Origin of the sequence: Catellatospora methionotrophica (assembly GCF_011297335.1) — a bacterium.
Lineage (GTDB): Bacteria > Actinomycetota > Actinomycetes > Mycobacteriales > Micromonosporaceae > Catellatospora > Catellatospora methionotrophica.
The window spans coordinates 150,958-206,947 of the sequence record NZ_JAAOTJ010000015.1 but is presented as its reverse complement, the minus strand read 5'-3'; the positions used below and the strand labels follow the sequence as shown (position 1 = coordinate 206,947).

At 71.3% G+C, this 55,990-nt stretch carries 46 protein-coding genes and 1 pseudogene; 39 read left to right on the top strand and 8 right to left on the bottom strand.

What is annotated here, in order from left to right:
* Positions 1 to 239: 239 nt before the first annotated feature.
* A complete protein-coding gene (locus HAV40_RS28005; RefSeq protein WP_166386406.1) occupies positions 240 to 947 on the bottom strand; it encodes a hypothetical protein in 708 nt (235 codons plus the stop codon).
* Between the two features lie 153 nt (positions 948 to 1,100).
* On the opposite strand from HAV40_RS28005, the gene HAV40_RS28000 reads away from it, so the two are divergent.
* From HAV40_RS28000 to HAV40_RS27990, 3 genes are all read left to right on the top strand, one after another.
* Complete coding sequence (locus HAV40_RS28000; protein ID WP_166386451.1) at positions 1,101 to 3,692, top strand: valine--tRNA ligase; 2,592 nt, start codon at positions 1,101 to 1,103, stop codon at positions 3,690 to 3,692.
* 86 nt (positions 3,693 to 3,778) lie between these two features.
* Positions 3,779 to 5,050 (top strand): bifunctional folylpolyglutamate synthase/dihydrofolate synthase, encoded by a 1,272-nt coding sequence (locus HAV40_RS27995; RefSeq protein WP_166386449.1) that lies wholly within the window; start codon positions 3,779 to 3,781, stop codon positions 5,048 to 5,050.
* 69 nt (positions 5,051 to 5,119) lie between these two features.
* Positions 5,120 to 5,575, top strand: a complete 456-nt coding sequence (locus HAV40_RS27990) for a DUF4233 domain-containing protein (RefSeq protein WP_166386404.1) — start codon at positions 5,120 to 5,122, stop codon at positions 5,573 to 5,575.
* On the opposite strand, the gene HAV40_RS27985 is transcribed toward HAV40_RS27990, so the two are convergent.
* The gene (locus tag HAV40_RS27985; protein WP_166386402.1) at positions 5,572 to 6,930 is read right to left on the bottom strand and encodes a VOC family protein; all 1,359 of its coding nucleotides are present in this window, start codon (positions 6,928 to 6,930) and stop codon (positions 5,572 to 5,574) included. The two genes, HAV40_RS27990 and HAV40_RS27985, sit on opposite strands and share 4 nt — an antisense overlap.
* A 180-nt stretch (positions 6,931 to 7,110) precedes the next feature.
* Between HAV40_RS27985 and ndk the strand changes: the two genes are divergently transcribed.
* From ndk to HAV40_RS27960, 5 genes are all read left to right on the top strand, one after another.
* Positions 7,111 to 7,521: a nucleoside-diphosphate kinase gene (gene ndk / locus HAV40_RS27980; protein ID WP_166386400.1), complete on the top strand. Its 411-nt coding sequence runs from the start codon at positions 7,111 to 7,113 to the stop codon at positions 7,519 to 7,521.
* 21 nt (positions 7,522 to 7,542) lie between these two features.
* Positions 7,543 to 8,865, top strand: coding sequence for an SWIM zinc finger family protein (locus HAV40_RS27975; RefSeq protein ID WP_166386398.1), 1,323 nt, complete (start codon positions 7,543 to 7,545; stop codon positions 8,863 to 8,865).
* Positions 8,862 to 11,336 (top strand): DUF7824 domain-containing protein, encoded by a 2,475-nt coding sequence (locus HAV40_RS27970; protein WP_166386396.1) that lies wholly within the window; start codon positions 8,862 to 8,864, stop codon positions 11,334 to 11,336. Before HAV40_RS27975 ends, HAV40_RS27970 begins: the two co-directional genes overlap by 4 nt.
* 242 nt (positions 11,337 to 11,578) lie before the next feature.
* The gene (locus HAV40_RS27965) at positions 11,579 to 12,133 is read left to right on the top strand and encodes a DUF5994 family protein (RefSeq protein ID WP_166386394.1); all 555 of its coding nucleotides are present in this window, start codon (positions 11,579 to 11,581) and stop codon (positions 12,131 to 12,133) included.
* A 13-nt stretch (positions 12,134 to 12,146) separates the two neighbouring features.
* Positions 12,147 to 12,641, top strand: coding sequence for an inorganic diphosphatase (locus HAV40_RS27960; RefSeq protein ID WP_166386392.1), 495 nt, complete (start codon positions 12,147 to 12,149; stop codon positions 12,639 to 12,641).
* An 82-nt stretch (positions 12,642 to 12,723) separates the two neighbouring features.
* Here HAV40_RS27960 and HAV40_RS27955 read toward each other — a convergent pair whose 3' ends face one another.
* Complete coding sequence (locus tag HAV40_RS27955) at positions 12,724 to 13,371, bottom strand: PASTA domain-containing protein (protein ID WP_166386390.1); 648 nt, start codon at positions 13,369 to 13,371, stop codon at positions 12,724 to 12,726.
* 275 nt (positions 13,372 to 13,646) lie between these two features.
* Between HAV40_RS27955 and HAV40_RS27950 the strand changes: the two genes are divergently transcribed.
* The 15 genes from HAV40_RS27950 (at position 13,647) to HAV40_RS27880 (ending at position 31,582) form a co-directional block, all read left to right on the top strand.
* Complete coding sequence (locus HAV40_RS27950) at positions 13,647 to 14,777, top strand: Fic family protein (protein WP_166386388.1); 1,131 nt, start codon at positions 13,647 to 13,649, stop codon at positions 14,775 to 14,777.
* A gap of 135 nt (positions 14,778 to 14,912) precedes the next feature.
* Entirely contained in the window at positions 14,913 to 15,860 is a 948-nt protein-coding gene (locus HAV40_RS27945) for a terpene synthase family protein (protein ID WP_166386386.1), read from the top strand.
* Positions 15,861 to 16,143: 283 nt separating this feature from the next.
* A complete protein-coding gene (gene ileS, locus HAV40_RS27940) occupies positions 16,144 to 19,260 on the top strand; it encodes an isoleucine--tRNA ligase (protein ID WP_166386384.1) in 3,117 nt (1,038 codons plus the stop codon).
* A gap of 245 nt (positions 19,261 to 19,505) precedes the next feature.
* Positions 19,506 to 20,198: a lysophospholipid acyltransferase family protein gene (locus HAV40_RS27935; RefSeq protein WP_166386382.1), complete on the top strand. Its 693-nt coding sequence runs from the start codon at positions 19,506 to 19,508 to the stop codon at positions 20,196 to 20,198.
* Between the two features lie 81 nt (positions 20,199 to 20,279).
* Positions 20,280 to 22,232, top strand: a complete 1,953-nt coding sequence (locus HAV40_RS27930) for a TIGR03960 family B12-binding radical SAM protein (protein ID WP_166386380.1) — start codon at positions 20,280 to 20,282, stop codon at positions 22,230 to 22,232.
* 46 nt (positions 22,233 to 22,278) lie between these two features.
* Positions 22,279 to 23,034 carry a TIGR03936 family radical SAM-associated protein gene (locus tag HAV40_RS27925; protein ID WP_166386448.1) on the top strand — a complete coding sequence of 252 codons (756 nt, stop codon included), beginning with the start codon at positions 22,279 to 22,281 and terminating at the stop codon, positions 23,032 to 23,034.
* 153 nt (positions 23,035 to 23,187) lie between these two features.
* Entirely contained in the window at positions 23,188 to 25,941 is a 2,754-nt protein-coding gene (locus tag HAV40_RS27920; protein ID WP_166386378.1) for an Rne/Rng family ribonuclease, read from the top strand.
* 126 nt (positions 25,942 to 26,067) lie between these two features.
* On the top strand, positions 26,068 to 26,616 hold the full coding sequence (locus HAV40_RS27915) for a glutathione S-transferase family protein (RefSeq protein WP_166386376.1): 549 nt from the start codon (positions 26,068 to 26,070) through the stop codon (positions 26,614 to 26,616).
* Positions 26,617 to 26,650: 34 nt separating this feature from the next.
* A complete protein-coding gene (locus tag HAV40_RS27910) occupies positions 26,651 to 27,142 on the top strand; it encodes a hypothetical protein (protein WP_166386374.1) in 492 nt (163 codons plus the stop codon).
* 116 nt (positions 27,143 to 27,258) lie between these two features.
* Positions 27,259 to 27,774: a hypothetical protein gene (locus tag HAV40_RS27905; RefSeq protein WP_166386372.1), complete on the top strand. Its 516-nt coding sequence runs from the start codon at positions 27,259 to 27,261 to the stop codon at positions 27,772 to 27,774.
* Positions 27,775 to 27,935: 161 nt separating this feature from the next.
* Positions 27,936 to 28,415 carry a hypothetical protein gene (locus HAV40_RS27900; RefSeq protein ID WP_166386370.1) on the top strand — a complete coding sequence of 160 codons (480 nt, stop codon included), beginning with the start codon at positions 27,936 to 27,938 and terminating at the stop codon, positions 28,413 to 28,415.
* A 249-nt stretch (positions 28,416 to 28,664) separates the two neighbouring features.
* Positions 28,665 to 28,979 carry a 50S ribosomal protein L21 gene (rplU, locus tag HAV40_RS27895; protein ID WP_120316523.1) on the top strand — a complete coding sequence of 105 codons (315 nt, stop codon included), beginning with the start codon at positions 28,665 to 28,667 and terminating at the stop codon, positions 28,977 to 28,979.
* A gap of 8 nt (positions 28,980 to 28,987) precedes the next feature.
* Positions 28,988 to 29,245: a 50S ribosomal protein L27 gene (gene rpmA, locus HAV40_RS27890; RefSeq protein WP_120316522.1), complete on the top strand. Its 258-nt coding sequence runs from the start codon at positions 28,988 to 28,990 to the stop codon at positions 29,243 to 29,245.
* A 293-nt stretch (positions 29,246 to 29,538) separates the two neighbouring features.
* Positions 29,539 to 31,014, top strand: coding sequence for a GTPase ObgE (gene obgE / locus HAV40_RS27885; protein ID WP_166386368.1), 1,476 nt, complete (start codon positions 29,539 to 29,541; stop codon positions 31,012 to 31,014).
* Positions 31,015 to 31,141: 127 nt separating this feature from the next.
* A complete protein-coding gene (locus tag HAV40_RS27880; RefSeq protein ID WP_166386366.1) occupies positions 31,142 to 31,582 on the top strand; it encodes a GNAT family N-acetyltransferase in 441 nt (146 codons plus the stop codon).
* On the opposite strand, the gene trpS is transcribed toward HAV40_RS27880, so the two are convergent.
* On the bottom strand, positions 31,572 to 32,561 hold the full coding sequence (gene trpS / locus HAV40_RS27875) for a tryptophan--tRNA ligase (RefSeq protein WP_166386364.1): 990 nt from the start codon (positions 32,559 to 32,561) through the stop codon (positions 31,572 to 31,574). The genes HAV40_RS27880 and trpS overlap by 11 nt on opposite strands.
* A gap of 265 nt (positions 32,562 to 32,826) precedes the next feature.
* On the opposite strand from trpS, the gene pepN reads away from it, so the two are divergent.
* From pepN to HAV40_RS27840, 7 genes are all read left to right on the top strand, one after another.
* Complete coding sequence (pepN, locus tag HAV40_RS27870) at positions 32,827 to 35,316, top strand: aminopeptidase N (protein WP_166386362.1); 2,490 nt, start codon at positions 32,827 to 32,829, stop codon at positions 35,314 to 35,316.
* 170 nt (positions 35,317 to 35,486) lie between these two features.
* Entirely contained in the window at positions 35,487 to 36,071 is a 585-nt protein-coding gene (gene nadD / locus HAV40_RS27865) for a nicotinate-nucleotide adenylyltransferase (RefSeq protein ID WP_275413501.1), read from the top strand.
* Positions 36,072 to 36,192: 121 nt separating this feature from the next.
* Complete coding sequence (gene rsfS, locus HAV40_RS27860; RefSeq protein WP_166386360.1) at positions 36,193 to 36,582, top strand: ribosome silencing factor; 390 nt, start codon at positions 36,193 to 36,195, stop codon at positions 36,580 to 36,582.
* Between the two features lie 23 nt (positions 36,583 to 36,605).
* The gene (locus HAV40_RS27855) at positions 36,606 to 37,205 is read left to right on the top strand and encodes a histidine phosphatase family protein (protein WP_166386444.1); all 600 of its coding nucleotides are present in this window, start codon (positions 36,606 to 36,608) and stop codon (positions 37,203 to 37,205) included.
* A gap of 48 nt (positions 37,206 to 37,253) precedes the next feature.
* Positions 37,254 to 37,685, top strand: coding sequence for a DUF5818 domain-containing protein (locus tag HAV40_RS27850; RefSeq protein ID WP_166386358.1), 432 nt, complete (start codon positions 37,254 to 37,256; stop codon positions 37,683 to 37,685).
* Between the two features lie 17 nt (positions 37,686 to 37,702).
* Positions 37,703 to 38,581 carry a DegV family protein gene (locus HAV40_RS27845; RefSeq protein ID WP_166386356.1) on the top strand — a complete coding sequence of 293 codons (879 nt, stop codon included), beginning with the start codon at positions 37,703 to 37,705 and terminating at the stop codon, positions 38,579 to 38,581.
* A 190-nt stretch (positions 38,582 to 38,771) separates the two neighbouring features.
* Positions 38,772 to 39,710, top strand: a complete 939-nt coding sequence (locus HAV40_RS27840) for a hypothetical protein (protein ID WP_166386354.1) — start codon at positions 38,772 to 38,774, stop codon at positions 39,708 to 39,710.
* Positions 39,711 to 39,769: 59 nt separating this feature from the next.
* On the opposite strand, the gene HAV40_RS27835 is transcribed toward HAV40_RS27840, so the two are convergent.
* On the bottom strand, positions 39,770 to 41,728 hold the full coding sequence (locus tag HAV40_RS27835) for a S8 family peptidase (RefSeq protein ID WP_203671696.1): 1,959 nt from the start codon (positions 41,726 to 41,728) through the stop codon (positions 39,770 to 39,772).
* A gap of 786 nt (positions 41,729 to 42,514) precedes the next feature.
* Here HAV40_RS27835 and HAV40_RS27830 point away from each other — a divergent pair.
* The 4 genes and pseudogenes from HAV40_RS27830 to HAV40_RS38680 all read left to right on the top strand — a co-directional run.
* A complete protein-coding gene (locus tag HAV40_RS27830; RefSeq protein WP_166386440.1) occupies positions 42,515 to 43,279 on the top strand; it encodes a ComEA family DNA-binding protein in 765 nt (254 codons plus the stop codon).
* Positions 43,279 to 45,666, top strand: a complete 2,388-nt coding sequence (locus HAV40_RS27825) for a ComEC/Rec2 family competence protein (RefSeq protein ID WP_166386352.1) — start codon at positions 43,279 to 43,281, stop codon at positions 45,664 to 45,666. The genes HAV40_RS27830 and HAV40_RS27825 overlap by 1 nt, the downstream gene beginning before the upstream one ends.
* A gap of 43 nt (positions 45,667 to 45,709) precedes the next feature.
* Entirely contained in the window at positions 45,710 to 46,693 is a 984-nt protein-coding gene (gene holA / locus HAV40_RS27820) for a DNA polymerase III subunit delta (protein WP_166386438.1), read from the top strand.
* Positions 46,690 to 46,956: pseudogene (locus tag HAV40_RS38680) on the top strand (hypothetical protein); the annotation flags it as partial. The gene holA and the pseudogene HAV40_RS38680, both read left to right, overlap by 4 nt.
* 677 nt (positions 46,957 to 47,633) lie before the next feature.
* Here the strand turns inward: HAV40_RS38680 and rpsT are convergent.
* Positions 47,634 to 47,900: a 30S ribosomal protein S20 gene (rpsT, locus tag HAV40_RS27810; protein WP_155374910.1), complete on the bottom strand. Its 267-nt coding sequence runs from the start codon at positions 47,898 to 47,900 to the stop codon at positions 47,634 to 47,636.
* A gap of 380 nt (positions 47,901 to 48,280) precedes the next feature.
* On the opposite strand from rpsT, the gene HAV40_RS27805 reads away from it, so the two are divergent.
* The 5 genes from HAV40_RS27805 to HAV40_RS27785 all read left to right on the top strand — a co-directional run bounded on the left by HAV40_RS27805 (position 48,281) and on the right by HAV40_RS27785 (position 53,849).
* Entirely contained in the window at positions 48,281 to 48,847 is a 567-nt protein-coding gene (locus HAV40_RS27805; protein WP_166386350.1) for a DUF4240 domain-containing protein, read from the top strand.
* 248 nt (positions 48,848 to 49,095) lie between these two features.
* Positions 49,096 to 50,967 (top strand): translation elongation factor 4, encoded by a 1,872-nt coding sequence (gene lepA / locus HAV40_RS27800; protein ID WP_166386348.1) that lies wholly within the window; start codon positions 49,096 to 49,098, stop codon positions 50,965 to 50,967.
* On the top strand, positions 50,964 to 51,464 hold the full coding sequence (locus HAV40_RS27795; RefSeq protein ID WP_166386346.1) for an NUDIX hydrolase: 501 nt from the start codon (positions 50,964 to 50,966) through the stop codon (positions 51,462 to 51,464). Before lepA ends, HAV40_RS27795 begins: the two co-directional genes overlap by 4 nt.
* Before the next feature lie 203 nt (positions 51,465 to 51,667).
* Entirely contained in the window at positions 51,668 to 52,786 is a 1,119-nt protein-coding gene (locus HAV40_RS27790; RefSeq protein ID WP_166386345.1) for a hypothetical protein, read from the top strand.
* Between the two features lie 142 nt (positions 52,787 to 52,928).
* Positions 52,929 to 53,849, top strand: a complete 921-nt coding sequence (locus HAV40_RS27785; protein WP_166386343.1) for a hypothetical protein — start codon at positions 52,929 to 52,931, stop codon at positions 53,847 to 53,849.
* A 67-nt stretch (positions 53,850 to 53,916) separates the two neighbouring features.
* Here the strand turns inward: HAV40_RS27785 and HAV40_RS27780 are convergent, their stop codons facing one another.
* Entirely contained in the window at positions 53,917 to 54,843 is a 927-nt protein-coding gene (locus HAV40_RS27780; RefSeq protein WP_166386341.1) for a phytanoyl-CoA dioxygenase family protein, read from the bottom strand.
* A 173-nt stretch (positions 54,844 to 55,016) separates the two neighbouring features.
* A complete protein-coding gene (locus HAV40_RS27775; RefSeq protein WP_166386339.1) occupies positions 55,017 to 55,895 on the bottom strand; it encodes a hypothetical protein in 879 nt (292 codons plus the stop codon).
* Positions 55,896 to 55,990 lie beyond the last annotated feature (95 nt).

Genomic DNA, 55,990 nt, shown 5'->3' with positions numbered 1-55,990 from the left:
TGTGGGAGAGTAGGACACCGCCGGACAATATTCGCAGTTCAGGGCCCGACCAGCGATGGTCGGGCCCTGACGCGTATCACCACTTCCCCTATTCGGGCCCCCTATGCGGGGCCCTTTTTCGTGCCCGGCGAAAGCGCGATGATCGCCGTTTCGGGTCGAAAGGTGGGGTCCGGCCCCAGGTTTTGACCCGAAACAGCGATCACTGTAAGAGGGGGCGTAAGGAAAAGGCTGTGTGGCCCTCAGGAGCGGGTGAGGGTGGTGGTGCGGATGGTCGTCATCAGGGGTGCGGATTCGGCGGGCGAGCGGCCGGGGAAGAGGGCCAGGGCGAGGCTGCCGTGGTCGGCCCAGCCGCAGACCGCCATGATGCCGTCGGGGCTGTCCGCGGAGCCGCACTTGAGTACGCCGCCGAGGTCGCCGGGCTCGTACTCCTTGAGGCCGGTCACGCCACCGGTCTCGTCCTCCATCAGCTTGAGGACGGTGTCGAGTTCGCGTTCGGGGCTGAACATCGTGGTGGTGCCGCCGAAGACCATGACGCTCTTGGCGGCGCCCTCGGCCGGGTCGGTGTAGATGCCCGAGGCGGACGCGTCGAGTTCGATGTCGGCGGCCAGCGCCGTCAGCAGGTAGCCGGCGGTGTCCTTGGCCGCGGGACTGTCGTCGCGGACCATCGCGCCGATCTTCTCGGGCATGGTGAGCTTCGCGTCGTTCTGCTGGGTGATCCGGATCAGCGTGGGGCCGAGGGTTACCGCGGCGGCCACCGCCCCGGCGCCGAGCACGGCCATCGTGGTCAGCGTCCAGCGCCGGCGCTTGCTGTGCCGCGCGGCGTCGTCCTCGGCTTCCACGGGGGCAGGTCCGGGCATCATCCGCACGGCGGGACGGGCGTACTGCGGTATCTCGCCGGTGTTCGACGTACCCGCTTCCGGCCGTGCCTTCTCGTCCTGCTCCGACATGTGCCCACCTTCCGCCCGACTCGCGGAGCCTAGCAAGCAACAGCCTGCCAGCGGTGGACCCAAGCGCCAGCGGCTGAAAGACGCAGCATGTGCTCTGCGTAGACTTGGCGGGTGACCGAACTCAGCCAGCAGCCGCGCGAGCCGCGCGCCCCGTTGTCCTCCGAGCTTGCCGCCGCGTACACCCCGGGCGAGGTAGAGCAGCGGCGGTATGAGTCGTGGGTAGCCGCCGGTCACTTCGACGCCGACGCCAAGAGTGACAAGCCGCCGTTCGCGATCGTCATCCCGCCGCCGAACGTGACGGGTTCGCTGCACGTGGGCCACGCGCTGGATCACACCATTCAGGACTCGCTGATCCGCCGCAAGCGGATGCAGGGCTTCGAGGCGCTGTGGCTGCCGGGCATGGACCACGCGGGTATCGCCACCCAGAACGTGGTCGAGCGCAAGCTCGCCGCGGAAGGTCTGTCCCGTCACGACCTGGGCCGCGAGGAGTTCGTCGACCGGGTGTGGCAGTGGAAGGCCGAGTCCGGCGGCGCGATTCTGGGGCAGATGCGCCGTCTCGGTGACTCCGTCGACTGGTCGCGTGAGCGATTCACCATGGACGAGGGCCTGTCGCGGGCCGTGCAGACCATCTTCAAGAAGCTGTACGACGACGATCTGATCTACCGCGCCGAGCGCATCATCAACTGGTGCCCGCGCTGCCTGACCGCGCTGAGCGACATCGAGGTGGAGCACAGCGACGACGAGGGCGAGCTGGTCTCCATCCGGTACAGCGACGAGATCGTGGTCGCCACCACCCGCGCCGAGACGATGCTCGGTGACACCGCGGTGGCCGTGCACCCCGACGACGAGCGCTACAAGCACCTCATCGGCACCGAGGTGGAGTTGCCGCTGACCGGCCGCCGGATCCCGATCGTTGGCGACGCGCACGTCGACCCGGCGTTCGGCACCGGCTGTGTGAAGGTGACCCCGGCGCACGACCCGAACGACTTCGAGATCGGCCAGCGCCACAACCTGCCCTCGATCACGATGATGGACGAGCGGGCGATCATCACGGTGCACGGGCCGTTCCAGGGCCTGGACCGGTACGAGGCCCGCCCGGCCGTGGTCGCCGCGCTGCGTGAGCAGGGGCGGATCGTGGCCGAGAAGCGGCCGTACGTGCACGCGGTGGGCCACTGTTCGCGCTGCAAGACGACGGTGGAGCCGCGGCTGTCGCTGCAGTGGTTCGTCAACACCGGCCCGCTGGCGAAGGCGGCCGGGGACGCGGTGCGCGACGGGCGTACGAAGATCGAGCCGGCCGAGCTGTCGAAGCGTTACTTCGCCTGGGTCGACAACATGCACGACTGGTGCATCTCGCGCCAGCTGTGGTGGGGTCACCGCATCCCCGTCTGGTACGGCCCGGACGGCGAGGTCGTCTGTGTCGGCCCTGACGACGAGGTGCCGACCGGTGACGGCTGGCGGCAGGACGAGGACGTGCTCGACACGTGGTTCTCGTCGGCGCTGTGGCCGTTCTCGACGCTGGGCTGGCCCGAGCAGACCGCCGATCTGGCGAAGTTCTATCCGACCAGTGTGCTGGTCACCGGATACGACATCCTGTTCTTCTGGGTCGCCCGGATGATGATGTTCGGCCTGTACGCGATGGACGGCAGGCAGCCGTTCGAGACCGTGGCCCTGCACGGCATGGTGCGGGACCAGTACGGCAAGAAGATGTCGAAGTCGTTCGGCAACGTCGTCGACCCGCTGGACTGGATCGAGCGCTTCGGCGCGGACGCGACCCGGTTCACCCTGGCCCGGGGCGCTAACCCGGGCTCGGACGTGCCGGTCAGCGAGGAGTGGTGCCAGGGCTCGCGCAACTTCTGCAACAAGCTCTGGAACGCGACCCGGTTCGCGCTGATCAACGGCGCGCACACCGAGGGCGAGCTGCCCACCGAGCTGTCGACGATCGACCGCTGGATCCTGTCCCGGCTGCAGCACACCGTCACCGAGGTCGACGAGTACTTCGAGAACTACGAGTTCGCGAAGGTCTGCGACAGCCTGTTCCACTTCGCCTGGGACGACGTCTGCGACTGGTACGTCGAGCTGGCCAAGCCGGTGCTGACCGGTGACGACGCGGCCGCCGCCGAGCGCACCCGCCGAGTGCTGGGGCACGTGCTGGACCAGCTGCTGCGGCTGCTGCACCCGGTCATCCCGTTCGTCACCGACGAGCTGTGGTGTGCCCTGAACAAGGTAGAGGGCGACAATTCGATCATGGTCGCGGCGTGGCCGGGCGCGAACCCGGCGCTGATCGACGACGCGGCCGAGGCCGAGTTGGAGACGCTGCAGCGGGTCGTCACCGAGGTGCGCCGCTTCCGCGCTGACCAGGGTCTGAAGCCGGGTCAGCGGGTGGCCGCGTCGCTGGACGGGCTGGCCGCGGCCGGTATCGCCGCGCACGAGCCGCTGATGCGCTTCCTGGCCCGGCTGGACGTGCCCGGTGACGGCTTCACGGCCACCGGCACGGTCGCGGTCGCGGGTGGCGTGACGGTCTCCCTGGACACCCGGGGCAGCATCGACGTGGCCGCCGAGCGGGCTCGCCTGACCAAGGACCGGGCCGCCGCCGAGAAGGAGATCTCGCAGGCCACGGCGAAGCTGGGCAATGAGGGATTCCTGGCCAAGGCTCCGGAGCAGGTGGTGGCGAAGTTGCGCGAGCGGCTCGCCACGGCCGAAGCCGACGTGACTCGCATCGACGCCGCGCTCGCGCAGCTAGGGTGACATTCGTGAGCTCTTCCGCTCAAGACGGGCAGGACATTACGTACGCCGAGGTGGAGGCCGCGCTGGACCGGCGCGGCTTCACCCGGATGGTCTTCGACCTCGGTCGCATCGAGGAGCTGCTGGACGTGCTCGGCAGCCCGCAGCGGGCGTATCCGTCGATCCATCTGACCGGCACCAACGGCAAGACCTCGACCGCGCGCATGATCGACAGCCTGCTGCGCGCGCACGGGCTGCACACCGGGCGGTACACGAGCCCGCACCTGGAGACGGTGCGGGAGCGGATCAGCCTGGACGGGCAGCCGGTCGACGAGGAGCGCTTCACCGCGGTGTACGCCGAGGTCGGCCCGCTCGCGGAGCTGGTCGACGCGCGCAACGACGAGCCGCTGACCTACTTCGACATGACCACCGCGCTGGCGTTCGCGACGTTCGCCGACGCGCCGGTGGACGTGGCCGTGGTCGAGGTCGGGCTCGGCGGGGCCGAGGACGCCACGAACGTGATCCAGGCGGGCGTCGCGGTGATCACCCCGATCGGGCTGGACCACACCGAGTGGCTGGGCGACACGATCGCCGACATCGCGCTGGCCAAGTCGGGCATCGTGCATGAGGGCGCCACGCTGATCTGCGCGCTGCAGCCGGAGGAGGCGATGGGCCCGATCCTGGAGCGCTGCGCCGAGGTCGGCGCGACCGTGGCCCGCGAGGGCAGCGAGTTCGGTGTCATCGAGCGCAACCTGGCGCTGGGCGGTCAGGTGCTGACGCTGCAGGGCCTGGGCGGGGTGTACGACGAGATCTTCCTGCCGCTGCACGGCGCGCACCAGGCGCAGAACGCCGCCCTGGCGCTCGCCGCGGTGGAGGCCTTCCTGGGCGCGGGCAAGGACCGGCAGTTGGAGGTCGAGGTGGTCCGGGAGGGCTTCTCGTCCAGTTCCTCGCCGGGCCGCCTGGAGCGGGTCCGCAACGCGCCCACGGTGCTGGTCGACGCCGCGCACAACCCGCACGGCATGGCCGCGACCGTCGCCGCGCTGACCGAGGAGTTCTCGTTCCGCCGCCTGGTGGCCGTGGTCGGCATGCTCGGCGACAAGGATGCCGACGGGGTGCTGGAGCTGCTGGAGCCGGTCGTCGACGAGCTGGTCTGCACCCGCAACTCCTCGCCGCGCTCGCTGCCCGCCGAGGAGCTGGCGGAGATCGCGTACGAGATCTTCGGCGAGGACCGGGTGCACATCCATCCCGAGATGCCCGACGCGATCGAGGCCGCGGTGACGCTGGCCGAGGCGGACATCGACGCGGGCATCAGCGGCGTGGGCGTGCTGATCACCGGATCGGTGGTCACCGTCGCCGACGCCCGGAAGCTGTTCCAGCGGTGACCGGCGCAGCGCCGGTGCGGCCCGGCGAGCGGCGGGGACAGGCATGAGCGAGCGCCACGGGGAGCGGGCATGACCGAGCACAGCCACCCGAGCGAGGCCGCGGCCGGCTCGACGCCGGAAGGCCCCGCCGGGCACAAACCGGGCGAGGCGCGCGAGCGTGACCTGCAACTGAACCTGGGCGGCAAGCCCAGCGGCCTGCGCAACCCGAACCGTGCGGTGCGCGGTCTGGCCGCGGGCACGCTGGTGCTGGAAGCGCTGGTGCTGCTGCTGGCGCTGATGCCGATCTGGGTGCTGCGCCCACCGGGCGGCAGCATGGCCGCGGTGACCGTGGCGCTGATCGCCGTGGTGGTGGCGGTCGCGCTGTCGGCGACCCTGCGTTTCCCGTGGGGCTGGTGGGCGGTGTCGGCGTTCCAGGTCGTACTGCTGCTGCTGGGCTTCCTGCACTGGGCGTTCGCCGTGGTGGGCGTCGTGTTCGGGCTCACCTGGGCGTACGTGCTCCACGTGCGCCGGACCGTGTCCCGCTAGGCGCGCGCCTTCCACTCGATGACGGCGATGCCGTGGCCGTCGGGGTCCTTGAACGAGGCGGCCCACAGTTCGAGGCGCTCGCCGTGGTTGACCACGCGGGGTGCGTAGGTGAACTTGACGCCGCGCACCTTCAGCTCGCGGTAGACCGCGTCGACGTCGCCGACCTCCAGGTTGAGGTGCACGTGGCGGCGGTTGACCGGGGCCAGTTCGGGGGTCGTGCGCAGCACCAGGCGGGTGTCGCCGGAGGCCAGCACCAGGTTGCTGGGCCCTCCGTCGAGCTCGTAGAAGCCGAGCAGGTCGTGGTAGAAGGCGCGGGAGCGGTCCAGGTCGGTGACGAGCAGGGTGATGCCGACGCCCTGGATCGACCCGGCCGAGGCGGGCCGGGCGTGCGGTGACGCGACGAGCAGGTCGTCGATACCGGTCGTGGCCGCGCGCGGCAGCGCCACGGGCCCGGTGAGGGTGTCCGAGATCGCGGGAGCGGGCGGCTCCGGCACGTCCGCGAAGTCGATCACATCGATCGAGGTGAAGTCCGGCGACTCCGCGTCCATGGGGGTGCGGGGGCCGGGCACGTCGGCGGTGTACAGCTCGCCTTCCAGCACCGCGACCGGCGCGGGGTCCTGGCCCGGGTCCTCGCGGGGCGCGGCCGGGCGGGGGTGCGGGCTCGGCTGCCGGCGGGGCAGCGGCTTGTCCGGCGGCACCGCGTCCAGGTCGATCGGGTCGTCGTCGCGGAACCCCGCGTAGGTGTCGTCGGCGCCGTGCGGGCCGTCCGGGCGGGGCTGATCGTCGTAGCCGGTCCCGTCGTAGTCGCCGCCGTCGCCGTAGTGCGGGTCGTCGAAGTGCGGGTCGTCGTAGTCGTCGCCCGGATCGTGGTAGAACTCGTCGTCGCCGGCCCGTTCGAAACTCTGCTCGTACCGCTCGCCGTGGGTGCCGATCTTCTCCCACTGGATCTTGATGCGCCGCGCGTCGGCGACCGCGACCAGGGCGGGCAGCGTGTCGCCCGCGTCGGGCCACTTCAGCACCGGCACCCGCGGGTCGTTCATGACCACGGTCTGGCCGGGATGGCCGGGCGCGTCGACCAGCACCTGCATCTCGCAGCGCCCGAACTCCGCGTTCAGCGGCGGCTCGGACGCCTTCACCACGTGCACCGTGCCGACCACGTACGCCTTGTCGGCGCCGAGCATCGACGCCGTGGTCAGCAGAGCCACCCCGACGACGACCATCGCCGCGCCCACCGCGCCCAGCGGCCAGCTGCCGAGGCCCGCCGACATCGAGATGACGAACAGTCCCAGCGCGCCCAGGCAGATGGCGGTGGTGACCCGGCCGGGCCGGACCGGTTTGCGCCCTAACCGTGCCAACGCGTGCCTCCCCGAGCGCTGTGTGCACGACCACAGCGCGCCGCCTCCCCGCAACGCTGTGTCTTCAATCCATGACCTTAGGCGGGTCCGTCGATCGAGGAAAGTGCAGTTCGGTAGGCTGATGAGCCCACCTCGTGTTGCCGCAGGTGGGGACATGTGTCGCCTTCAAGGAGGAAGTTCGTGGCGGAACGTTCGCTCGTGCTGATCAAGCCGGACGCGGTGCGTCGTGGCCTGGTCGGGGAGATCATCGCGCGGTTCGAGCGCAAGGGGCTCGCCGTCGACGCGCTCGTGCTGCGCACGATGGACGCGGATCTGGCCGACGCGCACTACGCCGAGCACGTGGAGAAGGCGTTCTACCCGCCGCTCAAGGCATTCATGACCAGCGGTCCGCTGGTGGCCGCGATCATCGCGGGCGACGAGGCCATCGCGGTGATCCGCCTGCTGGTCGGCGCGACCGACGGCCGGGCCGCGGCCGCGGGCACCATCCGCGGCGACCTCTCCCTGTCCAACCGGGAGAACCTGGTGCACGCGTCCGACTCGGCCGAGTCCGCCGAGCGCGAGATCAAGCTCTGGTTCCCCGAACTGTCGTAGCCCGTCCCTACGGTGGCCGCCATGTCGGTTGCCACCTATGCGTACTCCGGACCCTCCGCGCTGACCGCGGAGGGTCTCGCGTTGCAGACGTCCGGCGGGTGCGGCACGCACCCCCGGTTCTTCGACGGGTTCATGACCACCCCGCAGACCGTCGCGATCGGCCTGCTGGCCGTCGCCGAGGTCGCCCGCGCCCGCTACCACCAGCGCGTCGACTGGGCCAGCCTCGACCCGGTGGTCACCGGCAGCGAGGACATGCTGCGCTTCGAGTCGTTCAGTGGCTGCTGCGGCGTGTACGCCCGGATGGACGTGCTGCCCTCCGGCCTGGACGGTGAGCGCCCCGAGCACGGCACCACCAACGTCGACGTCAACGTGCCGCTGCAGCTGGCGCTCGCCCGCGTCGGCGGTCTGGACCCGCTGCACCTGGCCGTGGGCCCGCAGGATCTGACCGTGTCCACGATGGACGGCAGCGTCGTCGAGCGCAAGGTGCCGCTGCCCGGCCGCTGGCTGCGCGGCTTCGCCCAGGTGCACGCGGTCACCGCGGGCATGGAGCCGCGGGTGCGGATCACCGCCGCCGCGGCCGCCGAGTTCCTGCGCCGCCTGCCCAAGGGCCGCGACACGCTGTGGGTGGTGCCCGCCGGGCAGGGCCTGCGGCTGACCGCCCGGCCCGTGGCCGGGGCGATCTGCCTGGCGGGCACGGACCGGCTCGGCGCGCTGCGCGGGCTGCTGCGGCACGCGGGCAACCTCACCGTGTACGGCCCGGCCGTGCGCCCCGGCAGCGGCCCCGTCGCCTCGGTGTGGGAACTGGAGACCCCGACCCTGCGGCTGTCGCTGACGCTGTCGCCGGAGCCGTACCGTGGCTTCTCCGGCGAGGGCGCGGTGCTGTCCGCGCTGGCCTCCGACGACGCCGCCGACGCGGCGGACCGGATCAGCGACCTGCTCGCGCTCGCGCCGACCCTCGACGCCGACGCGCTGGCCACCGCCACCGGCCTGACCGGGGCACAGGTCCGGGCCGGGCTGGCGCTGCTGGGCACGGCCGGGCGGGTCGGCTACGACGTCGCCGAGGCGACCTACTTCCACCGGGTGATGCCGTTCGGCACCGCGGCCGCCGACAAGCTCAACCCCCGCCTGGCCGGGGCGCGGGCGCTGCTGGACGCCGGTGCGGTCACCGTGTCCGGCGACGTCGCGTCGGTACGCGGGACCGAGGGGGTCTACCAGGTGCGCGTGGTCGACGGCGCACCGGCGGGATGCACCTGCCAGTGGTGGGGTAAACACCGGGGCGACCGGGGACCCTGCCGCCACCAGCTCGCGGTGCGTATCGCGGTGACCTCGGTCGTGCCCGCGTGAGGGCGGCGGGCGACGTGGAGGAGCTGCGGCGGGCCGTGGACACGGGCGACGTCGCCGCCGTCGTCGGCTGGCTGCGCCGGGCCGACGAGAAGCAGCGCCGGGCGGCGTTCGCCGACGTGGCCGCCATCGCCCGGCAGCAGCCCGACGACTGGTCCGCGTGGCGGCGGCAGGCGCAGGCCCGGGTCGTCGCACTGGTGGGCTGCGCGTCCACCGCGAAGAAGGCCGGCGTCGCGCTGAACCGAGGCCAGATGCGGTGGACGCTGCGCGAGACGCAGCCCGGTCCCGTGCTGGAGGTGCTGCGCCTGCGGGAGGTGCCCTGGGTGGGCGAGCTCGCGCGGCTGATGGCCGACCGGCTGCCCCTCGACGACGGCTGGGGCTGGTCCGGCCAGTGGCGGCTCGTGGACGCCCTGGTCCGGGAGAGCGGCTGCGCCGTGCCGACCGGTGAGGCGTTCGTGGGCGGGTGGATCGACGCCATGCGGGACGCGCCCGACGCCGACGACGCGTTGCGGGCCAGCCCGTACACGGCCGTGCTGATCCCGATGATGTTCACCCACGACGGACTCGGCCCGCGGCTGGACTATCGGTACGAGGACGACGCCCGCGGCTTCGTGCCCGCGCTGCTGCGCCTGGGTGCGGGCGACGCCACCGTGCGCGGGCAGCTCGTCGAGGGCTGCCGGTCCCGGCTGCTGCGCGGGGGCAGGCCGAGCGCGCTGCGCGCGTACACCCGGATGCACGAAGCGCTGGCGGTGCCGGGGCCGGAGGCGGCGGCCGCGGTCGGCGACTACACGCGCCTGGTGGAGTCCGGTAACTCCACGGTCGCGGCCACGGCGCTGAGGGCGTTGCGCGGCGCGGACGAGGCCGGGCTGCTGGCCTGGGACACGCTGCGCGACGTCGCGGAGATCGCCCTCGCCCGGCCGGAGAAAACGCTGGTCAAAGCGCAGACGACCTGGCTGCGGCAGGTGGCGCGGCGGCGGCCGGAGCGCGCGGCGGAAATCGCCGCGCTGCTGGCGGATCCCGTGCCGGTCGCCGCCGATCCGGTGCCCGCCGCGCTGCCGGTTCCTGTTCCCGCACCGCTGGGACCGCCACTGGGCGGCGTGGCGGAGCTGGCCGAGGAGCTGTCTGCACTGCTGGCGGGGGACCGGTCGGTGCCGACCGTGGAACGGGTGCTGGCAGCGATCGTGCACTGGCGGGCGCACGACGCGCAGGCGCTGGCGCTTGCGGTGCGCCCGCTGCTGGGCGCGGAGCAGCGCTGGTGGGGTGAGCTGGCGCAGCAGCTGCACGGGATGCTGGGCGTGGCTGCCGTCGTGGATGGACGGTCGGACCGGCGTCGGCGGCTCGACAACCTCTTCCGCGCCGATTCCGGGGTCCAGCCCAAGACGCTGCGGAAGCTGCGCGGCAACGGCTCCGGTCTGCACATGGTGCTCGCGGCCCGGCTCAACGAGATGGCGGTGCAGCTCAGCCGCCAGCCGGTGCCGCTGCTCATGGCGACGCCGACCCACGCCAACGGCCGCCTGGAGGCCGCGGAACTGCTGCGGCGGCTGGAGCAGGCCGAGCGAGACGGGTGGCAGCCATGGGCGCTGGACTTCGAGCAGGCCCTGCTGCGGCTGCCCCGCGAGGCCGATCCGCAGGTGGTGAGTGCGGCGCTGCGGCTGCGTTCACCGGCCGGTGCGACCTTCGCCCGGTGGCTCAGCGGGTCGGTGCCCGATCCGGTGTCGCTGCGGCGGCAGCAGGTCGCCACCGCCCAGCCGTCGTACTACTCCTGGCACCGCCAGCCGGCACTGCGCCGGGTGGTGGCGCTCAAGCCACCGGAGCACGCCGGTCCGCTCGCCCTGGAACTGATGACGATCGCCCGCGGCGACCAGCCGACGCTGGCGGCCGGGCACATCGAGGAGCCGCAGCTGTGGACGGCCGCATTGCCGTCGCACCGGGAGGTGGTGGCCGCTTCGGCGCTGCCGATCCTCGCCGCGAACGCCGACCTGGACCTCGATGGCGGTGGACTGCTGCTGGCCCACCTGGCGGAGTGCGGTGGGCCGGTGGGCCCGGCGGTGCACCTGGCCCTGGCGTACGGGCTGGCGGCGCGCTCCGCGGCCGACCGGATCGCTGCCGTCGACGGGCTGCTGGGCCTGGCCGCGACCGGTGATCTCGACGCGGCCGCGGTCGGACGGGAGCTGGGCGAACTGGCGGCCGCAGGCGTGCTCAAGGTGAACCGCTGCGTGTCCGCGCTCGACGAGGCCGCGCAGGCGGGTGCGGTCGCCGTGGTCTGGCAACTCGCCGTGGCGGCGCTCGTGCCGCTGGTGACGCTGGACAAGGCGCGCCCGGCGACGGCCGACCTGATGGCGCTGGCCGTCCGATGCGGCCGGGCCTGCGGTGCCGGGCAACTCCCGCCCGAGGTCACGGCGCTGGCCGGGCGCGGCGGTGCGAGCCGCCTGGTGAGCCAGGCCCGCGAACTCCAGGCGCTGGGCGGTCGGTAGGTCAGCCGAGCAGCGGTCAGGGTCATGCCATCAGCCGCAACTGCGACAGCATTCTGGCCAACAGCCGTGAGATGTGCATCTGCGTTTTCCCGCTACGCGTAAGCGGCGACTATGCGGTGCCCGCGCCTAGGCGTACGCTTGGCTTGTCGCTCAGGACCTCGGTGGCCGCGTCCGCATCAATTCTCCTACCAGGGACTCTGCCTGGGTAATCCGGGCATACGGTCCTGGACGAGGGCCCGAACATGACCACTGCATCCGGCGCAAGCGCCGACATCTCCTCCCCACGTGACGCGTCACGGCTGGTGCTCGCTGATACGCGAGCCGGCCAGGCCGTGCTGGACGGCGGGTGGTGGCCTCGCTCATGGGATGCCTCCGTGGAGGTGCCTGCTCTGGTCCTCGCGCTGGCCCAGCGCTACGGCCGGATCCGGCACGTCATGCTCAGCAGCGCCACCTGGGGTTCCGGCGACCGACGGCTGGCGGTTGGCACCGGTGCCGTCCGCATGGGCTGGTTCGCTTCCCAGAACGGTGCGCTGGCGATCGCCATCACCGATCGAGACGACCAACTCGACCTGCTCGTCGTGCCGCCCGCCGCGACTGCCGCCGCGGCCGAGACCGCGTTGGCCAGAGCGGCCGATCCGGCCAACACCATGCGCGCGCCGGACATCCTCGCAGCGGCAGCGGCGCCCGGATCCGCGAAGCGGGCCACCGGCGGCAACGGTGATCGCCGCGCGGCATGGGACAACGAAGGCGGCAGCACCGCCCCCGACGTCTCGGCCGACCTCGCCGGGGCCCGTTGAGGTGACAGCGGGCATGGTGTTCGACGTCACCGTCGAGATCCCGAAGGGGACTCGCAACAAGTACGTGATGGACCGCCGCTCCGGCCGTATCAGGCTGGATCGCACCCTGTTCACCGCCACGCAGTATCCCGCTGACTACGGCTTCGTCGAGCAGAGTCTCGGCGAGGACACCGATCCCCTCGACGCCCTGGTGCTCGTGCAGGAGCCGACCTTTCCCGGCTGCGTCATCCGGTGCCGGGCGATCGGTATGTTCCGCATGCGCGACGAGAAGGGGCCGGACCTCAAAGTGCTGTGTGTCCCCACCGCCGACCCGCGCCTGGCTCACCTGGTCGACATCACCGACCTGGAACACTTCCACAAGCTTGAGATCGAGCATTTCTTCAAGGTCTACCAGGACCTCGAACCCGGAAAGAGCGCCGACACCGAGGGCGGCGTCTGGGCGGGCCGCGCCGATGCCCAGGCAGAGGTCATGCGCTCGCAGGAGCGCTTCCGCGCGTTCGCCGGATGAACCCGCTGGACCTGCATCCGCGCAATGCGCGGATGCAGGTCCGCCTCGTATGGCGATGAGAAAGCGCCCTATTCCAGCGCGGTCAGCCCTTGCCGTTGCTGACGGAGGTGTTGGTGAGGACGATCTCGGTGTCGGCGGCGACCTTGCTGCCGGCCTTCACGGACTGCTTGACGACCTTCCAGCTGACCAGCAGCGTCAGCTGCTCGCCGTTCCCGCCGACGAACTTCACGTTGGTGAAGCCCGCGTCGGCGAGGATCTTCTCGGCGTCGGTCGCCTTCTTGCCCACCACGTTCGGCACCGCGATCAGCACCGGTCCGGCGGTCGGCGACGGCGACGGTGCGGCACTCGGCGACGCGGCGGGCGCGCTGGGGCTCGCGCCGGTGCCGGTGCCGGGGCTCGCGCTGGTGCCGGGGCTGGCCGCGGCGCTCGGGTCCGTCGCGCCGGTCGGGCTGGCCGCGGGCGGGGCCACGGTGGCGGTGGCGGCCACGGACGGCGACGCCGCCGGGTCCGCGTCCTTCTTCTGCCACCACTTCATGTACGCGAATCCGCCGCACAGCAGCAGGAGCAGGATCAGGAGCAGCAGGAGGAGCAGGAGCAGCCAGCGCTTGCGGCCGCCCTTGTCGTCGTCGTCCTTGTCGTCCGCCCCGTGTGCCGGCTGGTAGTCGCCGCCCGTGCCCTTGTCGTCGGCGGGCGGAGGGGTGGGGGTGGGGTTCTCGTCGGGGTCTGACACGTCAGGTGCCTCTCGCTATCCGATGTGTACTCGCGCAGCAGCACATATGCAAACATCGGCCATGATGGCGGTTCACGCATGTCCGGGTCACTAGGCCGCCGGTCGTGACCCTGGCACCGAACGGTCAGCCGTCGACCCAGGCTGCGGCGGGGCGGCCGGTCGGTGCCCGGCTGGCCAGGTCCGGATGCCCGGCTCGGGTGCGAGTCGATCACTGTCGGGTTCCTGCGTATACACGACGTGGCGCTACTGCGCTACAGGGCTAGTAGCATGGGAGGATGCTGTTGCAGACTCCAAAGCTGGACGCCGACGACCTACGTGTGCTGGGCGAGATCGATCAGATGCGCGCCGACTTGCAACTACAAGTCCGCGCCCGCCCCCACTGGACCGGCCAGCTCCGCCGTCAGCTCACTGCGGCGGCCATCCAGGGCTCGAACACCATCGAGAAGATCACCATTGGTATGTCCGACGCGCGCGCCGTCGTCGAGGGCCTACCGATGTCAGTGGACGTGACTGACGAGACCCAGCTGGCGATTCGCGGTTACCGCGACGCGTTGACCTACGTGCAGCAGGTTCCGCACATCGCCGACTTCGAGTACCACCGCACGCTGCTGTCCGCGCTGCACTTCATGATCACTAAATACAACATGTCGAAGTGGCCCGGCCGCTACCGCGCCGGTGGCATCTTCGTCACCGGCTCCGACCCGCTGCGGCCCGTCTACACGGGGCCCGACCCCGAGCTGGTGCCAGAGCTCATGGATGAGCTGATCGACTGGCTCAACGCGGGGGACCTGGATCAGCCTTCGCTGGTCCGGGCAGCGATGGCGCACCTCAACCTGGTGTCGATTCACCCGTGGCGCGACGGCAACGGCCGCATGTCTCGGTGCCTGCACACGCTCGTGCTCGCGCGCGACGGAGTGCTCGCGGCCGAATTCTCCTCGATCGAGGAATGGCTCGGGCACGAGATCAACACCTTGGCCTACTACCAGGCGCTGCAGAGCCGGGGTGAGATGTTCCGGCCGGAGGCCGACTGCCACACCTGGCTGCGCTTCGTGCTCTCAGCGCACCACCAGCAGGCGCAGACGGTCCAGGCTCGGGTCGACTACACGGTGGTGTTGTGGCGGGCGCTCGAAGCCGTGGCCGCCGAACGAGGGCTGCCGGAGCGGACCGTGTCGGCGCTGTACTCGGCGGCGCTGGGGGAGTTGCGGCGGGCGACGTACCAGGGGGATGAGGAGCTCAGCCGGGATCAGGCCATCCGGGACGTGCAGGCGCTGGTGCGCAACGGGCTGGTGAAGGCGAAGGGCAACGCGGTCACGCGGGTGTACCTGATCGACGGTGTGGCGCGGGACGCGCACCTGGCGGCGATGGACGCGGTACGCAAGCCGATGCGGGAGCCGTACCGGCGCTGAGGTGGCACGCCAGGGGGATTGACATCGATCTTCGTCGCTTATGTAATGGATCGTGAACTCATCGTGACGGGACGGTCGCCGCTGTGCGGAACCGTTCACGCCCCCGTGCCCCGCCTCCCGGAACGGAGGACCGCCGTGTTCGCGATCCCCCCGGTCGACTGCCCGCTGACCTCGCGCATGTCGCCGCACGTGGCGCTCGCCGAGCAGGACCTCACCGGCTGGGCCCGCAAGTGCGGCCTGATCAGCGACGGGCACGGACAGAACTGGCTGGCCGGTGAGGCGTACGCCGGACATGCGGGCCGGATCTTCCCGGACGCGCGACCGGACGACCTCGCCCTGCTGGCGATGATCTTCGCCTGGTTCTACCTGGTCGACGACGTCTGCGACGGCACCGCCCACCCGGAGCCGCCCCGGCTGCGCCGCTTCGTCACCGAGCTGCTGGCCCTGCTGCACGGCTCGGACCGGCCGACGGAGGTCTTCGCGGGCACGGTGCGGCTGATGCTCACCGAGATCTGGGCCGCGCTGTGCGAGCGCATGCCCGACGCCTGGCAGCGGCGCTTCGTGGACGCGGTCGCGGTGCACCTCGACGGGGTGATCACCGAGGCGGAGAACAAGGCCGCCGGGCACCTGCCGGGTGTCGGCGAGTACGTCCAGCTGCGCCGGGCGGCGTCCGCGGCGGAGATCTCGCACCTGCTCACCGAGCTGGCCACGGGCACCCACCTGCCGGACGCGATCTACCACCACCCGACGTTGCGGGAGGTGCGGCTGGCCGGGACGGACCTGCTGTCCTGGTTCAACGACCTCTACTCACTGGACCGCGACATCGCGACCGCAGGCGGGCACAACCTGGTGCTGGCGATCTCCCACGAGCGCGAGCTGTCGATCGAGGCGTCGGTGCAGGAGGCCGTGGAGATGTGGCAGCAGCGCATGGACGGCTTCACCCCGCTGCGGGCCCGGGTGCCGTCCTTCGGCACGCAGTTCGATCCGGCGGTGCACGCGCACCTCGACGGGGTCGCCGGTTCGGTGCGGGGCACCCTGGACTGGACGGTCGTCAGCGGCCGCTACCGGGGCGACGCGAGGTAGAGCCGGCGTGACCCGGTGGGGCGACTCACCCGAAACCCGGTGGACGGTCCGGGCGGTCACAGCGGTAACCTGGACCGCACAGGCATCGACCCGGCCATCACCGGCGAGCCTCCGGAAGAACAGGCCGCACCGGCCCCAGTAGAACCGGACGGGACGGCCCGTCACAGCCGACACGAGCGGTCCGCCGTGCACCTGCGGCGGGCAAGCGAGGTGGTACCGCGGGCCGATCCGGCTCGTCCTCGCACTGTGAAACGACAGTGACGAGTGTGACGAGGAGCCCGCGATGGCTTATCCATTGCATGACGCGGCGGCCGATGGTGTGCTGGCCAGCCCGGACCTGCCCGCCCTGGAACGGCGCGTGCTCGACTACTGGGCCGCCGACAAGACGTTCGTGGCCAGCGTGGAGCAGCGCGACGCCGGGGCGAACGGGTCGAACGAGTTCGTCTTCTACGACGGCCCGCCGTTCGCCAACGGCCTGCCGCACTACGGCCACCTGCTGACCGGCTACGTCAAGGACGTGGTGCCGCGCTACCAGACGATGCGCGGGCGGCGGGTCGAGCGCCGCTTCGGCTGGGACACCCACGGCATGCCCGCCGAGGTCGAGGCGGAGAAGCAGCTCGGCATCACCACCAAGGCCGAGATCGTCGACATGGGCCTGGCCGAGTTCAACGAGGCCTGCCGCACGTCGGTGCTGCGCTACACCAACGACTGGGAGCGGTACGTCACCCGGCAGGCGCGCTGGGTCGACTTCGCCAACGACTACAAGACCCTCGACCTGGACTACATGGAAAGCGTCATGTGGGCCTTCAAGACCCTGCACGACAAGGGCCTGGTGTACGAGGGCTTCCGGGTGCTGGCGTACTGCTGGCGCTGCGAGACGCCGCTGTCCAACACCGAGACCCGGATGGACGACGTCTACAAGGACCGGCAGGACCCGACGCTGGCCGTCAAGTTCCAGCTGGACAGCGGCGAGCAGGTCGCGGTGTGGACCACCACGCCGTGGACGCTGCCGAGCAACCTGGCGCTGGCCGTCGGGCCCGACATCGACTACGCGGTGATGGAGAAGGACGGCGAGAAGCTGCTCCTGGGCGCGGCGCGGCTGGACTACTACGCCAAGGAGCTCGAAGGTTACGAGCGCACCGGCACCGTCAAGGGCTCCGACCTGGTCGGCAAGCGGTACACGCCGCTGTTCCCGTATCTGGTGGAGCACGCGGGGGACAACGCGTACCAGGTGCTCGGGGCCGAGTTCGTGACGACCGAGGACGGCACCGGGGTGGTGCACCTCGCGCCCGCGTTCGGTGAGGACGACCAGAACACCTGCAACGCGGCGGGCATCCCGACCGTGGTCACCGTCGACGAGCGGGCGCGGTTCACCGCGCTGGTACCGGCGTACGAGGGACAGCAGGTCTTCGACACCAACAAGGCGATCATCCGCGAACTCAAGGACCGCGGCGTCGTGCTGCGCCACGAGACCTACACGCACTCCTACCCGCACTGCTGGCGGTGTGACACCCCGCTGGTCTACAAGGCGGTGTCGAGCTGGTTCGTGAAGGTCACCGCGTTCCGCGACCGCATGGTGGAGCTGAACCAGCAGATCAGCTGGACCCCGGAGCACGTCAAGGACGGCTCGTTCGGCAAGTGGCTGGCGAATGCCCGCGACTGGTCGATCAGCCGGAACCGGTTCTGGGGCTCGCCGATCCCGGTGTGGGTCTCCGACGACCCGAACTACCCGCGCACCGACGTGTACGGCTCACTGGAGCAGCTCGAATCCGACTTCGGCGTGAAGGTCACCGACCTGCACCGCCCGTACGTCGACGAGCTGACCCGGCCGAACCCGGACGACCCGACGGGCAAGTCGACCATGCGCCGGGTGCCGGAGGTGCTGGACTGCTGGTTCGAGTCCGGCTCGATGCCGTTCGCCCAGGTGCACTACCCGTTCGAGAACACCGGGTGGTTCGAGAACCACTACCCGGGCGACTTCATCGTCGAGTACATCGGACAGACGCGCGGCTGGTTCTACACCATGCACGTGCTGGCCACCGCGCTGTTCGACCGGCCGGCGTTCCGCAGCTGCGTCAGTCACGGCATCCTGCAGGGCAGCGACGGCCGCAAGATGTCCAAGAGCCTGCGCAACTACCCCGACGTCTACGAGATGTTCGACCGTTACGGCGCCGACGCGATGCGCTGGATGCTGATGAGCAGCCCGGTGCTGCGCGGCGGCGACATGGCCGTGAACGAGTCGGGCATCCGCGACGCGGTGCGCCAGGTGCTGCTGCCGCTGTGGAACACCTACTACTTCTTCACGCTGTACGCCAACGCCGCCGGGCACACCGCCCGGCCCCGGACCGACTCCACGCACGTGCTCGACCGCTACGTGCTGGCCAAGACCCGGGAGCTGGTGGAGACCACGACGGCCCAGCTCGACGCGTACGACCTCTCGGCGGCCTGCGCCGGGGTGCGGACCTACCTGGACGCGCTGACCAACTGGTACGTGCGCCGCAGCCGGGACCGCTTCTGGGCCGGTGACGCCGACGCCTTCGACACCCTGTACACGGTGCTGGAGACGCTGGCCCGGGTGGTCGCGCCGCTGGCTCCGCTGACCGCGGAGGAGATCTGGCGCGGGCTGACCGGGCAGCGCTCGGCGCACCTGGCCGACTGGCCGGACGCGGCGACGCTGCCCGCCGACCACGACCTGGTCGCCACCATGGACCGGGTGCGCGAGGTCTGCTCGGCGGCGCTGTCGCTGCGCAAGGCCAAGGGCCTGCGGGTGCGGCTGCCGCTGTCCTCGCTGACCGTGGCGACGCCGGACGCGTCCGCGCTGCGCGACTTCGCGGCGCTGATCGCCGACGAGGTCAACGTGAAGTCGGTGGAGTTGAGCGACGACCTGACCGGCCACTGCGAGCAGGTGCTCACAGTGGTGCCGCGGGTGCTCGGCCCGCGCGTCGGCGGCTCGGTGCAGCAGGTCATCAAGGCGGTGAAGACGGGGGACTGGTCGCTGGTCGACGGCGCTCCGGTCGCCGCCGGGGTGACGCTGCAGGAGGGCGAGTATGAGCTGAAGCTGGTCGCGGCCGACGTGGAGCACTCCGCGGCGCTGCCCGGCGACGCCGGAGTCGTCGTGCTGGACACCGCGGTCACCGCGGAACTGGAGGCCGAGGGCCTGGCCCGCGACGTGGTCCGGGTGGTGCAGCAGGCCCGCCGGGAGGCGGATCTGGCCATCACCGACCGGATCGCGCTGACCGTGCAGGCCTCGGCCGAGGTGGCGGCGGCGGTGCGTACGCACCAGGCGTTCCTGGCCGCCGAGACGCTGGCCGACAGCGTGAGCTTCGGCGCGGTAGACGGCGGCTTCACCGGCGAGGCCGGCGACGGCGAGAACGTGTCGGTGGCGGTCACCCGCAGTTGAGCGAACCCGACCGTCGGTAACTCCTGATCGAGGCGCGGCCCGTGCCGGATATGTCACAGGCCGCGCCTCGGCTCGTCCAGCGCCACGGTGTAAGACCTGGTCAGCGATCTCAGGTGCGGCCGGTGACGGCGGCGCAGTATCTCAGACTCCGGGCGCGTAGACGATCTGTTCCGGGGGTATGGGCCCGCTCAGAGGACTACGGTAAGTTCACTGCCCGGCTAGCTCATCACCTGTGGAGGCAGACAGTGCCGGTGCTCTATACGGTCGGATTGTGGACGGTGGCGCCCGCGATCAAGCTCGGCTGGCGTCCCACGATCGAGGGCGCGGAGCACATCCCCGCCACGGGCGGTGCGATCTTCGCGGGCAACCATCTGTCCGTCGCCGACGAGCTGTTCCTCGGCTCCGCCGTCGGGCGGCACATCTCCTTCTGGGCCAAGGAGGACTACTTCGTCGGCACCGGGGTGAGCGGCCTGTTCTTCCGTACGCTGATGGGCGGCCTGGGCGCGATCCCGGTGCACCGCTCCGGCGGCCGGGCCGCGCTGAGCGCGTTCGACGCGGCGATCCCGGTGCTCAAGGAGGGCGGCCTGGTCGCCGTGTATCCCGAGGGCACCCGCTCGCCGGACGGGCGGCTCTACCGGGGCCGGACCGGCGTGGCGCGGCTGGCGCTGGGCGCGGACGTGCCGATCATCCCGGTCGGCATGATCGGCACGGAGAAGGTGCAGCCCATCGGCCAGGCGATCCCGTCGCTGAAGCCGGGCCAGGTCACCGTCAAGTTCGGCAAGCCGATCGAGGTCGGGGCCTGGAAGGACGCCGAGTCCGCCAGCACCGCCGCCCGGGAGATCACCGACACCGTGATGATGGCCATCCAGGCGCTGACCGGCCAGGAGTACGTCTCCCGCTACGCTCCCAAGCGCAGTTCCGGCGACGCGGAGAAGTAGACACGCAGGTGGCAACCGGACAACGGGCGGGCAATCGCCCGAGGTCCGGTGCTCGCGTGCGACCGCGTACCCTTGATACCCATGCGTGGCGACTCGGTCTTTCCCCAGCTTGAGCAATTGCTGCCGCTTGTCAGCAAGCCGATCCAGTACATCGGCGGTGAGCTGGGAGCGGTGGTCAAACCATGGGAGTCGGCCACGGTCCGCTGGGTGCTGTCGTACCCGGACGCGTACGAGGTGGGCCTGCCCAACCAGGGCGTGCAGATCCTGTACGAGGTGCTCAACGAGCGTGAGGACGTGCTCGCCGAGCGCACCTACGCCGTCTGGCCGGACCTTGAGGCGCTGATGCGGGAGCGCGGCGTGCCGCAGTTCACCGTCGACAGCCACCGCGCGGTCGGCGACTTCGACCTGTTCGGCCTGTCCTTCTCGACCGAGCTCGGCTACACCAACATGCTCACCGAACTGAGCCTGGCGCAGATCCCGCTGCTGGCCGCCGACCGTGACGAGTCACACCCGATCGTGCTCGCGGGCGGGCACGCCGCGTTCAACCCGGAGCCGATCGCCGACTTCATCGACGCCGCCGTGCTCGGCGACGGCGAGGAGTCGGTGCTGGAGATCACCGACATCGTCGCCGCGTGGAAGCGCGAGGGCAGCCCCGGCGGCCGCGACGAGATCCTGCTGCGCCTGGCCAAGACCGAGTCGGTGTACGTGCCGCGCTTCTACGACGTGGACTACCTGCCCGACGGCCGCATCCAGCGGGTGGTGCCCAACCGGCCCGGCGTGCCGTTCCGGGTGCACAAGCGCACCACCATGGACCTCGACGCGTGGCCGTACCCGAAGAAGCCGCTGGTGCCGCTGGCCGAGACGGTGCACGAGCGGTTCGCCGTGGAGATCTTCCGGGGCTGCACCCGGGGCTGCCGCTTCTGCCAGGCGGGCATGATCACCCGTCCGGTGCGCGAGCGCTCCATCACCACGGTGGCGCAGATGGTGCACGACGGGCTGGAGTTCTCCGGCTTCACCGAGGTGGGCCTGCTGTCGCTGTCCAGCGCCGACCACTCCGAGATCGGCGACATCTGCTCCGGGCTGGCCGACCAGTACCAGGGCACGAACGTGTCGCTGTCGCTGCCCAGCACCCGGGTGGACGCGTTCAACATCGACCTGGCGCAGGAGCTGTCCCGCAACGGGCGGCGTACCGGTCTGACGTTCGCGCCCGAGGGCGGGTCCGAGCGCATCCGCAAGGTGATCAACAAGATGGTGTCGGAGGAGGACCTGATCCGCACCGTCACCACGGCGTACTCCAACGGCTGGCGGCAGGTGAAGCTGTACTTCATGTGCGGCCTGCCCACCGAGACCGACGAGGACGTGCTGCAGATCGCCCGGCTGGCGCACAACGTCATCAAGTCGGGCCGCCAGGCCACCGGCAGCAAGGACATCCGCTGCACCGTGTCCATCGGCGGGTTCGTGCCCAAGCCGCACACCCCGTTCCAGTGGGCCCCGATGGAGCGCCCCGAGGTCATCGACGCGCGGCTCCGGGCCCTCAAGAACGAGATCAACTCGGACCGCTCGCTGGGCCGGGCCATCGGCTTCCGCTACCACGACGGCGAGCCCTCGCTGATCGAAGGCCTGCTGGCGCGCGGTGACCGCCGCGTCGGCGCGGTCATCCGCAAGGTGTGGGAGGACGGCCAGCGCTTCGACGGCTGGAGCGAGCACTTCTCGTACCGCCGCTGGGTCGACGCCGCCGAGGCGGTGCTGCCGGGCTTCGGCGTGGACCTGGACTGGTTCACCGTCCGCGAGCGCGAGCAGTCCGAGGTGCTGCCCTGGGACCACCTGGACTCGGGCCTGGACAAGGACTGGCTCTGGCAGGACTGGCAGGACGCGCTCACCGAGTACGAGCAGGACGACTGCCGCTGGACGCCGTGCTTCGACTGCGGTGTGTGCCCGTCGATGGACACCAGCATCCAGATCGGGCCGACCGGCCAGAAGCTGCTGCCCATCACGCCGGTCAACACCGGCCTGCGCGTGCCCGCGGAGGCCTGACGTGGGACGCACCAAGAACCAGCCGGTGGGTGGCCAGGCCCCCGTCGTGCAGCGCATCCGGCTGCGGTACACCAAGCGCGGCCCGATGCGTTTCACCTCGCACCGCGACTTCGCCCGCGCCGTCGAGCGGGCGATCCACCGGGCGGGTATCCCGATCGGCTTCTCGCAGGGCTTCACCCCGCACCCGAAGATCTCCTTCGCCAGCGCCGCGCCGACCGGGGTCGCCTCCGAGGCGGAGTACCTGGAGATCGGCCTGCGCGAGCGGGTCGACCCGGCGCAGCTGTGCAAGGCGCTGGACGCCGCGCTGTCACCCGGCCTGGACGTGGTCGAGGCCGTGGAGGCCGTCGCGCCCGGCAGCCTGGCCGACCGGATCACCGCCTCGCTGTGGCGCATCGAGCTGCCCGGGGTGAGCGACGAGCAGCTCGCCGCCGCCGTGGCGGCCTTCGTCGCGCAGAGTGAGGTGCTGGTCGAGCGCATGACCAAACAGGGTCGGCGCACCTTCGACACCAGGGACGCCGTGGCGTCGATCGAGGCCGTCTCGTCACAGACCTCACCACCTGGCGTGGTCGAGGCAGTCCCGTGTGCGATACTCGACCTTGTCGTGCGGCAGGTCACTCCCTCCGTACGGCCCGATGACGTCCTGTCCGGCCTGCGCGTGGTTGCGGACCTGGAGCCGTCGGCGCCCCATTCACTGAAAAGTGCCAGGGCGACCCGGCTGGCACAGGGCACGCTGACCCCCCAGGGGGAGATCGTGGATCCGCTCGACGCGGATCGCGACCCCGTCGCCATCGGCGAGCGTTGACCCGACTGGTCACTGCTCTCGGCAGACTTCGGCGGATGCCCGTCCAGGCGCCTCGTAGGCGCTTGTACGGGCGACCCCGGCGGCAAACACCGGTGTTCCTGAGTGGCTGCGTTGTTACGCGCCCGGGACCGCCAGAACTGGAGAACAGTCCGGATGCTCGACCACGAGCCCGCAGATCGGCACGAGAATGCCGACAACGTTTCGCAGAACCCGCCGAGCGCGGACTCGGCTGACCAGCCCAGTGCCGTGACCGGCGGGAACACCGGCGGCGACGCCGTCACGGGCGCGCCTGCGACGCCCGAGCCCGCCGCGGTGACGCCAGAGCCCGTGATGGCTCAGCCCGCCGCTGCGGAGCCGTCAGCCGCTGACGTCCCGGCCGCTGAGGGGGCCCCTGCCGAGGCGGGGGAGCCGGAGGCCGCTCCCGCGCGGCGGCGCACCCGCAAGCGTGCCGTGGCGGCCGCTGCCCCCGAGGCGCCGGACGCCGCCGCCGAAGCGCCGGACGCGGTCGCCGAGGTCGCCGGAGAGGTCGTCGAGGCGGCCGCGCCGGTCAAGAAGGCGACCCGTCGCCGCAAGAAGGCCGCAGAGCCGGACATCTCCGGCGAGTCTGTGGCAAACGACGCGATTGACCCTGCACTTCCCGCTGTCGCCGAAGTCGCGCCCACCGTGGCCGACGCGCTCGCCGAGGAAGTCGAAGAGGACGAGGAGGCGGCGCAGGCCGCTGCCGAGGCCGCCGAGCAGGCGGGCGGAGCCCCGCGCCGACTGCCCCCGTCCGTGCTGTTCATGGCCCCCGAGGCGACCGCCGCGCCGGTGCGTCCGGTGGCCGCCGCGCGTCCCGTCGTCGAGGAGCCCGCCGAGGTGGCGGAGCCTGCCGAGACCAGCCGTCGCCGCAAGCGCCGCCGGGGCCGGGACGAGGAGGAGGCCGCCGTCGTCGAGACGGAGGCCGCCGAGCCCCTCGCCGCCGACGAGGAGACCGACGAGGACGACGGTGAGGAGAACGGCCGCGCCCGCCGCCGCCGGGGCCGTCGCGGCCGTGGCCGGGGCAAGGGCGGCGCGGACGACAACGGTGACGACGAGCAGCCCGAGGCCGTCGAGGCCGGTGACGAGGAGGAGACGGACGCCGACGGCGAGCCGCTGACCCGCCGTCGCCGCCGCCGTCGCCGCAAGGGCGCCGGGGACGAGGGTGCCGAGGCCGAGGACGGCGTGCACACCGTGGTGCGCATCCGCGAGCCGCGCGCCGTCAGCGACGAGGTGCAGGGCGTGTCCGGGTCGACCCGGCTGGAGGCCAAGCGCCAGCGCCGCCGGGACGGCCGCGAGCAGCGCCGTACCCGCCCGCCGATCCTGACCGAGTCGGAGTTCCTGGCCCGCCGCGAGGCGGTCGACCGGGTCATGGTCATCCGGGAGAACCCGGACCGTACGCAGATCGCGGTCATGGAGGACGGGGTGCTCGTCGAGCACTACGTCACCCGCGCCGCCACCGCCACCATGGTCGGCAACGTGTACCTGGGCAAGGTCCAGAACGTGCTGCCGAGCATGGAGGCGGCCTTCGTCGACCTGGGCCGGGGCCGCAACGCGGTGCTGTACGCCGGTGAGGTCAACTGGGACGCGGCCGGTCTCGAAGGGCGCGCGCGCTCCATCGAGCAGGCGCTGAAGTCCGGCGACTCCGTGCTGGTGCAGGTGACCAAGGACCCGATCGGGCACAAGGGCGCGCGGCTGTCCAGCCACGTCGCGCTGTCCGGCCGGCACCTGGTGTACGTGCCCAACGGCAACGCCTCCGGCATCAGCCGCAAGCTGTCCGACGTCGAGCGCAAGCGGCTGCGCGACATCCTCAAGAAGCTGGTCCCCGAGGGCGCGGGCGTGATCGTGCGCACCGCCGCCGAGGGCGCCTCCGAGGAGGACCTCGAGCGCGACGTGCTGCGGCTCCAGTCGCAGTGGGAGGACATCCAGGCCAAGGCGTCCGACGGCGGCGCGCCCGCGCTGCTGTACGGCGAGCCCGACCTGGTCGTGCGCGTGGTACGCGACCTGTTCAACGAGGACTTCAAGGAACTCGTGGTGCAGGGCGACAACGCCTACGAGACCGTGCAGGACTACCTCGAGCACGTGTCGCCCGACCTGGTGGACCGGGTACACCGGCACACCGGCGTCTCGGACGTGTTCGCGACGTACCGCATCGACGAGCAGATCCTCAAGGGCCTGGACCGCAAGGTGTTCCTGCCCTCGGGCGGCCACCTGGTGTTCGACCGCACCGAGGCGATGACCGTCGTCGACGTCAACACCGGCAAGTACACCGGTGTCGGCGGCAACCTCGAGGAGACGGTCACCCGCAACAACCTGGAGGCGGCCGAGGAGATCGTGCGCCAGCTGCGGCTGCGCGACCTCGGCGGCATCGTGGTGATCGACTTCATCGACATGGTGCTGGAGAGCAACCGCGAGCTGGTGCTGCGCCGGCTGACCGAGTGCCTGGGCCGGGACCGGACCAAGCACCAGGTCACCGAGATCACCTCGCTCGGGCTGGTCCAGATGACGCGCAAGCGCATCGGGGCGGGCCTGCTGGAGGCGTTCAGCGAGCCGTGCGAGCACTGCAAGGGCCGCGGGGTCATCATCCACACCGAGCCCGTCTCCGAGCGCCGGGCTCCGGCGCAGCAGCAGGCGGCACCGCCGGTCCAGCTGCCGCCGGTGCAGGTCAAGCAGGCGGCCGCGGCGCCGCCCGCGCCCAAGCAGCAGAAGGCCGCGGAACCGGCGTACTTCGACACCGAGGGTTACGACCTGTCGCGGTACGAGACGGCGGCCGGGGCGGCAGCGGCGGCCGAGGACGACGACGAGGCGGGCGACGAGCCCGGCGACGACACCGGAGACTCGCCCACCAGGCGGCGTACCCGGCGCGGCGGACGGCGGCGTACCCGCCCGTAACCGACATGGAGATCGCTCGCGACGGATGCGTCGGCGGGGGACTTGCGTAAGCTGCCCGGGGTATGTGTGCACCATCCCCCGGGCAGCCTGCTGTCCGGCACCCCTGAAGAGCCTGGAGGACACCCCATGCGACGCATCCTTGCCGCCGCCGTGCTCAGCGCGGCGCTGCTGACCGCCACCGCCTGCTCGGGCGACCCGGTGCGGCCGAACGCGGGCTCGGGTCCGTCCGCCGGAGCCTCCGCCGAGGTGAGCCCCGGTGCGAGCGCCGCCGCCCCGAGCGCTTCCGGCAGCGCGGCCACCGGCACCACCGACCCCAAGGCGACCTGCGCCGCGGTCATCGCCGAGAGCAAGAAGTTCGTCTCGAAGCTGGTGACCAAGGCGCAGCAGATGGGCGAGTCGCTGAGCGACCCGGACAAGGTCAAGGTCTTCTTCGACGAGCTGTCCAAGGACTACGTGGCGCTGTCCACCACGGTGAAGGCCGAGGCGGCGAAGACCTCGGACGCGAAGCTGCGCAAGGCGCTGGACGATCTGGCCAAGGCGCTCGACGCCGCGGTGGCCCAGCTGACCGACCCGCAGAAGCTCGCCGAGGACCCCTCGAAGATGCAGCAGATCCTGTTCAGCGCGGATCTGACGGCGGCCAACGAGGCGCTGAACGACATCTGCCCGGCTGCCTGATCCTGCCCCACCCCTCGCTAGGAGGCACCTGTCCATGCGACGTTTCCTGACCGCCGTCCTGGTGGCTACGGCACTGCTCGGCGCGAGCGCGTGCGGCGCCGACGAACCCGGCCCCGCGTCGTCGCCCGGCACGGCCGCCGCCCCCGCGCCGACCGGCTCGACCGGGGCCAAGGCGGTCTGCGCCGAGTTCGACAAGGTCTTCAACGGCAAGGCCCGCACCGACCTGGCCACCGCGATCGGCGGTGTGCTGACGGCCCGGTCCGGCAAGGACGCGGCCAAGACCCAGGCCGCGGAGACCAAGCTGCGCGAGGCGCTGACCGCGCTGGACACCCAGATCGCGGGAGTGGGCGCGGTCGCCGCCGACCCCGCGGTCAAGTCGGCCTTCGACCAGGTCGCGGCGAACGTCCGCCAGTCCGGCGTCGACCTGGCGTTCCTGGAGGGTGTCAGCAAACTGTCCGAGCTTGAGGCGAAGCTCACGCCGGTGCTCTTGTCCTGGATCATGCCTTTGGCCAAGATCTGCCCCTGACACCGTTATCCGGCCGTCATCCGGCTTCCCTAAGCTGCCCCGGGGCGATCACGCCGACCCCGGGGCAGCTTCGTCGCTGCCGTCACCACTGCGTACCAAAGGAATCTTCTCCGCACATGCGTCGCGTTCTCACCACCGCAGTCCTCGGCCTGTCCCTGCTCGGCGCGGCCGCGTGCGCCGCAGACCCCGCGCCGTCCGCGGCTGCGCCGTCTTCCGCCGCCGCGTCAGCCGCTGCCTCCTCGGCCGCTCCGGCCGCGGCCACCGGCACGAAGGACAAGGCCGGCACGTGTGCCGCGTTCAACGAGCTGGCCTTCAGCCCGAAGGGACTGGCCGTGCTGGGCGCCACCGGCAAGATCATCGGTGCGGCGCTCGGCGACGAGGCGAAGGCCAAGGAGCAGATCCCCCTGCTCGGCAAGGCGATCGAGGAGTACCGGGCCGAGCTGGTGAAGATCTCGGCGGACACCGCCGACGCCGAGCTGAAGGCCGCTCTCGAGGCGGACCTCGCGATGGTCGCGGCGGGCGGGCAGGCCGTGGCGGCCGCGAACGGCGATCTGAACAAGATCATCGAGGTTCTGGAGAGCACCGCCCTGGATTTCGAGACGGGCAGGACGGCGCGGATCTGCCAGGCCTGAGGCTGCTGATGCCGTTGTCGGCCACCGTGACTAGGCTGCCACGGTGGCCATAAACGAGGGTTCGGCGTGTACGAAGCTGAATCCCTGGTCATAAGGAAGTAAACGCGGGTGCCGCCTGCACGGCGGCGCATCCGTGTCCCCCCGTATAGATAAGGAAGAACATGCGACGGATTCTGGCAACCGCCACCCTCGGCCTCGCCCTGTTCGGTGCCGCGGCGTGCGCGGACACCCAGCCCGAGGCGACCGGCACGCCCACCCCGGGTGCGGCGGCGACCTCCGCGGCCGCGCCGGCCGGTGTCGACAAGAAGACGGCCTGCGCCAACCTCACCAAGGCCGGCAACGACTTCAAGACCCAGGGCGCGGTCATCCTGCCGGAGATGATGAACCCGGCCACCCAGCAGGCCGCGGTGCCGAAGCTCACCAAGCTGCTCACGGACTTCCAGGCCGCGTACAGCAAGGACGTCAGCACCATCGCCGACGCCGAGCTGAAGGCGGCCGTCGAGTCCGACCTCAAGGCGCTGCAGACCGCCGCGACGGCCGTGGTCGCCGCGAACGGTGACGCTGCCAAGATCGAGGCCGCGCTCTCCTCGCCGGAGTTCACCTCGGCGGGCGAGAAGGTCGAGACGCTCTGCAAGGCCTGACCAAACTCACCCGGCCGGGTGCGCGGTGATCGCGATCGCCGCGCACCCGGCCAGGGGGTGCCCGGTTTGGGCATCGGGTCGGGCATGACGTAGTCTTCTCCACGGTGCCCATCACAGGGCGCTGCATGCGTGCGTGTGTGCCGGCCGTCTTCGGCCAGGACGTGCCGAGCGCAACAAGTAGTGAAGACTCGGCCCGCCACGCGGGTCGATGAACCAACCGCCAGCACCTACGACAGGAGTCCGCGTCTCATGTACGCGATCGTCAAGACCGGCGGCAAGCAGTACAAGGTCGCCGAGGGCGACGTGATCGAGGTCGAGAAGCTCGCGGGCGCGCCCGGCGACGTGGTGGCGCTGTCCGCAGTGCTGCTTGTTGATGGCAGCGACCTGGTGACCGACGCGGCGAAGCTTGCCAAGGTTTCTGTTTCCGGAGAGCTCGTGGCCCACACCAAGGGCCCGAAGATCCGGATCCACAAGTTCAAGAACAAGACCGGCTACCACAAGCGGCAGGGTCACCGTCAGCCGCTGACCCAGGTCAAGGTCACCGGCATCAAGAGCGGGAAGTAGGCCTCGACATGGCACATAAAAAGGGTGCATCCAGCTCGCGCAACGGTCGCGACTCCGCAGCTCAGCGCCTCGGCGTGAAGCGCTTCGGCGGTCAGGTCGTCAGCGCCGGCGAGATCCTCATCCGCCAGCGCGGCACCAAGTTCCACCCGGGCGACCTGGTCGGCCGGGGCGGCGACGACACGCTGTTCGCGCTCGCCGCGGGCTCGGTGCAGTTCGGTCTCAAGCGGGGCCGCAAGACCGTGAACATCGTTCCGGTCTCGGCCTGACAGATCGTCTGAGGCGGGAGGGCGCGCGAAGCGCCCTCCCGCCTTTGCCATTCCCGCCCCTCGAACTGAGACGCGGCTAACCCCCGCCACCAGGAACACCCGCCCCCTGCCGCGCGCTGCCCCAGGGGGCGTCCACGCCCGAACCACCGCCACCCCTGCCGCAACTCTTAAAGACATGCGGCTTTGCGGAACCCTCGTAGCCGCGACTCTTTAAGAGTTGCGGCAGCGGGTGGGGTGGGTGGAAAGCGGGCATATGCTGGTTTTTGGTTTTAGAAGTATGTGGAGGATGGAACGTGGCTACGTTCGTGGATCGTGTGGTGCTGCACCTGCAGGCGGGTGACGGCGGCCACGGCTGCGTGTCCATCCACCGTGAGAAGTTCAAGCCGTTCGGGGGGCCGGACGGCGGTAACGGCGGGCACGGTGGCGGCATCCTGATGGAGGTCGACCCAAACGTGCACACGTTGCTGGACTTCCACTTCCACCCGCACATCAAGGCGACCAACGGCAAGGGCGGCTCGGGCAACAACCGGGAGGGCGCCAACGGCGGCGACCTGGTGCTCAAGGTGCCCTCGGGCACTGTCGTGCAGACGCTGGACGGCCAGATCATCGCCGACCTGGTGGGTCCGGGCACCACGCTGGAGATCGCCCGCGGCGGCCGTGGCGGGCGCGGCAACGCCTCGCTGGCCAGTTCCCGGCGCAAGGCGCCCGGCTTCGCCGAACTCGGTGAGCCCGGCGACCGGCTCGAAGTGGTCGTGGAGCTCAAGAGCGTCGCCGACGTGGGCCTGGTGGGCTTTCCGAGCGCGGGCAAGTCCTCGCTGATCTCGGTGATCTCCGCGGCCAAGCCGAAGATCGCCGACTACCCGTTCACCACGCTGGTGCCGAACCTGGGCGTGGTGCAGGCCGGCGAGCACGTGTTCACCGTCGCCGACGTGCCCGGCCTGATCCCGGGCGCGGCCACCGGCAAGGGCCTGGGGCTGGAGTTCCTGCGCCACATCGAGCGCACCGCGGTGCTCGCCCACGTGGTGGACACCGCGACCCTGGAGACCGATCGCGACCCGGTGGCCGACATCGAGGCCCTGGAGTCGGAGCTGGCGCAGTACGGCGGGCTCGGGGACCGGCCGCGGATCATCGTGCTGAACAAGATCGACGTGCCGGACGGCCGGGACCTCGCCGACATCACCACCCCCGATCTGGAGAAGTTCGGCTGGCCGATCTACCAGGTCAGCGCGGCGACCCGGGAGGGGCTGACGGAGCTGGTGTACGCGCTGGCCCGCATGGTCGAGGAGCACCGGGCGGCCACGCCGGTGCTGGAGCCGACCCGCATCGTGCTGCGCCCGAAGGCCGTCGACGACTCCGGGTTCGAGATCAAGCAGGACCGTGCTGGCGTATGGGTGGTCAGTGGCATGAAGCCCGAGCGCTGGGTGCGCCAGACCATGTTCGACAACGCCGAGGCGGTGGGCTTCCTCGCCGACCGGCTCGCGCGGCTGGGCGTCGAGGAGAAGCTGGCCAAGCTCGGCGCGACGCCCGGCGACCCGGTGCGGATCGGCGAGCGCGAGTTCGACTGGCAGCCGACGATCTACGCGGGCAAGGACTTCACCCCCGGCAACCGCTTCACCGACGAGCGCCTGGAGGACGACATCACCCGTCCGAACGCCGCGGAGCGGCTCGCGGCGCGCAAGGAGCGGCGGCAGCGGCCGGAGGGTGACACCGCGGGCGACGAATGGTTCGAAGACGAGCAGGATCTGGCGGACGACGACGACGATCAGTAGGAGTCGGCACCAGGGCGGACACTGTCAGTTAACGGTTTGGTGACGGTGTCCGTCATCTCACCGCAATCCGCCCTGGTGTGCGGAGGGTGAAACATCGCGGAAACATGCCCTGGCTAGCGTCCTGACGGTGTTGATCCAGCACCGTGAGATCACCCACCCTGATGTCACCGCGCTCGTGCTCGCCGCCGAGGACGAACTCTTCACGCGGTATCCGGGCACCACCCGTTCGCCGTTGGACCCGCACGCCCGTTTCGTCGTGGCGTACGTGCTGAGCCGCCCCGTCGGCTGCGGCGCGCTCGTCGTGTCCAGCCCGGGGGTCGGCGAGATCAGGCGTTTGTTCGTGTCACCGGCGCATCGCCGCGCCGGGGTGGCCCGCCGCATCCTCGCGGCACTGGAACGACGGGCCACCGCCCAGGGCTGGGACTCGATAATCCTCGAGACCGGCGTGAACCAGCCCGAGGCGATCACGCTGTTCGACTCGTCCGGCTACCAGCGGACCGAGCCGTACGGCAGGTACATCGACAACCCCTACTCCGTCTGCTTCGCCAAGAAGATGGTCAGAAGCTGACGAGTCCTATCGCCTCGCCGGCCCGCCGCAGCGTCGCGGCGGCCCGCGGGCGGACCCGGCGCGCGCCCTCCCGCAGCACCGCCTCGACGGCCTCCGGGCGGCGGCGCAGGGCCTCGTAGCGCTCCTGGATCGGGGTCAGCACCGCCACCACGGCCTCGGCGGTCTCCCGCTTGAGCGCGCCGTACGAGCCGAAGTCGCCGGCCGAGCCGGTGCAGGCCTGGTAGATCTCCAGCAGGTTGGTCACGCCCGGCTGGTTCACCCGGTCCCGGCGCACCGTGTCGCCGCTGTCGGTGACCGCGCGCATCACCTTGCGGCGTACGACGTCGGGGGTGTCCAGGATGCTGATCACGCCCGTGCCGACCACATTGGTCTTGCCCATCTTCGCGGTCGGGTCGGCCAGGTCCATCACCCGCGCGGCGACCGGGGCGGGCACCGCCACCGGCACCGTGAACGTCTGGCCGTAGCGGCTGTTGAACCGGTTGGCGACGGCACGTGCCAGCTCGACGTGCTGCATCTGGTCGTCGCCGACGGGGACCTGCTCGGTGTCGTGCAGCAGGATGTCGGCCGCCATCAGCACCGGATAGGTGAGCAGGCTGAGCCGCACCTGCTCGGCGCGCGCCGCCTTCTCCTTGAAGGCGACCATGCGCTGCGCCTCGCCGTAGCCGGTGGCGCATTCCAGCAGGTAGTGCAGCTGGGTGTGCTCCGGCAGGTGGGACTGGACGTAGAGGGCGCAGCGCTCGGGGTCGACCCCGGCGGCGAGCAGCACTGCGGCCTGTTCCAGGGTCAGCGCGCGTACCGCGGCGGGGTCGTGCTCGACGGTCAGCGCGTGCAGGTCGGCGAGCATGGTGATGGTCTCGCTGCCGTCCTGCCCGGCGACCAGCGGCATGATCATGCCGAACAGGTTGCCGAGCTGGAGGTGGCCGGTCGGCTTGCAGCCGGACAGGCGGCGGGCGCGGACGCGGGACGGGGCGATGGTCATGGTGGTCTCCTCGGGAGTCGGGCACCCCGTCCGGAGACCTCGGCACGGCCGGAGCCGTGCACGACGAAGGCCGCCCGGAGGGGCGGCCTGGGTTCGTCTACTGGGTTCGCGGAAGCGGGCCGCCCGTCAGGGCAGCCACCACATGGTGTTCGTTGTCCGCATGCCGACCATTGTCCCCACCACGGCCTTGATCGGCAAGAACGTTCCCGAAGGTAAGGGGCTACCGCCCGTTCACCACCTGGTGACATCAGGCAGGATGGTTGCCATGTCGCATCGTTGCCTCAGCCACTCCGAAGCCGTCGCGCGGGCCGCCACCGTCCGGAACCTCGCGTACGCCCTGGACGTGGATCTGACCACGGGAGACGAACTCTTCCGCTCGGTCACCACGGTCCGCTTCACCGCCGATCCCGGCGCCGAGACCTTCCTGGAGGCGCGGCCGGAGCGTCTGCTGGGGGCCACCCTCAACGGCGTCGCGCTGCCCGCCGACGCGTTCGCCGAGGGCCGCCTGCGGCTGGCGGACCTCGCCGCGGACAACACCGTCGTAGTGACCGGCGATTACGCCTACACCCGCACCAGCGAGGGCATGCACCGCTTCATGGACCCCGCCGACAAGCAGGTGTACGTCTACGCGCAGCCATCGATCACCGACGCGCCGCGGTTCATGGCCTGCTTCGACCAGCCCGACCTGAAGGCCACGGTGACCCTGTCGGTGACCGCCGACCCGTCGTGGCTGGTCCGGGCCAACGCGGAGGGTGTGCAGTCGACGCCGGGCCGCTGGGAGTTCCCGGTCACCAAGCCCCTGGCGACGTACCTGATCACGCTGGTGGCCGGTCCTTACGTCGAGGTGACCGACAGCCACGACGGCATCCCGCTCGGCCTGTACGCCCGCGCGAGCTTCGCCGAGGTGCTGGAGCGCGACGCGCCCGAGCTCCTGGCGGTGACCAAGGCGTTCCTGGACCGCTACCACGAGCTGTTCGGCGTGCGGTACCCGTTCGGCAAGTACGACCAGGCGTTCGTGCCCGAGTTCAGCTGGGGTGCGATGGAGTTCCCCGGCTGCGTGGTGTTCCGCGACGAGCTGCTGTTCCGGGCCGCGGTGACCGACACCGAGCGGCTGGAGCGGGCGGCCATCGTCGCCCACGAGATGGCGCACATGTGGTTCGGCGACCTGGTGACCATGCGCTGGTGGGACGACCTGTGGCTGAACGAGTCGTTCGCCACGTACATGGGCTACCGGCTGGTCGGCGAGGTCACCCCGTGGCCGCAGTCCTGGACCCGCTTCGGGGTGGGCCGCAAGGCCTGGGGGTACGCCGCCGACCAGCGCCCGTCCACGCACCCGATCGCGCCGGCCGAGGTCGCGGACACCGACGACGCGTTTGCCAACTTCGACGGCATCTCGTACGCCAAGGGCTGCTCGGCGCTGCGGCAGCTGGTCGCCTTCATCGGTGACGAGGCGTTCCTGACCGGGCTGCGAGCGCACTTCGACAAGCACGCCTGGGGCAACGCCACGCTGGCCGACCTGCTCGGCGCGCTGTCGGTGTCCAGCGGGCGGGACCTCGACGCCTGGGCCCAGGCCTGGCTGCGCACCCCGCAGGTGAACACGCTGCGCCCCGCGGTGCAGTGGGCGGCAGACGGGTCGTACGCCTCCGTCACCGTCGAGCAGTCCGCGTCCGAGGGCCACCCGACGCTGCGGCCGCACCGCATCGGCCTGGGCTGGTTCGACGAGCAGGGCGCGTGGCAGCGCACCGAGGTCGAGATCGCCGGGGCGAGCACCCCGGTGCCGCAGCTGTCCGGCGTGCGGGGCCGCGGCCTGCTGCTCAACGACGGCGACCTGACCTTCGCCAAGGTCCGGATGGACGAGCGCACCCGTGCCGAGCTGCCCGCGCTGCTGGCCGCCCAGCCCGACTCGCTGGCCCGCGCGCTGCGCTGGAACAGCGTCTGGGACGCCGTACGCGACGCCGAGTGGCCCGCCACCGAACTCGTCGAACTGGCCGCCGCGGCGCTGCCCGCCGAGCCCGACGTCGTCATCGTCGAGTCGGTCTTCGGACTGGCCCGGTACGCCGCCAGCCGGCTGGTCCCCGCCGACCAGCAGGCCTCGGCCCGCGCGGCGCTGGCCGGGGCGGCCCGGACCCTGCTGGCCACCGCCGCGCCCGGCAGCGGGCACCAGCTCGCCGCGGCCCGCTCGCTCATCGCCACCGCTGCCGAGGCCGACCGTGCGCTGCTGCGCGGCTGGCTGACCGGTGCGGACGTGCCCGAGGGGCTGCCCGTCGACGCCGAGCTGCGCTGGGCGATCCTGGGGCGGCTGGCCGTGCTCGGCGACGTCGCCGAGTCCGAGATCGACGCCGAGCTGCAGCGCGACACCAGCGACCGGGGTGAGCAGGAGGCCGTCCGGGTGCGGGCGAGCCGCCCCGACCCGGCCGCCAAGGAGCGGGCGTTCGACCTGGTCGTCACCGAGCAGGGGCAGTCCAACCGGATCGCGGTCGCGGCCGCCGACGGGCTGTGGCAGCCGGAGCACGCCGAGCTGACCGCGCCGTTCGTGGCCCGGTTCTTCGCCGAGCTGCCGCGCTCGCAGGGCCGGTCCGGCGACATGCTGGGGCACCTGGCGAAGGCGGCCTATCCGGGGTACGCCGTGTCGGAGGACACACTGGCGGCGGCGCGGGCGGCGCTGACGGGGGACATGCACCCGCTGCTGCGCCGCGCGCTGGCCGACGAGACCGACGACCTGGCCCGCTCCCTGCGCGCCCAGCAGGCCGCCTGACCTGCCCCGCCGACCCCGCCCGGCTGCCCGTTCGGCGGGGCGGGGGGCACGCGCCCTGCTGCACTTAGACGTTGGCCTATCTGGATGACTTCGATCATCGGAAGTTCATCCAGATAGGCCAGCGTCGATGACGGGCGGGGGTGGAGCACCGGGCGGCTTAGAATCGGGGTGTGGCGACACGCATTGGGATCATGGGTGGGACGTTCGATCCCATCCACCACGGTCACCTCGTCGCGGCCAGCGAGGTGGCTGACCGGTACGCGCTCGACGAGGTCGTCTTCGTGCCGACGGGGCAGCCGTGGCAGAAGACCGAGCACGCGGTCACCCCGGCGGAGGACCGCTACCTGATGACGGTCATCGCGACCGCGTCCAACCCGCGCTTCTCGGTGAGCCGGGTCGACGTCGACCGGGTGGGGCCGACGTACACCGTCGACACGCTGCGCGAGCTGCGCGACCAGTACGGCGAGAAGACCGAGCTGTTCTTCATCACCGGGGCCGACGCGCTCTCCAAGATCCTGTCCTGGAAGGACGCGGACCAGTTGTTCGAGCTGGCGCACTTCGTGGGGGTCACCCGTCCGGGGTTCGCGCTGACCGACGCGCACCTGCCCGCCGACGTGGTGAGCCTGGTCCAGGTGCCGGCGATGGCGATCTCGTCGACGGACTGCCGGCGGCGCGTCGCCTCGGGGCAGCCGGTGTGGTACCTGGTACCGGACGGTGTAGTGCAATACATCACAAAACGGCATCTATACCGCTGATTCCGGGTGTCCCGGCCCACCGCGTGACTATCTCAGCGGCATGCCGGGTAATGCTTGTGAGATTCTGGAGGCCGAGCCTGTACGCGAACATCGCGGGCAGGCCACCGACGAAAGGACCAAGGTGCCCGCAACCGAGCGTGCCGTCGAGATGGCCCTGGCCGCCGCGCAGGCGGCCGCCGACAAGAAGGCCGAGGACATCGTCCTGATGGACGTGGGCGAGCAGCTCGTCCTCACCGACGTCTTCGTGGTCGCCTCCGCTCCGAGCGAGCGCCAGGTCCTGGCCATCGTCGACGCTGTCGAAGAGGCCCTGCTGAAGATGCCCGAGAAGGCCAAGCCGATCCGCCGCGAAGGCGAGCGGGCCGGTCGCTGGGTGCTGCTCGACTTCGGCGACATCGTGGTGCACATCCAGCACACCGAGGAGCGCGAGTTCTACGCGCTCGACCGGCTGTGGAAGGACTGTGCCCGCATCGAGTTCACCGACCGCGACCTGGCCACGCAGGACGCTGCGTGAGCCTGGAGCGGGGCACCGAGCAGATCACGCGTGTCCTGCTCTGGCGGCACGGCAACACCGACTGGAACGCCGAGCAGCGCGTGCAGGGGCAGCTCGACGTGCCCGTCAACGACCGCGGCCGGGCTCAGGCCCAGGCCGCGGCCGCGGTGCTGGCCCGCCACGAGACCCAGTTGATGATCACCAGTGATCTGAGCCGGTGTACGCGGACCGCCGCGCCGCTGGCCGAGCTGACCGGGCTGACCCCCGAACGGGACGCCCGGCTGCGCGAGCGGAACTTCGGCGACTGGCAGGGGCTGACCACCCCGGAGGTGCGCGAGCGCTTCCCGGAGTCGTACGCCCGCTGGCGCGCCGCCGACCCCGACCCCGGTGACGGCATCGAGTCGATCGCCGACCTCGGCAAGCGGGTCAGCGAGACGATCCGGCAGGCCGCCGAGCGGGTGCCCGGCGGCACCGTGATCCTGGTCAGCCACGGCGGCGCGATCAAGTACGGGGTGGCGGCGCTGCTCGGCTGGCCCGAGGAGATGCTGCCCACGGTCGCGCCGGTGCAGAACTGCCACTGGGTCGACCTGATGCTGCAGCCGTCGTACGGGTGGCGGATCTCGGCGTACAACGTCGGGGTCTGACGCGGGCACTCGCGCAACTTGCCCCCGGGCGGTAGCGTCCGAACTGACATGACCACACGAGCCCCCCTCACTCATCTGTTGCTGACCGGCACGCTGCTGGGCGGTCTCCTGCTCGCCGCGTGCGCCCCGACCGAGGAGCCGGAGGTGGGTAGTTCCGTGACCCCGTCACCGTCCGCGGCGTCGGTCCCGCCGAGCAGGCCGCCCTTCACGCCCAAGCCGAGCATGTCGCCGCAGATCCCGCCGCCTGCCAAGGACGGCGAGGTCATCTCGGTCACCGGCCTGGTCGAGCGGGTCGAGCTGGAGGGCGGATGCACCGTACTGCGCGCCGACAGCGGCACCACGTACCAGCTGATGGGCGGCGACCCGAAGGTCGTCAAGCCCGGCGCGACCCTGCGGATCCAGGGACGGCTGCGCTCCGACATCATGACGATCTGCCAGATGGGCCCCGTGCTCGAGGTCGTCACGGCGCAGCCGTCGTGACGGGTTAACGTGCCCGCATGCCCGTAGCGGTCGTCACCGACTCCACTGCCTACCTGCCCGCCACCGTCGCGGACGGGTCGCTCACCGTCGTGCCGCTGCACGTCGTGCTCGGCGGCGTCTCCGGGCGCGAAGGCGTCGAGGTCAACCCGGCCGAGGTCGCCGTCGCGCTGGCCGCCCGCCGCGTCGCGGTGACCACCTCCCAGCCCACCCCCGCCGAGTTCGCGCAGGTCTACGACCAGCTGTTCGCGGCCGGCGTCGACGGCATCGTCTCGGTGCACCTGGCCGGGGCGCTGTCCGGCACCGTGGGCGCGGCGTCGACCGCCGCGGGCGAGGCCGCCGGGCCGGTCGAGGTCGTCGACTCCTGCTCGGCCGCGATGGGCGTGGGCTTCCCCGCCCTGGCCGCGGCCCGCGCCGCGGCACAGGGCGCGGACCTGTCGGGCGTACGCGACGCCGCCCTGCACACCATCGACCGCACCAGCACGTTCTTCTACGTGGACACGCTGGAGCACCTGCGCCGGGGCGGCCGTATCAACGCGGCCTCGGCGCTGCTGGGCACCGCGCTGGCGGTAAAGCCCCTGCTGGAGGTCTCCGCGGGCGGCATCTCCATGCGGGACAAGGTGCGCACCGCCGCCCGTGCGCTGGACCGGCTGGTCGCGCTCGCGCTGGAGGCGGCCGGGGACGGGCCGGTCGAGGTGGCCGTGCACCACCTGGCGGCCGCGGAGCGGGCGGAGTGGGTCGCCGACGCGCTGCGCGAGCGGCTCGGCGACCGGCTGTGCGAGCTGTACACCAGCGAGGTCGGCGCGGTCGTGGCCGCCCACGTGGGCCCCGGCCTGGCCGGGGTGGTCGTACACCGCCTCCCCGCCCCCGCCCACTCCCTCCTCGACGACCAGCTCTGACCCGCGTCCCTCCTTCGGCGCGGGCGGGGGCGGGGCGGCTCCGTTTTCCATAGACGCTGGCCTATTACATCGATTATTTGTAGATCAAACTCGATGTGATAGGCCAGCGTCTATCGGTGGGGGGCGGTGTGCGAGCCCGTTGGGCCGTACGGGTAGCGCTGGGGCGGGGGCGTGGTGATACTCAGCGTTCATGGAGAAGGCTCGTTCTGAACTTCTCGGCCGGGACCTGGCGCATGCGCTGCGTACCGGCCCGTTCTCCGCCGCACTGCACCTGGCCATCGAAGACCGGGGCGTACGGCCGGAGGAGATCCAGGAGAGGCTGGCCTCGGCAGGGATCAGCGTCAGCCTGGCCACCCTCAGCTACTGGCGGCGGGGTCGCAGCCGCCCCGAGCGTCCGGAGTCCATGAAGGCGGTGCGGATGCTGGAGCAGATCCTGTCCCTGCCCGCCGAGTCCCTGATCGCCCAGCTCGGCCCGCGCCGACCCCGCGGCCGGTGGCTCAACCAGCCGCCGGGGACCATCGACATCGACCGGCTGTTCGAGGACGGCAACAGCGTCTCGAAGATCATCCGTGAGCTGGACCGGTGGACCTACCACGAGCTGACCCGGATCAGCCTGCACGACCTGTACCAGGTCGGCGCGCAGCGCCAGGAGTTGCGGCTCAACTGCCGCCAGGTGCTGCGGGCCAACGTGGACCGGGTCGCCCGTACCGTCGGCATCTTCCGCACCGACGACCTGGGCGCGCCCACCGGCGTGCACGCCCTGCGCAACTGCCGACTGGGCCGGGTGCGTTCGGACCCGGAGTCGGGGCTGCAGGCCGCCGAGATCATCTTCGACCGGATGCTCTCGCAGGGCGACACCGTGGTCATCGAGTACGAGTTCGAGAGCGGCTCGCTGGTCGCCACGGACAACTACTACCGGGGCTTCTCGGTGCCGGTGGGGGAGTACGTGCTGCAGGTGCAGTTCGACCGCGACGCGGTGCCGGCCCGCTGCTACCGCTTCGAGCGGCGCGGCCTGCACGCCCCCGACCAGGGCGTACGGGAGGTGTGGATCGGCTCGACGCACGGCGCGCACCTGGTCGCGGCGGACATCCCGCCGGGCATCGTCGGCATGCGCTGGGAGTGGGAGTGAACGGCCGGGCATCGTCGTGAGATGCCCGGCCGCTCATTCCCCCCGTCACCGTCCCCTGGTCAGGAGACGTTGATGGTCACATCGTCGATGACCCAGCTGGTCTGCAGCGACTGGTCCTCGACGCCGTTGAACTTCAGCGTCACCGTCTGCCCGGCGAACTGGCCCACGTTGACGACCTTCTCCACGTAGGCGGAGTTGGCGTCGAGGTTGGTGGCGGTGGCCACGGTCGTGCTGCCCATGGTCACCGTCAGCCGGTCCCAGACCTGGCCGTCGGTCTCGGCGGTCTTGATGCGTACCCAGTAGCGCAGCGTGGCACTGGTGCAGCCGGCCGGGATCGTCACCGACTGCTGTACCCAGTCGGTCTGGGTCTGGCCCTGGCCGCCCAGCCAGGCGCTGCGGGTGCCGGTCTTGCCCGGGTAGCCCGAGCCCGACCAGGCGCCGATGACGCCCGTGTCGGAGGTCCACGGCGTGGTGCCGCTCTCGAAGCTGGAGTTGCCCACGACCTGCGCCGCGGTGCAGCCGCCGCCACCGGTGGTGATCGTCCAGGTGAAGTTCGTCGACCCGGTCTTGCTCGCCGCGTCGGTGACCGTCACCGTGACGTTCGAGGTGCCCGCGGTGCTCGGCGTGCCCGAGATCAGGCCGCTGGACGAGCTGATCGACAGCCCGGCGGGCAGGCCCGACGCGCTCCAGGTGTACGGCGAGGTGCCGCCGGAGGCCTGCATCTGCAGGCTGGTCGACTGCGAGATCACGCTGCTCTTGTTGCCCGGGTTGGTGACCGACGGGTTGTTGGGGTTGGTCCCGCCGTTCATGAAGCCGGTGTAGAGCAGCCGGTTCGGCGAACCCGTACCAGGCGAGGTGACCTTGCCGGTGGTGGCGTTGTTGACCAGCGCGTCACGCACCTGGGCGGGCGTGGCGTTGGGGTTGAGGCCCAGGTACACCGCGGCGGCACCGGCCGTGTGCGGGGAGGCCATCGAGGTGCCGGTCATCGTCGCGGTGCCGGTGTTGCTGGAGTACGACGCCGACACGATGCTCGTGCCCGGCGCGAAGATGTCCAGGCAGGAGCCGTAGTTGCTGCTGCTGTTACGGGCGTCGTTGCTGCTGGTGTTGCCGACGGTGACCGCCGCGGCGACGGCCTGCGGGCTGTAGTAGCAGGCGTCGTCGGAGGAGTTGCCCGCCGCCTGGACGAACTGCACGCCCGACGAGATCAGGCTCGACACGGCGCTGTCCATGGCCTGGCTGGTGCAGCGGCTCTGGCAGCCGATGCTGTAGTTGACCACGGCCGGCTTCTGGGCGTTGGTGCGCACCCAGTTGATGCCCGCGATCAGGTCGTCGTTGGTGCCGCTGCCCTGGCAGTTCAGCACCCGGACGGAGGCGACGGAGGCCTTCTTGGCCACGCCGTAGCTGGTGCCCACGGCGGTGCCGGCCACGTGGGTGCCGTGGCCGTGGCAGTCCGTCGGCGTGCTGTCGTCGTCCACCATGTCCGTGCCCTGCTTGACGCGGCCGGTGAACTCGACGTGGTTGGCGTTGATGCCGGTGTCGAGCACATAGACCGTCACCCCCTGACCCGGGTTGGTGGGGTACGTGTACGCCTGGTTCAGCGGCAGGTTCGCCTGGTCGATGCGGTCGTCGCCCCAGTTCGGGGGGTTGTTCTGGGTGTCCAGGATGCCGATGCGCTGCACCGCCTCGATCGAGGCGACCGCGGGGTCGGCGGCCAGCTTGCGGGCCTGCGCCGCGGTCATGCCGACCGAGAAGCCGCGCAGGCCGGAGGTGTAGACGTGCCGCGCCTGACCGCCGACGCGGCCGGCCAGGTCACGTGCCTTGGTGCCGACGGTGCTCGCGGGCACCGCCGCGTCCTTGAACACGACGATGTAGCGGTCGGCGACCGCACTGGGGCTGTCTGCGTACAGGATGCTGGCCCCGGGTCCGGCGGGGGCGGCGTTGGCCGGCCCACCGGAACCGAGCGCCCCGGCGAACGCGACGATGATCGCGATGCCGAGGGCGGAAACTCGATGCCGCAAGGTTCTCTCCTCCCAGAGATCCCCACCCCGCGGCCGGGTCCCGATGACGCCGACCGCGAAGGGGTGACGCAGAACCTAGGAGCCGATGAATCGGTTGCGGCAGAGCGGTTAACAGCGATCGATGATTCGTAACGTCAAAACTGTTTATAGAACCTGAACCAAGCTCGCCGTCGTGATCGGACTCCTGCGAGTGCCGCCGCGGCCATAGCACACCAGGGTCGTGATCAGGCGGTTGTCCACAACCGGTCCGCCGTCCACAGGCAAGAGAATTGAGTGGTACGCCCACCGCGAGCCCGCCCCTACCGTGGCTGCGTGCCGCCGACCCCGTTCCGCAAGCCGCCGCCCGCCGAGGCAGACCTCGACCGGCTGCACCGCGTCCTCACCCCGTCCACGGCACCGCCGCCCTGGCCGGAGCCCCTGGACGCGCCCTTCCTCGACGTACTGCCCGACGTCGCGCCACGCCGTGCCGCCCGGCAGTTCTTGCCGCTGGACCCAGCCGACTTGGACGACCCGCAGGCGCGTGTCCCACCGTCGCCGCCCACCGGGCCGCAGGTGATGCGGCTGGCCACGGCGGCCCTCGACGCCGCGCTCCCCATGGCGACGTCACACGGCGTGCTCCGGGTGCCGACCACGGCGACGAACGCGGTGCTGGGCGCCTCGCTACCGGCGGTGCCCACGGAGCCTCGGTCCCGTCTCTCACCACGTCTGTCCGCGAGCGGCACGATGCCGCCGGTGCCCACGGAGGCTCGGTCCGGTCTCTCACCACGTCTGTCCGCGAGCGGCACGATGCCGCGGGTGCCTGCGGACACCGCGATGCGGCCGGGGTCCGCGGGTAGCGCGATGCCGACGGGGCCCGCGGACATCGGCACACCGATGTTGCGTGCGGCTGCCGGCTTGCCAGACATGGCCGTTTCGTCGGTGGAGGCGGACGTGCCGAGTGCGCTGCCCGGCCGGTCGGCGTTCGATCCGGGGCGGCGCGGGATGCGGGCGCTGGCGGCGGTGGCCGCGCTGGTGGTCGCGCTCGCGGCGTACCTGGCCTGGCAGGCGCGTCCCTCGGTGGAACCCGCGCCCGAACCGGTGCCGGTGCCCGTGGCGGCCTCGGGGCGGCCGGTCCCGGCGTCCGCACCGGCGATGCTGGTCGTGGCGGTGACCGGGCGGGTCCGCAAGGCGGGGCTGGTCAGGCTGGCACCCGGTGCGCGGGTCGCCGACGCGATCGAGGCGGCGGGCGGGGTGCTGCCGGACACCGACCTGTCCGCCGTGAACCTGGCCCGCAAGGTGACCGACGGCGAGCTGATCGCGATCGGGGTGCCGGGCGCGGCCGCCGCAGAAGGCCCGGCCGCCGGGGCCGGACCGGGAGCGGGGCCGGTGAATCTGAACACCGCGACGCTCGCGCAGCTCGACGCGCTGCCGGGGGTCGGCCCGGTGCTGGCGCAGCGCATCCTCGACCACCGGGCCAAGCACGGCGACTTCCGCAGTGCCGGTGACCTGCGCCAGGTCGAAGGGATCGGCGACGCGAAGTTCGCCCAGCTGAAAGACCTGGTCACGGTCTGATGGACGGCCCTGACCTGAGGCTCGCGCCGTTCGCCCTGGGGTGCTGGTCGGCATCGCTGACCGGACTGTTCACCGGGCTCGGCGTCACCGTGGCGCTGGGCGTCGCGGGCGCACTGGGGGCGGGGCTGGCCTTCCTGCGTGATCGCGCCTCATACCGGCCGCTGCCGGGGCGGGCCGAAGAGTCGGCCGCTGGACGACGCTGGTGGGGTGCCTGGCGACGCGGCGGAACAGGCGCCGCGGGCGGGTGGCGGTGGATCGTGGCCGGGGCGTTCGTCGGGGTGGTGTGCGGGGCGGCGGCGACCGGGGCCCGGTTGGCGGCCAGGGACGCCCCCGAAGTCGTCGCGCTGGTGGACCGGCACGTCTCGACGACGGTGACGCTGACGGTGCGAGACGATCCGCGCCGGGCCGCCGTGGTCGTCGGGCGGCCCGCCACGTGGGTGGTCGCGGCGGATCTGGAGCAGGCCGGTGACCTGCGGGCCGACGTCAGGGTGCTGGTGCTGGCCAGCGGTGACGGCTGGGCTGCGCTGCTGCCGGGGCAGCGGTTGCGGGTGCCCGCGCGGTTCGGGCCGTCGCGGGGCGGGGACCTGCGGGCGGCGGTGCTGTCGACCGAGCGCCCACCGGAACTGCTGGGCGAGGCGTCGTGGGCGCAGCGGGCAGCGGGTGGCCTGCGGGCCGGGCTGCAACGCGCCTGCGCACCGCTCGACGCGGCCACGGGCGGGCTGCTACCAGGACTAGTGGTGGGCGACACCAGTCGGCTCGACCCGGCGGTGGAACAGTCGTTCCGGGACACCGGGATGACCCACCTGACCGCCGTTTCAGGAAGTAACGTCGCGATCGTCACCGGGGCTGTGCTGCTGCTGGCCAGGCGGACCAGGGCGGGGCCGCGGCTGACGGCGGTGGTGTGCGCGGTGTCCGTGGTCGGGTTCGTGATCCTGGCGCGGCCGTCGCCGAGCGTGCTGCGGGCCGCGGTGATGGGCGGGATCGCGCTGCTGGCGCTCGCGTCCGGCCGGTCCCGGGCGGCGCTGCCCGCGCTGTCGGCCGGTGCGGCGGTGCTGCTGATGGCCGACCCCGAGCTGGCCGCCGATGCCGGGTTCGCGCTGTCGGTGCTGGCCACGGCCGGGTTGCTGCTGCTCGCACCGCCGATGCGCGACGCGCTGCGCCGTCGCGGGGTGCCCGGCGGGGTCGCCGAGGCGCTGGCCGTGCCGACCGCCGCGCAACTGGCCTGCGCCCCGGTCGTCGCGGGCATCAGCGGGACGCTGAGCCTGGTCGCGATACCGGCGAACCTGGTGGTGGTGCCCGCCATCGCACCCGCGACCGTCACCGGCGTGGCCGCCGCGCTGCTGTCGCCGGTATGGCCCGCCGGCGCCGAGTTCGCGGCCTGGCTCGGCAGCTGGCCCGCGTGGTGGCTGGTCACCGTGGCGCGGTTCGGTGCGCAGGTGCCCGCCGGGGTGCTGCCGTGGCCGGGCGGACCGGCCGGCGCGCTGCTGCTGGCGGCGCTGACCGTGCTGCTCATGATCGGCTTCAGGCGGCCCGCGGTGCGGCGGCTGGCCGCCGTCGTCGCGCTGGCGGGTGTGCTCGGGGCGCTATCGGTGCGCGTGCTCACCGGCGGGTGGCCGCCCGGCGGCTGGCTCGTCGTGGCCTGCGACGTGGGGCAGGGCGACGCGACCGTGCTCAACGCGGGACACGGTGCGGCCGTGGTCGTCGACGCCGGGCCGCTGCCCCGCGACGTCGACCGGTGCCTGCGCGAGCTGGACGTCGACGAGGTGCCGCTGCTGCTGGTCAGCCACTTCCACGTGGACCACATCGGCGGGCTGGAAGGGGTGCTCGCCGGGCGGCGGGTCGGCGCGGTGGTCACCACCCCCTGGCCCGAACCCTTGTCCGGGCGCGCGGCCGTGGCACGGGCCGCCGCCGACCATCTAGTGCCGGTGTCCGACGCCCCGGAGGCCGGCGGCTGGACGGTCGGCGACGTACGGCTCGACGTGCTGCCCGCGCCGCCGGAACGGGGCACCCGCAGCGATCCGAACAACAACTCGCTGATGCTGATGGCGACCGTACGCGGGGTGCGGGTGCTGCTCACCGGGGACGCCGAGACCGAACGGCAGCACGCTCTGCTCGACGGGGGCGTGGACGTGTCCGCCGACGTGCTCAAGGTCGCGCATCACGGGAGCGCGTTCCAGGAACCGTCCTTCCTGGACGCCGTCTCACCCCGGATCGCCCTGGTCAGCGTGGGGGAGGGTAACGACTACGGGCATCCGAGCGGCTCCGTGCTGGCGCGGCTGACCGGCCGGGGCGCGCGGGTGCAGCGCACCGACGTCAGCGGCGACCTGGCAGTGGTGCTCGCCGACGGGAAGCTTTCCGTCGTTCTCCCGACGCGCCCGTTGGAGTGACGGTGGGCGGTCGCCAGTTCGCACGTGCGACGATAGCGAGGTGGTGAGCCAGGTTCCGTCCCCCGTCCTGACACCCGTGGTCCTCGTGCTGGGCGACGAGGAACTGCTGGTCGCGCGTGCGATCGCCGACGTCGCCGCGCAGGCGCGCGCCGCCGACCCGTCGGCCGAGGTCCGCGAGGTGGAGACGGGCTCGATGCTCGTCGGCGAACTCGCCGAGCTGCTCAGCCCGTCGCTGTTCGGCGGCGTACGGGTGGTGGTGCTGCGCGCCGCGCAGGACGCCAAGAAGGACGTCACCGCGGTGCTGCTGGACTACGCGAAGGCCCCCGACCCGGACGTGTCGCTGGTCGTCGCGCACGCGGGCGGCGCCAAGAACAAGGCGCTGGCCGACGCGCTCACCAAGACGGGCGCGTCCGTGGTGCCCGCGGCGAAGCTGACCAAGCACCGTGACCGGGTCGACTTCGTCACCGGCGAGGTGCGGCGGCTCGGTGGGCGCTGTGCCGCCGACGCCGCCGAGACGCTGATCGAGGCCGTGGGCAACGACCTGCGGGAACTGTCTGCGGCATGCGCCCAGCTGATGGCGGACACCGGCGGCCGGATCGACCAGGCCACGGTGGCTCGTTACTACCGGGGCAAGGCCGAGGTGAGCGGCTTCGCCGTCGCCGACGCGGCGGTCGCCGGGGACGTGCCCGCGGCGCTGGAGGCGCTGCGCTGGGCGCGGCACAGCGGCGTCGACCCGGTGCCGATCGCGGACGCGCTGGCTGACGGCGTGCGCACCGTGGCGCGGGTGGCCTCGGCGGGACGCGGCAACGCGTACCAGCTGGCGTCCTCGCTCGGCATGCCCGCCTGGAAGATCGAGAAGGCGCAGCGGCAGGCGCGCGGCTGGACCCCGGACGCGCTGGTGCTCGCGATGCGGGCGGCCGCTGACTGCAACGCCGCCGTCAAGGGCGGCGAAGAGGACCGCGACTACGCGCTGGAGCGCACCATCGTGGCGTTCGCGCAGGCCAAGCAGGCGGGAGGTGGGCGATGACACCGGGCACCCGGTCCCGGCGCGCCGGGGGGATCAGCCCCGAGGAGGCGCGCGGCAGAGCGCTGTACGCCCGGGTGCTGGGACTGCAGTATGTGCGCCCCAGCAACCTGATGTGCTTCCTGTTCTTCGAGGGCACCGTGGCGCTGGCCGTGCTGCTCTCGCTGGCCGAGCTCACCGGCTGGTGGGCCGTCGCCGTGCTGCCCGCCTCGGTGGCCGTGATGGTGAAGCTCAACGACGTGATCGCGGGCGCGACCACCAGGTCCGGTGGCCCGGCGGCCCGTTCCGGCAAGGCGGCGCGTTCCGGCGCGGCGGCCCGGTCGCAGTCCGCGACGCGGCGGGTGCTGACCCAGCCGACGGTGAAACTGCGAGTGGCCGCCCCGGATGAGCCCGAGCCGCCCCAGCGCACCGACCGGTCGCTGGCAGACGAGCGCGATCCGTACGCGAACCGTCCCGGATACAGCGAGCCGGACGGGTTCACCGGTCGTGCCGGCAACGGCGGCTCGTACCCGGACCGGCCTGGATACGGCGGGACCGAGACCTACGCGGGCTATGCGGAGCCGGACACCTACGCGGGTCAGGCCGTGTACGGCGGGCAGGGAACCTATGCCCAGGGCGGCTACGGCGAGCAGGAGACCTACGCCGGGCAGTCCGGATACGGCGCGGCCGGGCCGGGCGACGTGGCCGGGCCGGAGGGTGAGGAGCCGTGGCTCGGCACCGCCGAGCAGCGCGCCCGCCAGTCGGCGGCATACCGCTACGAGTAGCGATCGGCTCCCCGCCAGCCATCGGCTGGGTGGGCCGGGGGTAAAGCACCGCTCGACGCGTCGAACCGTCGACCTTGTCATTACGAGTAACAGGCTCTGCATACACAGATGCCCGGCTCCCCTGAGGGGCCGGGCATCACGTGATGTCTTGGCGGCGCCGTGAAGGCACGCTGCGACGATCAGGCAGAGAGCGAAGCCAGCTTCTTGGCGATCGACGACTTGCGGTTCGCCGCCTGGTTCTTGTGGATCACGCCTTTGCTGACAGCCTTGTCCAGCTTGCGCGAGGCGTCGCGCAGCAGCGCGGTGGCGTTCTCGACGTCACCGGCGACGGTCGCCTCGTTGAACTTGCGGACAGCGGTCTTCAGCGACGACTTGACCGACTTGTTACGCAGCCGGGCCTTCTCGTTCTGCCGGTTGCGCTTGATCTGGGACTTGATGTTCGCCACGCGACAGCCTCGTCCTGCTCGTTTCGGTTACTGGGTTCGGATGGGCCGACGCACGAAGCACCAGCCGCGACGTGCCAGGTTACCAGGTGGCCTGGGCGTCGGCCAAAACGGCCGACGTGACACCCGTCGCGGTGCCCTACCCGGACAGCGTACCGCGCCGGGGTCGGCAGCCGTGCCGGTGCCCGCAGGGGAGCGGCGATGATCGCTGTCTCGTGTCGAAAAGTGAAGTCCCAGCACACTTTTCGACACGAAACGACGATCATGAACGCGCGGCCGGTGGCGGCGCGGCGGGCGCGCGGGCGGGACCGTACGGGTGACGGGATGCGACACAGGCTCGTACATCGATCCGGGGCGCGGTCCGGGTGGCAGACTGTGTTGTCGTGGACATCGAGCGGTTCTGGGCTCTGATCGAGCAGGCGCGTACGGACGTCGAGGGCGACATCGGCGAGGACGGCACCGGGCTGGCGAAGGCGCTGACCACGCGGCTGTCGGCGCTGAGCCTGTCGGACATCGCCGCCTTCGCGACGCGGTTCAACGCGCTGCGCGCCGCCGCCGACCGCTACGACCTGTGGGGCGCGGCACACCTGATCGGCGGCGGGTGCTCCGACGACGCGTTCGTCGACTTCCGCAGCGGGCTGATCGCGGCGGGCCGCAAGTGGTACGAGGCGGCGCTGGCCGACCCGGACGCGCTGGCCGGGCACCCGTCGGTGGTCGAGGCTGTGGAGTGGGACGACGACAGCGCGATCTTCGCCGAGCTGGTCGGGTACGCCGCCACCGACGCGTTCCGGGAGGTCGCGGGCGCGGAGCTGGTGCTGCCCGCAGTCGCGAAGACGCCCACCGCGGGCGAGGACTGGGACTTCGAGAACGACGACCAGATGCGCCACCGGCTGCCCCGGCTGAGCGCGCTGGTGCTCGGCTGGCCCGCCAACGAGGGCTGCCGCTGCTGAACGGGACTGTCGTGACCGGGTGGCGCGGGACGGGTCGCCGCTGCGGCACCGGCGCGGTCGGGTTGGCTGGAGGGCCGCCGCGCCACCGACTGTGGCCGCTGCGGGGTCGGCGGCGGTAACGTCGTAGCCCGCTTCGGCACCGTCCGCGGGCGTGGGATCATAGGGGCGGGCGATGACCGCCTCACGCTGAACGCGGCCCGTCGCCAGCGAGCCGCTTTCCGCCTCACGCTCTAATAGAACGGATCACCGTGCCTCCGCTGCTCGGATCTAACAAGCCCGGCGACACTGACCCGGCCGCCATCCGCAACTTCTGCATCATCGCCCACATCGACCACGGCAAGTCGACGCTGGCCGACCGCATGCTGCAGATCACCGAGGTGGTGGACCCGCGCCAGATGCGGGCGCAGTACCTCGACCGGATGGACATCGAGCGCGAGCGCGGCATCACCATCAAGAGCCAGGCGGTGCGCCTGCCGTGGACCGTGCGCGACGGCGACCGGACCGGTGAGCAGGTCGTCCTCAACATGATCGACACCCCGGGCCACGTCGACTTCACCTACGAGGTGTCGCGCAGCCTGGCCGCCTGCGAGGGCGCGATCCTGCTGGTGGACGCCGCGCAGGGCATCGAGGCGCAGACGCTGGCCAACCTGTACCTGGCGATGGAGAACAACCTCACCATCATCCCGGTGCTCAACAAGATCGACCTGCCTGCGGCGCAGCCGGAGAAGTACGCCGAGGAGCTGGCGCACCTGATCGGCTGCGAGCCGGAGGACTGCCTGCGGGTGTCCGGCAAGACCGGTGACGGCGTCTCGCACCTGCTCGACGAGATCGTGCGGCAGCTGCCCGCGCCGACCGGCGGCGACGCCAAGGCCCCGGCCCGCGCCATGATCTTCGACTCGGTGTACGACGTCTACCGCGGTGTCGTCACCTACATCCGGGTCATCGACGGCCGCCTGGACGCCCGCGACCGGATCAAGATGATGTCCACCGGCGCGGTGCACGAGCTGCTGGAGATCGGCGTCATCTCGCCGGAGCCGATCAAGTCCCCGTCGCTCAGCGTCGGCGAGGTCGGCTACCTGATCACCGGTGTGAAGGACGTGCGGCAGTCCCGGGTCGGCGACACGGTCACCCTGAACTCCCGCCCCGCCACCCAGGCGCTCGGCGGCTACAAGGACCCCAAGCCGATGGTGTACTCCGGCCTCTACCCGCTGGACGGGTCGGACTACCCGGAGCTGCGCGAGGCGCTGGACAAGCTGAAGCTCAACGACGCGTCCCTGGTGTACGAGCCGGAGACGTCGGCGGCGCTCGGCTTCGGCTTCCGCTGCGGCTTCCTCGGCCTGCTGCACCTGGAGATCATCCAGGAGCGCCTGGAGCGCGAGTTCGGCCTGGACCTGATCGCCACCGCGCCGAACGTGGTCTACCGCGTGGTCACCGACGACGGCAAGGAGATCACGGTCACCAACCCGAGCGAGTACCCGCACGGCAAGGTCGCCGAGGTGTACGAGCCGGTGGCGCGCGCGACGGTGCTGACGCCCAACGACTACGTGGGCGCGGTGATGGAGCTGTGCCAGGGCCGGCGCGGTGTGCTGCAGGGCATGGACTACCTGTCCGCCGACCGCGTCGAGCTGCGCTACACGCTGCCGCTCGGTGAGATCATCTTCGACTTCTTCGACCAGTTGAAGTCACGCACCAAGGGCTACGCCAGCCTCGACTACGAGCCCAACGGCGAGCAGGCCTCCGAGCTTGTCAAAGTGGACATCCTGCTGCAGGGTGAGCCGGTCGACGCGTTCAGCGCGATCGTGCACAAGGACAAGGCGTACGCGTACGGCACGACCATCGCCTCGAAGCTGCAGAAGCTGATCCCGCGCCAGCAGTTCGAGGTGCCGATCCAGGCGGCCATCGGCTCCCGGGTCATCGCCCGCGAGACGATCCGCGCGATCCGCAAGGACGTGCTGGCCAAGTGCTACGGCGGTGACATCAGCCGGAAGCGCAAGCTGCTGGAGAAGCAGAAGGAAGGCAAGAAGCGCATGAAGATGGTCGGCCGGGTCGAGGTGCCCCAGGAGGCCTTCATCGCCGCGCTGTCCACCGCGGAGGCGCCGGACGCCGGCAAGAAGAAGTGACCTTCGCGGGACACTGTTTCCGGTGCGGCGCGGCCCTTGCGGCCGCGCCGCCCTCCGTCTGCGGGGCGTGCGGGTACGAGCACTATCTCAACGCCCGCCCCACGGCGAGCCTGATCGTGCTGGACGGCGCGGGAGGCTTCCTGGCGCTGCGCCGGGCCCGGCCGCCCCGTGCGGGACTGTGGGAGACGCCGGGCGGCTTCTGCGACGCCTGGGAGGAGCCTGCCGACGCCGCGCGCCGGGAGGCCCGCGAGGAGCTGGGCGTCGACGTGGAACTGGGCGCGTTCGTCGGCATGTACGTCGGCGACTACGCGTTCCAGGGTGAGCGCCTGCCGGTGCTGGACTGCTTCTTCCTCGCCACCCTGCCGGACGGGGCGAGCCTGCGGCTGGACCCGGCCGAGTCCTCCGAGGCCGCCTGGCTGCCGCTGGCCGATCCGCCCCCGATGGCCTTCGTCACCATGGACCGCGCCCTGCGCGCCGCCGCCGTCCAGACCCGCTGATCCGCGCCTGCGCCGAGTGTGGCGCCTGCGGGCTGATGGCCGTTTGGTCGATGAGCCCGGACGATCAGCCAAGATCTGGTGACAAAAGGCCTGCGGCCGTAGTAACTGGGCCATGTACCCATCGTTACCTCAAGTGCAGTGTTTTGCCGCTTTCGCCCGATATGAGGGCAAAGCAGGTTCCAAATGTCGCACAAGGAGTGACGATGCAGATGAAGAAGGCCGGAGTCGTCGCCACGGGCGCTCTCGCAACGCTGGCGATCCTGGGGGCTCCTGCCGCTGCGGCGCCCACCGACGCCTCTGTGCTCGGCGCGAGCAGCACCGAGGGCAAGGTCAGCGCGATGCGTCAGGTCGGCGCCAACCAGCTGCAGCTCGCCCGTGGCGGCGGCAGCTGGGACAACGACGGTTGGGACGCGCCGTGGGACATCGACCCGCAGGCTCTCGTGTCGACCCTGAACGGCACCGTGGTCACCACCGCGCCGTTCCAGGGCTGTGGCTCGACGGCGGCGTTCGGTGCCGGCGCGGCCGCTCCGATCACCTCGCCGAACACCCTGGTGGCCGGCGGTTTCCAGGTCGAGGGCTACGGTGACCGTCACGACGACGCGGTCGCCTGCGCCAACGGCAACACCCGGGTCACCCAGTCCGACGAGGTCCCGCTGACCGCGATCGGTAACAACACCGTCGTGACCGCGGCTGCGCTGCAGGCGTGTGGCTCCACCGCGTCCTTCGCGGTGGGCGTCGCGACGCCGATCACCTCGCCGAACACGGTCATCGGCGGTTGCCAGAACGGCAACGTCGAGATCAACGCCGAGCACGACGGCTGGCAGGAGTCGGCCCGGGTCGAGGGCAAGAACCTCGACCAGGTGACGGCTCGCATGGCGCTGGCCAGCAAGGTCGCCGCCCTGAAGGACCGCAAGTCCTGGAGCCGGCAGAGCGCTGCCCGGGTCACCCCGCAGGCTCGCGGTGGCGGCTGGGACGCGCCGTGGGACGTCGACCCGTTCGGTCTGGCGGCCACCGCCAACGGCACCGCTGTGGTGACCGCGACCCTGCAGGCCTGTGGTTCCACCGCACCGTTCGTCGTGGGCATCGCTGCGCCGATCACCTCGCCGAACACGGTCATCGGCGACTGCAAGAACGCCAACATCAAGATCGACCAGCAGGACGCCAGCGCGCTGGTCTCGGCGGCCAACAACACCGCCATCAGCCTCGCGAACATCCAGGCCTGTGGCTCGACGATGAGCGCCGGCGTCGGTGCCGCGGTGCCGATCACCTCGCCGAACACCGTCATCGGCAGCTGCTTCAACGCCAACACCCTCATCGACTAAGGACGTTGGCGAGGAACGGCATCTCCAAGGGGCGGGTCGCGCCAGCGACCTGCCCCTTGCGATGTCGCCCTGCTGATCGCGAGCAAAGGTGTCGCCGCGTGCTCCTCCAGCGCGCGGAGCCAGAATCCAACAAGGAGTGACGATGCAGATAGGCAAGGCGGGAGTCGTCGCGGCCGGAGCGCTCGCCACGGTTGCGGTGATGGGCTCTGCCGCATCCGCCGCGCCCGTGGACGGCCCGGCGCACCTCGCCCCCATGAAGACTGCCGCGAGCACACTGCGGCAGGCAGCCGTCAACGACGCCATGGTCAAGGCCAACACGGCCGTCGGCAAGGCCGGCACGGCCGTCGACCGCGTGGGCCGAGGACCGAAGAAGGACGTTCAGCAGCCGCTGATCTCGATCGGCAACAGCAGTTCCGTCAACGCGCTGGCCTGGCAGTCCTGCGGCTCGACGTCGGCCCTGGCCGGGGCGGCGTCGGTCGGCGTGACCTCGCCGACCACGGTCCTGGGCGACTGCGCCAACGCGAACACGCTGCTGCGGCAGGACCGGGTGCAGGGCCTGATCTCGATCCTCGACGACTCGTCACTGAGCCTCGTGCCGGTGCAGATCTGCGGCTCCAACGCCGCCATCGCAGGCGCGACCCTGGCGACGTCGTCGCCGGCCACGGTCGTCGGTGACTGCTACAACGCCAACACGTTCATCGCCGCCCCGGAGGGTGACGACGAGGATCTGCCGACCAGCCTGGTGGCGATCGGCAGCGGTTCCGTGGTCAACCTGGCCGCGACGCAGATCTGTGGCTCCACCGCGTCCGTCGCGGGCACGGCCGTCGGCGTCCAGTCGCCGACTACCGTGCTCGGCGACTGCCGCAACAGCAACAGCACCATCCAGCGGCGCAAGGCGCCGGCGCTGGTGCCGCTGCTGAACAACCAGATCATCGACCTGGTTCCGGTGCAGGTGTGCGCGTCCTCGGGCGTGATCGGCCAGCTGGGCCCGGCGCTTCCGATCAACAGCCCGGCGTTCGTCGCCGGGCAGTGCGCGTCCGGCCAGGCGACCTACCTGGACTGAGCGCTGGTCAGAGCAGTGAGGCCGGGCCGCAGTACGCGGCCCGGCCTCACTGTCTTGACGTATGCGCTCAGCGCAGCCAGGGAACGTTGCGGTCCAGCAGGCCGCGCTCCTTGAGCTCGGCGCGCAGCGGGATCGTGTCGTCGATCCAGCCACCCTCGCCGACGCCCCACATGTTCTGCACCTTCAGGTTGCCGAACGCCTCGCCGATCAGCTGGCGCTGCACGGGGGTCAGTCCGGCGTACCACGCGGACTCGCGGTCGATCGGCATGTCGTCGACCGGGCGGACCCAGCGGTAGGTGTAGCTCATGAAGAGCATCTTGCGGGTCACGTCCGAGCGGTTGCGCGAGCGCGAGTGCCACAGGCGGCGGTCGAAGATGAACGCGTCACCCGGCTTGGCCAGCCACGGCACGGCGCCCTCGGGGCCCTTGGCGATCTCCGCCGGGTCCGTCGGCCGGTACATGTGGTTGTTCAGGTGCGAACCGGGGATGCACAGGGTCTGCCCCCGGCCCGGCTCCGAGATGTCGCTGAGCACGATGGCGACCTTGATCGACAGCATCGGGCGCGGGACGTCGCCGTAGTACGGAGCGTAGTACTCCGCGTCGGAGTTCTGCCGCCAGCCGTCCTGGTGCCACTCCCAGCGAGGGGTCTCGTCCTCCTCGTACGGCGGGTTGACGTCGAGGTGGTTGTGCTGGGAGTAGATGTTCCAGCCGGCCAGACCCCAGACCCAACGGAAGGTCGGGGAGTAGTCGAGCATCCGGGCGAAGGCCGAGCTGTGGCTGACCGCGCCGAGCAGGTGCAGCGACCCGGTCTTGTCGATGTGGCCGGTGTCCTTGTTCTCGCCGTACAGGCGGTCGGCTTCGGCCTGGAGCTCGGCCACGATCTCGGGGCTGACGACACCGGGGAGGTGCTTGTACCCGTTCTCGTGGAATTCCTTGCGCTCGGCGTCGGTGAGCGGCGCGTAGTCCGTCGCCGGCTCCTGAGAGGTGATGGTCATGTCCTCCCCTTGTGTCCTTCCAGACTTGGGCACAGTCGAAGGCACAATCGGGGCGCGCGACTTGGGGGGTGGCGTGCCGGGATGAGCAACCTTCGCGAACGAGTGCCGATACTAACTCGCGTTCCCGAGTGACGTCGTCGCGCGGGGCTCGTCGGACCGGCCTGTCACCAGGGTCACCCGCCCGCGACGGCCTCTGCCACCACCTGTTCGGCCACTTTCTCCGCGCTCGACCACGCGCGGTCACCGGCAGACCACTGCTGGTCGGCGTAGGTGACGCGGGTGACTCCGGTGAGTGGTGCGTTGGCCACCAGCCAGTGCGCGAACTGCCAGCCCGCCTTGCTGTTGGCGGCCGGTACGCGCACCGCCGTGCCCTCGAAGGTGACGCCCTTGGCCTTCGTGCCGAAGTCGGCCTTCATCCGGTCGGCCAGCACCTTCGAGGTCGCGGCGTCGCCGGGGGCGTCCTCGCCGTACGTGTCGCAGGTCACACCACCGGCCTGCTGGCCGGTCAGCACCTTGGCCAGCACGGTCGCGTCGTCGGCCCACTTCTCGTACGCCTCGGGATAGGCCGAGCGCTGCACGCGCTGGGCGGCGTCGGTGACCCGCATCTTCTGCCAGCCCTTGACCTTGACCAGGCTGGTGTAGAAGCGCCGGGACGCGTGCCGGGGGTCCATGATCTGCTTCGCGGTGCCCCAGCCCTGGCTGGGCCGCTGCTGGAACAGGCCGAGCGAGTCGTGGTCGTTGCCGTCGCCGAGGTGCTCCAGGTTGCGCAGCTTCGACTCCTGCAGGGCGGTGGCCAGCGCCACCACCACGGCCCGGTCGGGCACGTTGCGGCTGATCCCGACGGCGGCGATGGTCGCGGCGTTGGCCATCTGCTCCGGGTCCAGCCGCACCTCGCCGTCGGCGCGGGCCACGCACTCGGGCGCGCCGAGCGCGGGTAGCGGGATGTTCGGAAGGTCCAGCTTGCCGTCGAGCTGCTGGCGGGTGAGGAAGCCGCCGACGCCGCACACCACGATGAGGATCACCAGGACGGGCAGCGTTTGCCGGCCTTTCACGGTGGCCTCCTCGACATCGATGCGGGGGCGGGCGTCCGGATCGACACGAGGTCGAGCACGGGCGCGGGTTCGGTGATCCGGTCCCAGACCAGGTG

Excerpts from the sequence above, each read along its gene's own strand:
- HAV40_RS27990 (WP_166386404.1), top strand. The coding sequence starts at position 5,120 with ATGACCGAGCACAGCCACCCGAGCGAGGCCGCGGCCGGCTCGACGCCG.
- pepN (WP_166386362.1), top strand. The coding sequence starts at position 32,827 with ATGTCGCATCGTTGCCTCAGCCACTCCGAAGCCGTCGCGCGGGCCGCC.
- HAV40_RS27920 (WP_166386378.1), top strand. The coding sequence starts at position 23,188 with ATGCTCGACCACGAGCCCGCAGATCGGCACGAGAATGCCGACAACGTT.
- HAV40_RS27915 (WP_166386376.1), top strand. The coding sequence starts at position 26,068 with ATGCGACGCATCCTTGCCGCCGCCGTGCTCAGCGCGGCGCTGCTGACC.
- trpS (WP_166386364.1), bottom strand. The coding sequence starts at position 32,561 with ATGACCATCGCCCCGTCCCGCGTCCGCGCCCGCCGCCTGTCCGGCTGC.
- HAV40_RS27910 (WP_166386374.1), top strand. The coding sequence starts at position 26,651 with ATGCGACGTTTCCTGACCGCCGTCCTGGTGGCTACGGCACTGCTCGGC.
- HAV40_RS27830 (WP_166386440.1), top strand. The coding sequence starts at position 42,515 with ATGCCGCGGGTGCCTGCGGACACCGCGATGCGGCCGGGGTCCGCGGGT.
- HAV40_RS27975 (WP_166386398.1), top strand. The coding sequence starts at position 7,543 with ATGTCGGTTGCCACCTATGCGTACTCCGGACCCTCCGCGCTGACCGCG.
- HAV40_RS27950 (WP_166386388.1), top strand. The coding sequence starts at position 13,647 with ATGCTGTTGCAGACTCCAAAGCTGGACGCCGACGACCTACGTGTGCTG.
- HAV40_RS27965 (WP_166386394.1), top strand. The coding sequence starts at position 11,579 with ATGACCACTGCATCCGGCGCAAGCGCCGACATCTCCTCCCCACGTGAC.
- HAV40_RS27850 (WP_166386358.1), top strand. The coding sequence starts at position 37,254 with ATGACCACACGAGCCCCCCTCACTCATCTGTTGCTGACCGGCACGCTG.
- HAV40_RS27780 (WP_166386341.1), bottom strand. The coding sequence starts at position 54,843 with ATGACCATCACCTCTCAGGAGCCGGCGACGGACTACGCGCCGCTCACC.
- HAV40_RS27840 (WP_166386354.1), top strand. The coding sequence starts at position 38,772 with ATGGAGAAGGCTCGTTCTGAACTTCTCGGCCGGGACCTGGCGCATGCG.
- HAV40_RS27960 (WP_166386392.1), top strand. The coding sequence starts at position 12,147 with ATGGTGTTCGACGTCACCGTCGAGATCCCGAAGGGGACTCGCAACAAG.
- HAV40_RS27785 (WP_166386343.1), top strand. The coding sequence starts at position 52,929 with ATGCAGATAGGCAAGGCGGGAGTCGTCGCGGCCGGAGCGCTCGCCACG.
- ileS (WP_166386384.1), top strand. The coding sequence starts at position 16,144 with ATGGCTTATCCATTGCATGACGCGGCGGCCGATGGTGTGCTGGCCAGC.
- HAV40_RS28005 (WP_166386406.1), bottom strand. The coding sequence starts at position 947 with ATGTCGGAGCAGGACGAGAAGGCACGGCCGGAAGCGGGTACGTCGAAC.
- rpmA (WP_120316522.1), top strand. The coding sequence starts at position 28,988 with ATGGCACATAAAAAGGGTGCATCCAGCTCGCGCAACGGTCGCGACTCC.
- HAV40_RS27790 (WP_166386345.1), top strand. The coding sequence starts at position 51,668 with ATGCAGATGAAGAAGGCCGGAGTCGTCGCCACGGGCGCTCTCGCAACG.
- HAV40_RS27825 (WP_166386352.1), top strand. The coding sequence starts at position 43,279 with ATGGACGGCCCTGACCTGAGGCTCGCGCCGTTCGCCCTGGGGTGCTGG.
- HAV40_RS27930 (WP_166386380.1), top strand. The coding sequence starts at position 20,280 with ATGCGTGGCGACTCGGTCTTTCCCCAGCTTGAGCAATTGCTGCCGCTT.
- HAV40_RS27995 (WP_166386449.1), top strand. The coding sequence starts at position 3,779 with ATGGTCTTCGACCTCGGTCGCATCGAGGAGCTGCTGGACGTGCTCGGC.
- HAV40_RS27845 (WP_166386356.1), top strand. The coding sequence starts at position 37,703 with ATGCCCGTAGCGGTCGTCACCGACTCCACTGCCTACCTGCCCGCCACC.
- HAV40_RS27905 (WP_166386372.1), top strand. The coding sequence starts at position 27,259 with ATGCGTCGCGTTCTCACCACCGCAGTCCTCGGCCTGTCCCTGCTCGGC.
- HAV40_RS27900 (WP_166386370.1), top strand. The coding sequence starts at position 27,936 with ATGCGACGGATTCTGGCAACCGCCACCCTCGGCCTCGCCCTGTTCGGT.
- rplU (WP_120316523.1), top strand. The coding sequence starts at position 28,665 with ATGTACGCGATCGTCAAGACCGGCGGCAAGCAGTACAAGGTCGCCGAG.